Source organism: Nonomuraea longicatena (assembly GCF_039525605.1).
In the GTDB taxonomy this organism is placed as follows: Bacteria; Actinomycetota; Actinomycetes; order Streptosporangiales; family Streptosporangiaceae; genus Nonomuraea; species Nonomuraea longicatena.
The window spans coordinates 741,370-784,091 of record NZ_BAAAHQ010000001.1 but is presented as its reverse complement, the minus strand read 5'-3'; the positions used below and the strand labels follow the sequence as shown (position 1 = coordinate 784,091).

Below are 42,722 nucleotides of genomic sequence, written 5' to 3'. Positions count from 1 at the left end.
CACGACGCCGTTGATCAGGAGGGTTCGCATCCGATCACTGTAGTGTGACGCGATGCCGTGGAATCACAACATCGCCTTCCACCCGCTGATCCTGGAACAGGTGCCCCGCGACTGCGCCGACGCCCTCGACATCGGCTGCGGCGACGGGCTCCTGACCCGCAAGCTCGCCACGATGTCCGGCCGGGTCACCGGGCTCGATCTGTCGCCCGAGATGGTCACCCTCTCCCGGAAGCTCGCCCCCTCCCTGCGCTACGTCGAGGGCGACCTGTTGACCTGCGACCTGCCGGACAAGGGCTTCGACTTCGTGAGCACGGTCGCCGTCATCCACCACATGGACTTCACCGCCGCCCTCCGGCGCATGTCCGACCTGCTCAGGCCGGGCGGCCGGCTGGTCGTCGTCGGCGTCGCCGCCAACCGCACCCCGCTCGACTGGGTCTACGACGCCGCGAGTGTCGTGACCCACCAGGTCCTGTACCGCGTGCACGGCTACGACCAGTCGCCCGCGCCCGTCGCCGAGCCGTCCATGTCATGGTCGCAGGTGCGCCGTGAGGGCCTGAGGCTGCTTCCCGGCGCGCGCTACCGCAGGCACACGCTCTGGCGGTACTCCCTCGTCTGGACCAAGCCCTGACCAACAGCGGTCCGGGCGGCGGAGAATTGTCGGTGGGCGCGCCTACGATGAGCGACCTGACGGAAGGGTGCTGCTGATGCTCGACTCGCTCATCGTGCCGATGCTCGTCACGACCGACCTGCCGCCTGACACCGACCTGGCCGAGTTCGGCACACTGCTGACGGGCGCGGCCCGCGCGCTGCCCTACGACTGCTTCCTGGCGGGGGCGGTCTTCTGGCTCGACCGGCCGGCGCCGGTCCGGCAGCGCCCGGCGGCCGAACTGCGCTTCGCCGCCCTGCTCGGCCGCCTCGCCGTCGCCGGTCGGGGGCACACGGCACGGACGGTCGTCGCCGACGTACGGCACGCGGTCTCGGCCGCCGTCGCCTCCAGCTACGGCGGTGGCACGGCGACGCCCGCCGTCCTCGCCATCCGCGAGCGCGACATCCGCGAACGCACCCCCGAGACCGCCCTCCGGATCAGCACCCTCGACGCCGCCCCCAACCTGACGACGACCGCCCGCGCCCTCCTGTAGCCCCCCGGACGACAGCAACACCCCCTCAGCCCCCTACCCGGCCGTGCTCCCCGGCGTTGGAACGCTTGATTTCCGGATATCTCATGATGCCCAGGAAGATGATCACTACCTGCCGGACGACCAAGCAAGGAGAACCCCGAACATGCGCACCCTGGTCCGCGCGCTGATCCTCATCACCGCCCTCGGGGCGGCATCCTTACCCGCCCTGCCCGCGAGCGCCGCCCCGACGGTGACCGTCGACTCCCTCACTATCAGCAGCGCCTCCCCCACGGCGGGTCGGCCGATCACGGCCACCGCGAGCGTCCGCGCCTCGGGGCCGCTGCAGGCCGATGTGATCACCATCGCCGTCCGCGACGCCGCCGACCAGATCGTGGACTTCCCCGGCGCCAGGCCGGCCACCCTCGGCACCGGCGGGACGACGTTCACGTCCGACCCCCGCTCCTACCCCCCGGGCCGCTACACCTACTTCTTCGCCTACCTGTCCGGCGGCGTCTGGACGAATCTCACGCCGCGACAGTCGTTCACCGTCACCGCCGCCGACAACCCCGTCACCTTCTCCCAGGACTTCGACGGCCCCGCGGGCGCGGGCCCCAACCACGGCCTGAGCACGCCCGTCTGGTTCAACGACCCCTGCTGGCGGCAGGCGTGCACCGGCACGATCGCCGAGTACAAGATGGACCACGCCCGCCTCGACGGCCAGGGCCACCTGGTGCTGACCGCCGACGACCGGGTCACGCCCGGCGCCCTCTGCGGCACCCAGGAGTGCAAGTACGCGAGCGCCCGCCTGACCATGATCGAGTGGGCCACCGAGAGCCGGGTCGCCTGGTCGCAGACGGGCGGGCGGCTGGAGGTGCGGATGAAGGCGCCGCTGGGCAAGGGCCTGTGGCCGGCGTTCTGGACCGTCGGCCACAACAACCCGACCGTCCCGTGGCCGAGGAGCGGCGAGATCGACGTCGTGGAGATCAGGGGCGATCATCCGACGCTGGCCGAGCAGCACGCGCACGGCGGTGATCCGTACCTGCACTTCGGCGACAGTGCCACCATCCCGGGCGGGGGGCGGGTGGACGGGTTCCACACCTACGCGGTCGACTGGGACGCCGGGCCTGACGGCTACCTCAAGTGGTCGATCGACGGCGTCGTCACCCGTACGCTGACGGCCGCGCAGGCGGGAACGTCGTGGGAGCAGTCCTACCGGCACGCCCACACGCTGATCCTCAACCTGGCGGTCGGCGGCCCGGAGTGGGTGGGCCTGCCGGACGCGGGCACGAGGTTCCCGGCCGAACTGGTCGTCGACCACGTGCGCGCGTACCAGAAGCCGATGCTCTGACCCGAGGTCGGCGGCGGGCCGTCGGTGGCTCGAACTCCAGTGTGACGGGGCCGCCGGTTCGAGCCGGTCCAAGGTGTTCGCGGCGTCAACTTCCCGTACAGACCCTGGACGGTAGCGGTGCGACCACGCCCCCGCGGGGTATCGGATCCGCATGCTCTATGGCAAGGAACACGTCGAGACCTACCAGCGGACCGGTGGCGCAGAGGGCCACGACTGGAACGGCACCACCATCCTGCTGCTGACCACGCGCGGCCGCCGTTCCGGCCGCTCCTACACGACTCCGCTCATCTACCAGCCCCACGGCGACTCCTACGTGGTGGTCGCCTCGAAGGGCGGCGCGCCGGAGGACCCGGACTGGTACGCCAACCTGCTGGCCGACCCCGAGGTGGAGGTGCAGGTGAAGGCCGACCGCTTCCGGGCGCGGGCCCGTACCGCCACCGACGAGGAGAAACCCGAGCTGTGGGCGTTGATGACCGCCACGTGGCCCGACTACGACTCCTACCAGCTCAAGACCGACCGCCCGATCCCGGTGGTGGTGCTGGAGCGCGCCTGACCCTTCCTGGGGGCGCGGCGCGCCCCCAGGAACGACAGGTGGAAGATCGTTCGTTGTCCGGGTATGGCTGACATCCCGTACGACAGGAAAGAGCAGCTCAGGCAGATCGAGAGCGGCCTGATGCCGGGTGAGCGCATCATCGCCGTCTACGACGCGATCGGCACCGGCACCGGGTTTCTGGGGCTGACCGACCGCCGGGTGATCGTCCAGGACAAGTCGTTCGTCGGCAAACGCATCGCGATCACCAGCATCCCCTACGGCAAGATCTCCGCGGTGAGCGTGGTCAGCAACAAGTCGCTCGCCGGCGGGTTCTTCTCCTCAGGCGCCATCGCCGTCCACGTCGGCACCCACACCTACGAGGTCGACTTCCGGGGCAGCGAGAAGGCCCACCACGTGCACAACGTGATCCTCCACTACATCTCGGCCCGCTGAGCTCGGGTCGCCGGTGCGGCTCAGCCGGTGAGTTCGAGATACAACTCGTGGGTACGGCGGGCGACGTGTTCCCAGGAGAAGTGCTCGACGGCCCGCACCCGCCCGGCCACGCCCAGGTCTCGGGCGAGCGCCGGGTCGCCGAGGACGGCGTTGACGCGCGCGGCCAGGTCGGCGGCGAACCGGGCCGGGTCGCGGGGCTCGCCGTCCGGCCCGGCGTCGATCGGGACGAGCAGCCCGCTCTCCCCGTCGGCGACGACCTCGGGGATGCCGCCGGTGGCGGTGGCGACGACGGCGCTCTCGCAGGCCATCGCCTCCAGGTTGACGATGCCCATGGGCTCGTACACCGACGGGCACACGAACACCCGCGCGTGGGTGAGCAGTTGGACGACCTCGGGCTTGGGCAGCATCTCGGAGATCCACACGACGCCGTCGCGGGAGCGGGCCAGTTCTTCGACCAGGCCGCGCACCTCGGCGGCGATCTCGGGTGTGTCCGGCGCTCCGGCGCAGAGCACGAGCTGGGCGGCGGGGTCGAGGTCGCGGGCCGCGTGGAGGAGGTGGACCAGGCCCTTCTGCCGGGTGATGCGGCCGACGAAGACGACGTAGGGCCGGTCGGGGTCGACGCCGTGCTTGAGCAGCACGTCCACGCCGGGGTCCGGGCGGTACTCGGCGGTGTCGATGCCGTTGTGGACGACCCGCACCCGCTCGGCCGGGATCTCGGGGTAGGCGGTGAGCACGTCGCGCCGCATGCCCTCGGACACGGCGACGACCGCGTCGGCTCCGGCCAGCGCGGTGCGCTCGGCCCACGACGAGACGGCGTAGCCGCCGCCGAGCTGCTCGGCCTTCCAGGGGCGCAGCGGCTCCAGGCTGTGGGTGGTGACCACGTGGGGGACGCCGTACAGGAGCTTGGCCAGGTGTCCCGCGAGGTTGGCGTACCAGGTGTGGGAGTGGACGACGGAGGCGCCGTCGCAGGCGGCGGCCATCTCCAGGTCGACGCCGAGCACCTGGAGCGCGGCGTTGGCGCCCTCCAGGCCGCCGGGCACCCGGTAGGCGCTGACGCCGGGCTCCTCGCGGCGGGCGCCGAAGCAGCGCACGCGTACGTCGGCCAGGCGGCGTAGTTCGCGGGAGAGGTATTCGAGGTGCACACCGGCGCCGCCATAGACCTCCGGTGGGTACTCACGGCTCAGCAGATCGACGCGCACGGTCACCACCTTAGTGGGCCGCTGCCGCAGGTGGTCGATAGGACGCCCGATTACGGGTAGCTTCCTGTCCATGACGTCCCCCAGTGTTCTCGCGGTGGTGCTGGCCGGTGGAGAAGGCAAGCGCCTGTTGCCGCTGACGGCGGACCGGGCGAAACCGGCGGTGCCGTTCGGCGGGATGTACCGGCTGATCGATTTCGTGCTGTCCAACCTGGCCAACGGCGGCTATCTCAAGATCGTGGTGCTGACGCAGTACAAGAACCACAGCCTCGACCGGCACGTCTCGCAGACGTGGCGGCTGTCGGCGATGCTGGGCAACTACGTGACGCCGGTGCCCGCGCAGCAGCGTCTGGGCCCGCGCTGGTTCGCGGGGTCGGCGGACGCGCTCTTCCAGAACCTGAACCTGATCTACGACGAGATGCCCGAGCACGTGATCGTGTTCGGCGCCGACCACATCTACCGGATGGATCCGCGTCAGATGGTCGAGCAGCACGAGAGCTCGGGCGCCGACGTGACGGTGGCGGCGATCCGGCAGCCGCTGGCGCTGGCCGACCAGTTCGGGGTGATCGAGACCGATCCGGCCGGGCGGAAGATCGCGGCCTTCCGCGAGAAGCCCAAGGACGCGACGGGGCTGCCCGACTCCCCCGGCGAGGTGTACGCCTCGATGGGCAACTACGTGTTCAGGACGCAGGCCATGATCCAGGCGCTGCGGGAGGACGCGCTCGACCCGACGAGCAAGCACGATCTGGGCGGCGACATCATCCCGATGCTGGTGAAGTCGGGCGGGGCCGAGGTCTACGACTTCGCCGACAACGCGGTGCCGGGCTCGACCGAGCGCGACCGGGGTTACTGGCGCGACGTCGGGACCCTCGACGCCTACTACGAGGCGCACATGGACCTGATCTCGGCGCATCCGGTGTTCAACCTGTACAACGACCGGTGGCCGATCTTCGGCGGGCACCTGCCGCTGCCCCCGGCCAAGTTCGTGCACAACGACGGCGACCGGGTGGGCCGGGCGATCGACTCGCTGGTCTCACCCGGGGTGATCGTCTCGGGGGCGACGGCGACCCGGTCGATCCTGTCGCCGAGGGTGGTCCTCCACTCGCACGCGCTGGTGGAGGACTCGGTGATCATGGACAACGTGAAGGTGGGCAGGGGCGCCGTCGTCCGCAGGGCGATCGTCGACAAGAACGTCGTGATCCCCGACGGCGCCCGGATCGGCTTCGACCTCGACTACGACCGCACGCGCTTCGCGGTGACCAGGGACGGGATCGTGGTCATCGGGAAGAACGAGTTCGTGGACCGCTGACCCACAGCACCCGCCCGCCGTCCACCGGGACCGGCTTGTAGGCGGAGAAGACCCCGCTGTCCTGCAGCCCCTCGACGGCGGGCGAGCGCAGTACGGCGGTGCGCGGGTCGAGGCCGAGCGCGTCCCAGTCGAGGTCGAGCTTGGTGGCGGTGGGGCCGTCGTGCCAGCTCCCGAGCGCGACGAGGGTGCCTTCCTCTCCGACGTAGGCGGTGGCGCGCACGTCGTCGTCGAGGGCGCGCACGGGCGCCGACGGCGACCAGTAGCCGAGCATGCGGGCCTGCGGCACCCGGTAGGCGTCGAACAGCCGCCACATCGGCCGGGGGTCGCCCTCGCCCGCGTACACGCGGGCGGTCATGCCGTACACGAGGCCGCGCCAGGGGTGTCCGCCGCCTTCCAGCATGTCGCCCATGAGGCCAAAGGGGATGCCGCAGGTCTCGACCAGCCACTGGTCGGGGGCGGCGGCGTAGTCGAAGTACTCGCCGAACCAGAGCCGGTCCACGTACGGCAGCAGCTCCAGGTAGAGGTTGGCGCTGCTGGCGTAGCCGTCCTTCTCGTTGAACTGGTTGGCCGAGTGCAGGTCCACGAGCGGGTGGGGGCGCTGGTCGAGCACGCGCCGCACCCGTTTCATGACCTCGCGGTCGAAGCCGACGTCGTCGAGGTAGAGTCCGTCGATCCCGATCTCGCGTACCAGCCAGTCGAGGCCCTCGACGTAGTAGTTGTGCCAGCGCGAGTTCCCGTTGGTGATCAGTGAGGAGTCGTCGGTCGGGGTGGCGAACCAGGCGGGCAGCCGTCCGTCGCCGACGTGCTCGCGCGACCAGGCGGCGCCACCGCCGGGGCCCTCCGCGAGGACCTCGTCGCCGAGGCTGAGCAGCGCCCACAACTCGGGCGCGCGGGTGGTGAGCTCGCGCACCGTGTAGTAGATCTTGCTGCTCAGCCCGGCCGCGTGCAGGTCGGAGACGTACTCGCGGAGGCGGTCCGTGGCGAGGAACGGGTAGTTGATGTACGGGTTGACCGCGGTGGCGTGGTGGGTGTTGACGACGGTCGCGCCGGTGGCGGCGGCCTCCTCGGCCGACCGGTAGGCGTGCAGGTAGCGCTGCGTGAAGTGGGCGCCGGTGTCGATCGGCTTGAACGGCGTGAGCGTGAGACGCACGTCGAAGCGCAGCCGCTCGCCGGCCGCCATCCGGCGGGGCCCGCCGTGGCAGAGCAGTTCGTCGCGGGTGAGCCGGATGCCGCCGCGCCCCTCGTTGTGCCATGAGCGCGGCAGCACGAGCGGGCGCTGGTGGTAGAAGTTGGTGTTGAGCGGCCGCACGTAGTGCTCGTCGCTGAGCCTGACCTGCACGCCCGCGTTGACGTCGCCGATCCAGACGGCGTCCTGGTTGCGGCGGACGTCCCAGTGCCAGTCGAGGTCCGCACGGGCACCTCCGGCCCGCCCCAGCCCCATCTGGTACGGCAACGCCGCCAAAGGCACCCGCAGCCGGGTGTCGGCGAGTTCGACGGCCTTGGCCGCGCTCAGCTCCAGCCGGTAGGTCAGCGTGCCGTCGAACTCCAGGGTGCCGTCGAGGTCGAGGGTGAGTGCTCCGGCGCGCAGCCGGGAGGTCCAGGAGGCGGCGGCCGTGCCGTGCGCGGTGACGCGGACCCCGTCGCCGTGCCAGTCGTGGCCGGGCACCTCGAAGCGGACCGGCCCGCCGAGGATCTCGGTGGGCCGCTCGCCGACGGCGGTGGCCTCGGGGGTGAAGTACGAGGTCAGCGCGGCGGGCAGGCCGTCGGGGGCGAGGGTGACGGTACGGCCGAGGACGCCGAGCACGACGCCGTCGCAGGTGACGGGCGTGTAGGGGCGCACGACGGTGTCGTCGCGGCCCTTGCCGGAGTTCAGCCAGCGCAGCCGTGACAGGCGGGCGGGGTCGGAGTCGCCGGCGTCGGTGACGGGTTCGCCCGCGGTCTCGACGGTGAAGGCGACGGTGTGCGGGCGCTCGTCCTCCGCCGTCACGGTGACAGTGAAGTCTCTTTCGGAATTCGACGCTCCGCACCAGAGCGCTTGCACTGTGTGCTCGGGCACGTCGAGGCGGCGGGTGAAGTCGCGGCCGAGGTGATCGTTGCCGCCGAGGGTGAAGCAGGTGAAGCCCGGCAGGTCGGACTCGACGCGGACATCGCGCAGCGGCCTGGAGGCGTACACGCCGATCTGGAAGGCGAGGTACTCGCCGGGCGCGGCCCGCAGGCGGACGGGGCCGGGCTCGCGCTCCAGCCAGCGGGCGGGCAGCGCGCGCATGCGGACGGGGTGCTCGCGGCTCTCGCCGAAGACGAGCAGGCCCTCCTGGGGCGGGGCCGGGCGTTCCATGTCGGTGTAGCGGTCGTGTTCCGTACGGGCTTCCCAGGCCGCCACAAGGCAGCGGACGGGCTCCCCTTCCGGCAGGTCAGGGGTGGGGTCGAGGTAGTCGTGCTGCGGGTACTGTGGCTTGGCGACATCCCGGTAGGGCGTGTAGTAGAGCACGTACTCGCCGGGGCCGAGGACGGGTGCGAACACGTAGCCGCCTTCGGCGGCGTGCGCGCGGCCCACCTCCTCCCCACCGGCCGTCGTGACAACCCCGGAGCCCTTGTGGTGCTGGGGGGTCAGCCACGGCACCGGCACCCACGCCGGTCGCGCGCCGTCCTCGACGTGGACGCGGACGCGGTGGTTTCCGAGCTCGGCGGGAGCCCACGCGGAGGCGGTCTCATGGGGTTGTCGCATGGCGGACAGGCTAACGTGTGCACAACGGTGATTAAAGATGTCGCTTTCATAAATACTGCGAACACTATTGACCAGGGCACTCTGCATCTCCGACGATGTCGGATCAATCCCCCGTAAACCGGACGAAGGTGAGTCGTGACGACGGTCGAGTCGCCAGTACGCCCCCCGAAGGGGCGCCGCCGTGCCGAAGGTGAGGCGAACGGGAAGCGGGCCGGGCGCTGGAGACGGGACAGAACGCTGTTCTTCCTGGCCCTGCCGGGCGCGCTCTACTTCGTGCTGTTCTTCTACGTCCCGTTGCTCGGCAACGTCATCGCCTTCCAGGACTACTCGCCGTTCCTCGGCTTCAGCAGCCCGTTCGTCGGCCTTGAGAACTTCTCCGCCATGCTGTCCGACAGCACCTTCTGGCGGGCGGTCCTGCGGACCCTGGAGATCACCCTCCTGCAGCTCGTGCTCTACTTCCCGGCACCGCTGGCACTGGCGCTCCTGCTGCACAGCATGCTGGGCAACCGGCTCAAGCGCTTCGTGCAGACCATCGTGTACCTGCCGCACTTCATGTCCTGGGTCATCGTCGTCGCGATGTTCCAGCAGGTGTTCGGCGGCGCGGGCTCGCTCAACATGTTCCTGCGCCAGAACGACGTCGGCGTCCTGAACATCATGAACAACCCCGACATGTTCTCCCTCCTGGTCACCGCCGAGGTGATCTGGAAGGACACCGGCTGGGGCACGATCATGTTCCTGGCGGCGCTGGTGGCGGTCGACCAGAACCTCTACGAGGCCGCGGCCGTCGACGGCGGCGGCAAGTGGCGCAGGCTCTGGCACGTGACGCTGCCGGGTATCCGGCCGATCCTGATCATGCTGTTCATCCTGCGGCTCGGCGACATCCTGTCGGTCGGCTTCGAGCAGATCCTGCTCCAGCGAAAATTCGTCGGCGCGAACGCCTCAGAGGTGATCGACACCTACGTCTATTACAACGGCATCATCGACGGCAACTGGGGGGCCAGCACCGCCGCCGGCCTGATGAAGGGAATCGTCGGCGCCGCCTTGATGATCGCCGCCAACAAACTCGCGCACCGGCTCGGAGAGCAGGGGGTCTACCGCCGATGAGGAATCCGTTCGCACTGCCGGAACTCCCGCCGTGGATGGAACGGCCCACCGTCGCCGGCCGCCTGGTCAAGGGCCTGGCGCTGGTCATCATCTGCCTGCTCGTGCTCTACCCCTTCGTCCTCGCCGTCGGCACCAGCCTGGCCGGGGCCGACGAACTGCGTGAGTCCGGCGGCTGGGTGCTGTTCCCGTCCGAGCCCACCCTGGAGGCCTACCAGGTGCTGCTGTCGGGCGGCGTGGTCACCAAGGCCGCGCTCGTGACGGTCGGCGTCACCGGCATCGGCACCGCGCTCAGCATGCTCGCCACCATCATGCTCGCCTACGGCACCAGCCGCCCCGGCGGCCTCGGCAGCCGCTGGATCGTGATGATGATGCTGGGAACGTTCCTGTTCGCCCCCGGCATCATCCCGAGCTTCCTGCTGGTCAAGGAACTCGGGATGCTCAACACCTACGCGGCGCTGGTACTGCCGGTGCTGCTCAACGCCTTCAACGTGATCGTCGTGCGGCAGTTCTTCATGAACGTGCCGGACGAACTGCTCGACGCCGCCCGCATGGACGGCGCCGGAGACCTCACGATCCTGTGGCGGGTCGTCCTGCCGCTGTCGAAGGCGGTCCTCGCGGTCGTCGGCCTGTTCTACGCCGTGAGCTACTGGAACGCCTTCTTCAACGCGATGATCTACGTCGAGTCCGACAAGTACCCGCTCCAGATGATCCTGCGTTCGTACATCATCGACGCGGGCGAAATGAACGCCGGCGACCTCGGCATCGCCGCCCTGCCTCCGGGCCAGGCGATCAAGATGGCCGTCCTGGTCTGCGCAGTGCTCCCCATCGTCTGCGTCTACCCCTTCCTCCAGAAGTACTTCGTCAAGGGCGTCCTCACCGGCGCGATCAAGGGCTAAGGAGCCTGCACCATGAAACTCGACCGGCGTTCCTTCCTGGGCCTCGCGGGCCTCACCGCGGCGGGCGTCCTGACCGGCTGCGGCAGCTCCGACGGCGGCGGCAGCGGCGCCGCCGGCTCCAAGGCCGGCGCGGCGAGCGGCCCGCTCAAGATGCCCACGTACGTGCCCTTCGCGGGGCCGACGCCGGATCTGCCGGGCAACGCCCAGGGTCTGGACCCCGGCTATCTGAAGTTCCCCGCCAGCCCCGTCAAGACCGTCCCGAACGTGCCCGGCGACGGCAGCACCGTCACGGCCCTGACCTACTACGACGGCCCGGTCGTGCCGACGATGGACGGCAACTCCTTCTGGCAGGAGGTCAACAAGCGCCTCGGGGTGACCTTCCAGCTCGACACCGGCAACGATGAGGGCTATCCGACCAAGTTCAACACCATCGTCGCGGGCGGCGACATCAAGGACCTCATGTGGGTGGCCCCCAACCAGGGCCTCACCAAGGTCGCGCAGATGGCGGAGGCGCTGTTCGCCGACATCACCCCGTACGTGTCGGGCGACGCCGTCAAGGAGTTCCCGAACCTGGCCAACATGCCCGAGATGACGTGGCTGGCCTCGGTCATGAACGGCCGGATCTGGGGCGTCCCGGTCGCCTACAGCTACTTCGGACAGGTCTACCAGGGCAACAAGGAGCGCTGGGACAGCGTCGACGGCTTCACCGCCAAGAGCCCGGACGAGCTGCTGGAGAAGTTCAAGCAGCTCACCGACGCCAAGGGCGGCAAGTGGGCGCTGGAGCCCGCCTACGTCAACGCGGTGGCGCAGTTCAACCAGATCTTCCGGGGCGCCAACGTGTGGCGCCTTGAGGGCGGCAAGCTGACGCACATGTTCGAGACGCCCGAGTACGCCTCGGCGCTGGAGATGGCCACCAAGGCGTTCAAGGCCGGGGTCTTCTACCCCGACCCCAAGATCACCGACATCGCCTCCAAGGTCGCCGAGGGCACGGTCGCCGCGCAGGTCGTCTCGGGCGCGGGCTGGGTCGGCACGCCGAACAACCCCGGCTACGGCGACGTGTGGGAGCTGACCACCCTCATCCCCTTCGGCCACGACGGCGGCAAGGGCGTGCACCAGCTCGCCCGGGGCTCGGTCGGCTTCACCGGCATCAAGAAGGGCGAGGAGAAGCGCGTCAAGATGCTGCTCAAGGTGCTCGACTTCCTGGCGGCGCCGTTCGGCAGCGAGGAGTGGTTCTTCCTCAACTACGGCGTGGCCGGCACCCACCACAACATGGAGAAGGGCGCCCCGGTCAAGACGAAGGAAGGCGAGCCGCTGCTGGGCTTCGGCAACCAGCTGAAGTTCATGGCGCAGTCGCCGGAGTTCCTCTACTACCCGGGCAAGGACGAGACCACCAAGGCCATCCACACCGCCCAGCAGCAACTGCTGGAGATCTCCGTGCCGAGCCCCATCCTCGGCCACTACTCCGAGACGAACGTCGACAAGGGCCAGTCCCTGACCTCGAAGGTCTACGAGTTCGTCGAGGACGTCGTCGCGGGCCGCCGCTCGCAGACCGAGATGTCCGGCGTCGTCGGGGAGTGGAAGAGCAACGGCGGCGACAAGATCCGCCAGGAGTTCGAGGAGTCGATCGCCAAGGCGGGCTGAGACACCCGCGACCGACTCCCGGCAGCCGAGCGGCCCGGGGACCTTTCGAGGTCCCCGGGCCGTTCGCGTCGCGGTAGGGTCCCTGGGGGCCGTGTCGCCGTGTGGGTCACTGTGTATGTGTAGTCACTGTGTGGGTCGTAGTGCGGGTCACTGTGTGGAGGGAGCCTGGTGAGAGTGCGCGACGCCCGCGCCGTGGCGGCCCGGTGGGCGGCAGAGGCCGCGCACGAGGGGGCCTTCCTGAGCGGATCGCTCACCTGGCTGCCCGGCGACGCCGAGGTGCCCGCCGCATCCGACGTGGACGTGATGGTCGTGGCACCCGGCGCGCGGCCCAAGCTCGGCAAGTTCCGCCGCGAGGGGGCGCTGCTGGAGGTCACCTACCTGACCTGGGCGGATCTGCCGTCACCGGAGGCTGTGCTGGGCCACTACCATCTGGCGGGCGCGTTCAAGACCGACCACGTGCTGACCGACCCGAGCGGGCGGCTGCGGGCGCTGCAGGCCGCCGTGGGGCCGCGCTGGGCGCAGGCGGAATGGGTGCGGCGGCGATGCGAGCACGCCGAGCGGCGCGTCGTGGAGGCCCTGTCCGGTACGGCGACGGCGCGGACGTACCCCGCGCGGGTCATGGCCCTGCTGTTCGGCACGGGGATCACCACGCACGTGCTGCTCACGGCCGGGCTGCGCAACCCCACCGTGCGGCTGCGCTACCCGGCGGCCAGGCAGTTGCTCATGCAGAACGGCTTCTCCGCCTTCTACGAGGAGCTGCTCGACCTGCTCGGCTCCACCCGGCTGGGTCCGGGCCGGGTGGAGCGGCATCTGGCGGCGCTGACCTCGGTCTTCGACGAGGCCGCGCACGTCGAGGCGGCGCCGTACCCGTTCGCCTCCGACATCTCCCCGCAGGCCAGGCACATCGCGGTGCACGGCAGCCGGGAACTGATCGCGCGAGGACTGCACCGCGAGGCGATGTTCTGGATCGCGGTCACCTACGCGCGCTGCCTGCGGATCCTCGGCCGCGCGGAGTCCCCCGGTTTCCGGGAGATCCTCGCCGACCTCGGCGCGGACGACCCCGTCGCCCGCGCCGCCGACGTGACGGCCGTGCTGCCGCGCCTGCGGCAGGTGGCCGAGCGGATCATCGAGCGCCGAGGCGGTGCCTAGCCTCCTCCAGCAGGCGCATCACGGCGAGGCTGTCGTCCAGCGGCATGATCGCGCTTTCCGTCCTGCCTTCGCGCAGCGCGTCCCTGACCTCGCGCACCTCGCCCTGGTAGCCGCCGTCGGCCGAGCCGAGCAGGTGCTCCTCCGGCTCGTGGCCGGGCCGGGTGAGCACGATGCGGCTCGGCGCCCAGAAGGCGGCGTCGAGGTCGGCGCGCATCTCGGTGCCGACGATCACGGCGCTGTTGGCCATCGGGCTGACCAGGGAGGTGTCGAGCAGCGCGCGGGCACCGCCCCGGTAGGTGAGCAGCGCGCCCGCCTCGGCGTCCACGCCCGAGGGGCCGAGCGTGCCGGTCAGGTGCATCTCCTCGGGCTCGCCGAGCATGAGCTGGGCCAGCGCGAACGGGTAGACGCCCAGGTCGAGCAGCGCTCCCCCGCCGGTGGCGGGGTTCCACAGCCGGTCGGCCGGATCATAGGGGCGGTTGAAGCCGAAGCTAGCCTGCACCGAGCGGATCTCGCCGAAGCGCTCGTCGGCGACGATGCGCCGGATGAGCGGGTTGAAGCGCATCCACATGGCCTCCATGAGGAAGACACCGGCGTCGCGGGCCAGCGCGACCATGCGCTCGGCCTCGGCGAGCTTGGCCGTGAGCGGCTTCTCGCACAGCACGGCCTTGCCGGCGGCGATGGCGGCCTCGGCGACCTCCAGGTGCTGGGCGTGCGGGGTGGCGACGAAGACCGCGTCCACCTCGGGGGCCGCGCACAGTTCGGCGTAGGAGCCGTAGGCGCGCTCGGCGCCCAGGTCGGCGGCGAGCGCGGCGGCCCGGCCCAGCTCGCGCGAGCCCACGGCGGCCACGCGCATGCCGGGCTCGGCGGCGATCACCGCGCCGACGGTCCTGGCGATGCCTCCGGTGGCCGCGATGCCCCAGGCAAGTTCTTTCATGTGCGCTCCTGCATCCTGAAGTCGTATCCGCCGGGCAGCGGGTGTTCCCGCCTGGCCCGGTCACTGATCTCGGGGGTGATCTCGCCGTCGCCCGCCAGACGGCGCTCGTGGTAGGCGAACCAGACGGTGCCCAAGGACATCTCCCCTTCACGGAGATTGTGCACCTCGATCCGGCTCTCCAGGACGGTGCCCGCCCGGTCGAGGTCACCGGTCGCGAGGGCGGCGCTCGCCTCGATGAGCCGCAGGCGGCCGAGGACGCGCTGGTGGTCGGGCAGGCCGTCGAGGACGGCGAGCGCGTCGGCGGGCCGGTCCGCGTCGAGGAGCGCGCGCAGCGTCTCGATCGTGAGTTCCAGCAGGCCGGGAGCGAGCGTGTGGGCCTCCACAAGCAGGTCGGCGACTCCGGCCGTCTCGACGGCCGCCGCGCTCGCCGATTCCCGTACCGTGTCGGAGGCCGTTCCATCCGCCGTTTCAGGCACCGTTTCAGGCACCGTTTCAGGCACCGTCCCGGCGGTAGGCTCACCGGCGGGGCGGGCGCTGTCGGCCGGTCCGGCGTGTGACGCCAGGCGGGTGCTCTCGGCCAGGCAGCGCAGCGCCCACGGGGTGCGGCGCAGGGTCAGGGACTCCTCCCACGCCTCGCGGGCGCCCGCCAGATCTCCGTCGGCGTAACGGACCAGCCCCAGGTGGTAGCGGGCGTGCCAGTCGGCCGGGTGGGCCTCCAGCAGGGCCCGCCAGCGGGGCCCGGTGACAGGTGCGGCGGGCGGGTCGCAGACCGGCAGGCGGCCCGTGGCCAGCAGCTCCGACCAGGGGCGCTGCTCCTCACCCGGCTCGCCGAAGGGCAGGCCGGGCGTGTCGGCCAGCGCCCCGGCCGCGAGTTCGAGGGCGCCCCAGCCGGAGCCGTGGGCCAGCCGCTCCTCCACGACGGCCGTCACGCCGAGTGCCGCTTCGACGGTCTCGCGGGAGACCAGCCGGTCGACGGCCTCGGCGGCGGCGGCGCGGGCCTGCTCCCAGGTGCCGTGGACACGGGCCGGGTCGGCTTCTGCCAGGCCGTACGCCTCGGCCCACGTCCAGGTCGTACGGCCGGGCATCGGCAGGTGTTCGAGCTGGGTCCGGGCCAGTCCCGCCTGGATCTCCAGGTAGCGGGAGCCGGGCCCGCTGAGCCATTCCTGCCAGCGGCGCCCGCCCGCGCCGGTGCCCCAGTGGAAGAGTTTGCGGCCGCGCAGCAGGTCGGTCGAGGTCTGGGCGAGCCCGCGCCCCGAGCCGTCGAGGGCGGCGATCCAGCGGCGTTCCTGCCCGGGGATCTCGAAGAAGTAGTCGGCCGAGCGCGGCACCCGGTCGGTGTAGCTGCGGTCGACGCCGTCGAGTTCGGGGAAGTCCACGACACGCAGTTCGGCCGTGTAGTCGAAGTGGTAGGCGCGTTCGGCGGGCGCCACGACCCGCACGTCGGGCGCCTCGGGGACGGCGATGTTGGACCACCAGTACACGGGCACCTCTGCGGGCGCCGGGTTGTGGACGGCGATCCGGACGAGCAGCACCGGCGAGTCCTCGGGCAGCCAGGCGTCCACGCGCAGCACCAGCCGCCGCAGCCGCTCGAACTCGTACATGCGCAGCATCGGGGTGCCGTCCGGCAGTGCCGCCCGCACGGCGTGCACGGGCTCGCAGGTGAGCGGCCAGTGGCCGGTGGCGCCGAGGTTCCACTCGACGCCTCCGGCCAGCCACGCGTCGCGCAGCGCCAGGTTGGCGGGTTGCAGGATCGGGTTGCGGTGCAGCAGTTCCCGGCCGGACGGCAGGTGCTCAAGCGACCACAGCCGCCCGCCGTACCCCGGCAGGAAAGTGGCTTTGAGCTGGGAGTTCTCAAGGACCACCACCGGCAGTTCGCGCTCGTGGCGCGAGCGCGAGTAGCCGTCCTGCGTCGTGTACGGCAGCAGCGAGCCCGGCTGGCCGTAGCCGATCTGGGCCGACATCTCGGCGTCGGCGCCGGACAGGCCCGGCTGGACCCGGGTGCCGTGCAGGATCGGCAGCAGGCCGGAGGCGGGCGGTTCGGCGGCGGGCAGGCGGAGCACGTCGCTCCGGAGGATGCTGGTCATGTGGTGGTCCCCGAGGTGTGGGCGGGTCAGTCGCAGGGCGTGAGCTGGTGCATGCCGATGTCGGGCGTGCAGGTGACGGGGTTGCCGAAGTGGTCGCGCCCGCCGTTGTCGTCGATCTCCTTGCCCGCCTTCAGCGCGGCCGAGCCGGGGCTCAGTTTGTACTCGCCGGTCAGGAGCGGGTCACCGGTGACGGTTCCGGTCGCGCCCGGCGGCACGGGCACGTTGAACAGCAGGTTGTTCTCCAGCTTGTAGCCGCCGGAGCGCAGGTTGAAGTACGCCTTGCCGGTGCCCTGGGTCACGACCAGGTTATTGGTGAAGGAGACCTCGCGCCGGTTGGCGTTGTTCTCGTTGATGACGGTCTGGGTGACGCCGTCGCCGATGACGAAGGTGTTGTTGTACACGGCCGCGCTCTCGACGCCGCCGCTGCAGTTCTCGATGCCCCTGAAGTGGTCGTTCACGCTCAGGTTGTACCTGACGACGGCGTCCTTGATCTTGCCGCCGGCGTTGCAGAACAGCATGAAGCCGCCCTGGTTGTCGTGGCTGTGGTTGTACTGGAAGACGGTGCCGAAGCCGTTCTCGTCCACGTCGAAGCTCATGCCGTCGCGGGTGGTCTCGCCGCCGGAGACCTCGTTGAACTGGATGACCACGTCGTCGGAGTTGTGCGTCCACAGGCCCGCGCTGTAGCCCTTGGAACGGCGCTGGAAGCCGTGGACGCGGTTGCGCTCGGCGAGGGCGCCGGTGACGCTGCCGAGCACGATGCCGTCGCCGCCGACGTCGGTCACGGTGTTGCCGTTGACCTTCACGCCGGTCCAGGGGATGTGCCGCCTGCCCGGCTCGCGGCCCCAGCCGGAGTTGTTCCAGGTGGAGAACAGGAAGATGCCGGAGCGGTCGACGCTCGTGACGGTGTTGCCGATGATCCGTACGTCGTCGAAGAGGGTGGGCACGGTGTTGCCCTCGACCCACATGGTGATGCCGGCCGAGCCGTACTCGTCCTTGGAGTCGTCGCCGTTGACGTCGTGCACGTCGAGGCCGCGCAGCACGATGTGCCTGAGGGTGCCCGCGTCGCGGCCGCTGACGCGCACGCCCCTGCGCTTGCCGGGGGCTGCGCCGGTGTTGGCGATGTCGAGGTTGGCGATCTCCCAGTACTGCTGGTTGTGCAGCTTGACGGCGTCGTCGGCGCCGCCGCCCTGGATGCGGGGCTTGGCGCCCCTGCCGTAGGCGTCGATCGTGATGGGACGGTCCTCGGCGCCGGAGCCCTTCGGCGCGAGCGCGCCGGTGCAGGTGGAGCCGCGCTTGAACAGCACGCGGTCGCCGGGACCGAGGTCGAGGGCGTTGACCTGGTCGAGGGAGTTGAGGGGGTGGCCGACGCTGCCCTTGGGGGTCTTGGCCGAGCCGCAGTCCACGTGGACGGCATGGCCGTGACCGGCGCCGCTGACGGGGTCCGCGGCTGCGGGGCTCGCCGTCAGCGCGACGACGACCAGCCCGGCGAGAACGGATTTCACGGGGGGTTTTCTCCTTTGGGTGGCGATCACTTGCCGATCCCGACGGTCATCCCCTGGATGATGCGGGTGCCCATCCAGGCGAACAGGGCGACCATCGGGGCGAGGATGATGCTCATGCCGGCGAACATGGTTCCCCAGTCCAGGCCGTTGAACTGCTGCATCTTGACGAAGTTGACGAGCGCGACGGGCAGGGTGATCTTGTCGTCGCTCTGCATGAACGCGATGGCGAACAGCGTCTCGTTCCAGGCTCCGATGAACTGCAGCAGGAAGGCGGTGATGAGCCCGCCTCTGGCGACGGGCAGGATGACGCGGACGAACGAGCGCACCCCGGTCGCCCCGTCGATGGCGGCGGCCTCCTCCAGAGCCACGGGGACGCCGGCGAAGAAGCCGGTCAGCAGGAAGACGGTGAACGGCATGGCCAGCCCGACGTAGATGAGCGTCAGGCCGAGGTAGGTGTCGACGAGCCCGACCCCGGCCATGCCGACGAACAGCGGGATCAGCAGTACCTGGCCGGGCACGCCGAGGCCCATGGCGAAGGTCATGGTGATGGCGCTGGAGGTGCGGGTCCTGCGCCGGGCCAGCATGTACGCCGCGGGCGCCGCGAGCGCGACGGCCGCCAGCGAGGAGACGACGGCGATGAGCACGCTGCTGAGGGCGGCGGAGCCGAATCCGCCGTCGGTCCACGCGCCGGTGTAGTTCCCCAGCGCGAGCCCTTCGGGCAGGGCGAAGGGCTCGTCGAAGATGGCGCCGGTCTCGCGGACGGAGGTCAGGAAGATCCACGCCAGCAGCGCGATGTCCGCGGCGACGACCAGCCAGACGACGGCCACGCCGATCCGGCGGATCGGCGACTGCTTCACATTCACGGCGGGACCTCAGTACTGGATCGGGTCGCGCCGCATGATCCGGCGCAGGAGCAGGGTGAACAGGCCGACCATGGCGAGGCTGACGAGGGCCGCCGCCGAGGCCAGGCCCATCTTGGGCACGGAGCTGTTGGGGAAGGCCGAGGTGTAGACGTACATGGCCGTGGTCCAGGTCTGGGTGGGCGGGTTGCCGGAGTTGCCGCCGCCGAACAGCAGGATCAGCTCGAAGACCTTGACGGAGCTGACCGTCCAGAGCACCGCGCAGACGGTGATGACGTCCCACGACAGCGGGATCGTGATGTTGCGCAGCCGCTGCCAGGGGCTCGCGCCCTCCAGTTCGGCGGCCTCGTACAGGTAGGGCGGGATCTGGTCGACGGCGGCCATGATGATCGTGGTGTAGTAGCCGGTGGCCGTCCAGACCAGGGTGGCGACGATGAGCGGGAAGACGTTGTCGACGGCCAGCCACTTGGGCGGGGTCTCGACGCCGGCCCAGCCGAGCACGGTGTTGACGGGGCCGTCGGGGCTGAAGACGAATCCGGCGACGGCGCCGAACACCATCGCGTTGACGAGGTTGGGGAAGAACAGGACCGAGCGGGCGAACAGTTTGGCGCGCATCTCCCTGAGCACGAGGGTGAGCAGGAAGGAGATGAGGAAGGTGACGAGCCCGCCGATCACCAGGATCTTCAGGGTGTTGAGGGTCGAGGTGGCGAAGGTGGGGTCCTCAAGCAGCACGGCGTAGTTGCCGAGGCCGCGCCAGCGCATCTCGCCCATGCCGTCCCACTGGTACAGGCTGGTCCAGGCGGCGTACCCGATGGGGACGAGGAACAGCGCGCCGTAGCAGATCAGGGCGGGGAGCACGAACGGCCAGAACAGGCGGCGGCGCTGGCGTTCGAGCGGGCCGAGGCGCCGGGGGTCGGCGGCGGCCATCAGCCCGCGGTCTTCCAGTACTGGATGTGGGCCTGCTTGGCCTTGGCCACGAACTCCGCACTCGTGATCTTGCCGTGCCACAGTTCGAGGAAGGCGGGGTAGATGACCTTGTCGCCGTACTCGCCGGGGGCGCCGTCCATGATGGTGCGGGCCGGGTTGTCGACGAGGGTCTTCTGGACGCTCTCCAGCTCGGCGGGGGCGGGGATGTCGGCGCGCGGGGTGATGTTCTTGGCCTCGGTGGAGATCTTCTCCAGGTTCTCCTTCTTCATGAAGTAGGCGAGGAACCTCTTGGCGGGCTCGGGGTTCTTGGCCCGCTTGGGCACCGTGAAGCCGAACAGGATGGCGTCCGCCTCGGTGTTGCCGCCCTTGGTGGGGGGCACCGGGATGGAACCCATCTTCCAGTCGGAGGGGACGAGGGTGGCGACCTCGCTGGCCACCCAGCTGCCGTTCATGAGGAAGGCGGCCTCGCCCTTGGCCCACTTGGTCTGCTGCGTGGGGTACTTGCTGGCGTCGTAGCCCTTGATGAGGTAGCCGCCCTTGACGAGCTGCTCCATGCGCTTGGCGGATTCCAGGATGCCCGGGTTGTCCCATCCGGCGCCGGACTTGTCGGCGACGATCTTGCCCAGGGTGCCGGGTCCGTTGTCGCGGACGATCAGGTAGTCGAGGGTGAGGAAGTTCTCCCAGCTGAGATCTCCGTCGGAGGCGAGGCAGGCCCGGTCCTTGGCCTTGAGGGTGTCGCAGAGCTCGATGAACTCCTCCCAGGTCGCGGGCGGGTCGGCGAGGTCGGGGTCGGCGGCGTTGTAGAACAGCTGCGCGGAGATGAGCTCGTACGGCAGGATCCAGCGGTTCTTGCCCTCCGCGTCCTTCGGGAGCTGGTCGAGGTACTTGGCGTCGACGACGTCCGAGACCTTCTTGCCCTCGCCCGGCACCTCGGCGGCGTAGACGTCGGCGAGGTCTGCGGCCTGACCGGCGAGGGCGGTGGGCGAGATGACGTCGGCGCCCTGGTCCCACAGGTCGGGGGCCTTGTTGGCGGCGATGGCGGGGCCGATCTTCTGGCGGACGTCGCGGCCCTGCCATTCGACGGTGACCTTGGTGCCGGTCTCGGCCTGGAACTTGTCGATGGCCGCCTTGATCACCTTGGCCTGTGGCTCGTCGGCGCGCCACATCGACCAGTAGGTGAACTCCCCTCCCTTGCCGGAGGAGGCGGGCGACCCGGAGTCGCCGCCGCTGCCGCCGCAGGCGGTCAGCGCGAGGGCGGCCACGACTCCGGCCGCCAGGAAGCGGGCGCTCGCCTTGGGTGCGCGCATTTCGTTCACCTTTCCCGATGACTTCTGGCCGCACCCTAAGTCGGGGCGAACGCCGCAAACAAGGCAGTCCATGCAACGCTTTGATCTCAGCATGCACAAAGCGACGGTTTTTGCGCAGAAACCTGCACACTCCTGCAAGGAGTGCGGGAAAAGCTGCACTAGTACTGCGAAACGCTGAAGTCGTACCGGCACGGCAGCCGGTGCTCGGAGCGCGAGCGGGCCTGACCGTGGTAGTCCCACCAGAGCGCGTCGAGTGACTCCTCGCCTTCACGCAGGTCGTCCACGACGAGCCCGGTGTCGAGGACGCGCCCGGCCCGCGCGCGGTCGCCGTCGTCGAGCGCCGCCCGGCACTCCAGCATCCGGATCCGCCCGTGCCAGCGGTCGGCCGGGCTGAGCCGGTCCACCACCGCGAGCGCGTCGGCGGGCCGCCCGGCCGCGAGCAGCGATCCGAGGGTCTCGATCGTCAGGGGCCGCAGCCGGGGCGAGAGGGCGTGGGCCCGCAGGTACAGCTCGGCCCGCGCGCCGGGGTCGTCCTCCAGCACGGCCAGGCTGCGCAGCGCCCACGCGTTCGGCGCACAGGCCAGCGAGCCCTCCCACGCCTGCCGCGCACCCTCGTGATCGCCCTCGTGGTAGCGGTTGACGCCCAGGTGGAACAGGGTGAACCAGGTCGGCTCCGTCGCCTCCAGCAGGGCCCGCCACTCCGGGCCGACGCTGTAGGAGGAGGGCGGCAGCGCGGGCGCGGGCGTCGGGATCGCGCCCTTGCGCACCAGCGACAGCCACGACTGCTGGTCGCGGCCGATCGTCGCGTCGGCGAACGGTGTCGCGGGCAGGTTCAGGGCGCGGCTGCGCCGCTTGGACAGGGCCCGGCGTTCGAGGGCGCCCCAGCCGCTGCCGGCGTGCAGGCTCTCCTCCGGCGGGGCCTGGGCCAGCAGTACGGCCTGCTCGTGGTAGGCGCGGAGGCGCTCGCGCGGGATCAGCCGCTCGACGGCCGCCGTGCCCGTCTCCGTCGCCCGCTCCCAGCCGGTGTGCGCGTCCTCGACCTCGACCAGCCCGTACGCCTCGGTCCAGGAGAAGGCCGAGCGGGCGGGCAACCGTACGTGTTCGAGCTGGGTGCGCGCCAGCCCGGCCTGGATCTCCAGGTACGGCCGCCCCGGGCCGGACAGCCAGTCCTGCCAGTTGCGCCCGGCGGGCGTGGTCCCCCACCGGAAGTGCTTGCGCCCGCGCAGCAGCCCGGTGGAGACCTGGGCGAGGCCGGCGCCGGCGGCGTCCACGGCGGCGACCCAGCGGCGCTCGCCGTCGGGGATCTCGTAGAAGAAGTCGGCCGCCTGCTCGCCTCGGCCCGGGTAGGACTGGTCGACGCCCTGCCAGTCCGGGACCGGCACCCGGCGCAGCCTGCCGTCGTAGGAGAAGTGGTAGGCGCGGCTCGCGGGGGCGAGCACCCGGGTGTCCGGGGTCTGCGGCACGGCCGCGTTCGACCACCAGTAGACGGGGGCGTCCTGCCGGAAGGGGTTGAAGACGCGCACGTGCACCAGCAGCACCGGCGAGCCGGGCGGCAGGCAGGCGTCGAGCTGGTAGACCAGGCGCCTCATCCGCTCCCACTCGTACATACGCAACACCGGCACCCCGTCCGGCCGGGTGAGGCGGGCGGCGTGCATGGGCGCGCAGGCGAGCGCGGTGTGCCCGAAGGTGCCGAGGTTCCACTCGACGCCCCCGGCGAACCAGGCGTTGCGCAGGCCCAGGTTGGCCAGTTGCAGGTGGGGCGGCCGGTGCAGGAGTTCCCGCCCGGTGGCGTGGTGGACGAGCGAGCGCAGCCGCCCGCCGTACTCCAGCAGGAACTCCGCGCGCAGCACCCCGTTGTCGAGGACGGCGGTCTTGAGCCGCCGGTCGGCGCGCTCGCGGCCGTAGCCGTCCTGGAAGGTGTACGGCAGCAGCGACTCGGCGTGCCCGTAGGCGAGCTGGGCGGCCATCTCGGCGTCCGCCGCGGTCGTCTCAAGCCCGCCGCGCGGGTCGGGCAGCGTGTGCAGCGGCGGCAGCGGGTTCTCCGGTCCGAGCGGCGAGACCGGGAGGGTGACAGAGGAGATGGTCAGCATTTGCTGCATATCTTTGCATAAAGTGCGCAATAACTGCATGATTGCGGGGTGAACCGGTACGAACGCTGGAACGTGCTCCTGGAGATGGTCGCCGAGAGCGGTCAGCTCGACGTCGTCGAGACCGCCGAGCGGCTGAAGGTCTCCACCGCGACGATCAGGCGCGACTTCGACGAACTGGCCGCCCAGCAGCTCCTGACCAGGACCAGAGGCGGCGCCATCGCGCACAGCGTCTCCTACGACCTGCCGCTGCGCTACAAGGTGGCCCAGCACGCGCCGGAGAAGCTGCGCATCGGCGCCGCCGCCGCCGCGCTGGTGCCGGACGGCTCGACCGTCGGGCTCAACGGCGGCACCACGACCACCGAGGTGGCCCGCGCGCTGGCCGTGCGCGACCACGGCGACCAGCGCGGGCCCGCACTGACCGTCGTCACCAACGCCCTCAACATCGCCCACGAACTGGTCGTCCGGCCGTACCTGCACGTGGTCACGACCGGCGGCTCGGCGCGCTCGCAGTCGTACGAGCTGGTGGGACCGGTCGCGACCGGCATGCTGGAGCGCATCGCGCTCGACGTGGCGGTGCTCGGCGTGGACGCGCTGGACGTCGAGCACGGCGCCAGCGCGCACAACGAGGGCGAGGCCGCGATCAACCATCTCATGGCGGCCAAGGCGCGGCAGGTGGTGATCGTGGCCGACGGCTCCAAGCTCGGCCGCCGGGCCTTCGCCCGGATCTGCCCGCTGTCGCAGATCGACGTGCTCGTCACCGACTCCACCGCCCCGGACGACCTGCTCGCCCGGCTCGGCGAGTCCGGCGTGCGGGTCGTCCAGGTCTGATCGGGGCCGGGTGTGGCTCCGGGTGGGCTGGCGTGGGCCGCGCCCGGAGCGGAGGCGGCACGTGTCCAGCCGGGGGGCGCCATTCCCGCCGGTCAGACCGTGCCCGTGTCGACATGGACCACGGTAGCCGGGAGCGTCAGGACATCTCCACGTATTTACCCTGGAGGCCGCGACCGATCGTGGCGCGGCGCTGACGGCCCGATCGGCCCGTGCGGGTGGCTCGGCCTCCCGATGGCGGCTGCGCGCCGGATCGGGCTCAGGCGCCGGCGGCCTTCCAGGCGGTCGCCCGGGGGTCGTCCGGAGGCAGGTCCACCCGGAAGCGGGGCAGGGCCTCGGGGTAGTTCTTCCTGACGTACTCGACGAGGTGTTCACGCACGTCGCACTTGAGGTCCCAGGCCGAGGCCGAGTCCGCCGCGCTCATCAGCGCCCTGACCTCCACGAGACCGTTCGTCTGCACGTCGGTGACCTGCAGCGTCCAGTCCTTCTGGTCCCACAGCGGGTTGTCCTGGATGAAGCGGTGCAACTCCTCGCGGAGCTTTCCGACCGGCACCGACCAGTCCACCCGCAGGTGCACCGCCGCCACCACTCGGCTGCCGTGCTTCGTCCAGTTCTCGAACGGGTTCTTCGTGAAGTACGACACGGGCAGCACCAGCCGCCGCTCGTCCCACAGCCGCAGCACCACGTAGGTGAGCGTCAGCTCCTCGATCCGCCCCCACTCGTTGTTGACCACCACCACGTCGTCCAGGCGCAGCGCGTCGCTGAAGGCGAGTTGCAGCCCGGCCAGCATGTTGCCGATCGTGGACTGGGCGGCGATGCCGACGATGGCGCCGGCGATGCCCGCGGAGGCGAGCAGACCGGCGCCGAGCGCGCGCACCTGCGGGAACGAGAACAGCATCGCGCCCAGCGCGACCACGATGATGATCGCGGTGGCGACCCGGCGAACCAGCGCGATCTGCGTCATGATCCGCCGCGCCCGCCGGTTGGCGTCGCCCTCGATCAGCACCAGCCGGTCGAGGATGACGTCGGTGACCGCGTAGGCCACGCCGACGATGAGCCAGGTGACGCAGGCGATGGTGACGAGCCCCAGCACCCGCTCGACGCCCTCGCGGGCGGGCTGCCCCACCATGGCGGGGGCGAAGGCCAACTCGGTGGCGACGACCACCCCGACGGAGAAGGCCGCCCAGGTGCAGTGCTCGACCAGGTGCCGGGCGAAGCTCCAGCGTCTGCCCGCGCGCGACAGCAGCCGCCGGGCCACCTCGACCACGAGGATCGCACCGGCGATGGCGATCGCCAGAATCGGCCAGTTGGTCACGATCAAGCACCCCTCGTCGTGGACTACGCTCCTTCGCCCATTGTCACCCGGTTCTCCGTGTGCTCGTCAGAACGACTCGTCGAAGCTGACGTTGCCCTCGACCGCCACCTGGTACGCCGAGACCCGGCGTTCGAAGAAGTTGGCCAGCTCCTGGACGTCCTGCAGTTCCATGAAGGCGAACGGGTTGGCCGTACCGTAGCGCTTGGCCAGGCCCAACCGGGTCAGGCGCTGGTCGGCGACGTACTCCAGGTACTCACGCATGTGCTCGACGTTCATGCCGCCGATGCCGTCGCCGCACAGGTCGCGGGCGAAGGCCAGCTCGGACGCCACGGCCTCCTCGATCATCTGGGTGACCTGCGCGCCGAGCTTGTCGTCGAACAGATCGGGCTCCTCCGCCCGTACGGTGTCCACCACGCTGAAGGCGAACTCCATGTGCATGGACTCGTCGCGGAAGACCCAGTTGGTGCCGGTGGCCAGTCCGCCCAGCAGCCCGCGCGAGCGGAACCAGTACACGTACGCGAAGGCCCCGTAGAAGAACAACCCCTCGATGCAGGCGGCGAAGCAGATGAGGTTGAGCAGGAACGTCCGCCGGTCCTCCCGCGTCTCCAGCCGCTGCAGGGCCGACAGCGAGTCGATCCACCGGAAGCAGAACTCTGCCTTGTCGCGGATCGAGGGGATGTTGTCCACGGCCGCGAACGCCTTGACCCGCTCGTCCGGGTCCGGCAGGTAGGTATCGAGCAGCGTCAGGTAGAACTGCACGTGCACGGCTTCCTCGAACAGCTGCCGCGACAGGTACAACCGCGCCTCGGGGGCGTTGACGTGCTGGTAGAGGTTGAGCACCAGGTTGTTGGCGACGATCGAGTCGCCGGTGGCGAAGAAGGCCACCAGCCGGTTGATCAGGTGCCGCTCCTGCGCCGACATCCTGCTCAGGTCGGCGAGGTCGGAGTGCAGGTCGACCTCCTCCACCGTCCACGTGTTGCGGATGGCGGCCCGGTAGCGCTCGTAGAAGTCCGGGTAGCGCATCGGACGGAGGGTCAGGTCCATTCCGGGGTCGAGAAGCATCACTGGCAGGCCTCGCAGTACTCGGGGTTCTCCAGGGAGCAGGCGACGGCCTCCTGGACGGTGGGTGTGCTCTGGACGGTGGTCTGCGCGATCCGCGTCGCCGGGCGCGAGCGCAGGTAGTAGGTGGTCTTGATGCCCTGCTTCCACGCGTAGGCGTACATCGACGACAGCTTGCCGATCGTCGGCGTCGCCATGAACAGGTTCAGCGACTGCGACTGGTCGATGTACGGCGTGCGGGCCGCCGCGAGGTCGATGAGCGCCTTCTGCGGCAGCTCCCACGCCGTGCGGTAGAGGGTCTTCAGGTCGTCCGGAACCTGCGGCAGGTCCTGGACCGAGCCGTCGGCGCGCTTGATCGCGTCGCGGACCTCCTGGTTCCACAGCCCGCGCTCCTGCAGATCGCGCACGAGGTAGCGGTTGACCTGGAGGAACTCGCCCGACAGAGTCTCACGCTTGAACACGTTGGACACCTGCGGCTCGATGCACTCGTAGCAGCCGGCGATCGAGGCGATCGTGGCGGTCGGCGCGATGGCGATCATCAGCGAGTTGCGCAGCCCGGTCCTGTCGATCTTCTCGCGCAGCGCCGTCCACGCGGGCGAGGCGCCGAGCCCGAAGTGGTCGGGGTGCAGCACGCCCTGGGCCGCGCGGGTGTCGCCGTAGGACGGGTGGCGGCCCCGCTCGACGGCCAGGTCGGCGGAGGTGTCGTAGGCGGCCAGCGCGATCTCCTCGGCGATGCGCGTGGACAGCGCCAGCGCCTGCGGCGAGTCGAACGGCAGCCGCAGCGCGAAGAACACGTCGGCCAGGCCCATGACGCCGAGGCCCACCGGCCGCCAGCGCAGGTTGGCCGCCTCGGCCTCGGGCGTCGGGTAGAAGCCCAGGTCGATGGTCTTGTCCAGGAAGCGGATCGCGGTCCGCACGGTGGCCCGCAGCCGCGTCCAGTCCAGGCTGTCACCCGCGAGGTGGGCGGCCAGGTTGACCGAGCCGAGGTTGCACACCGCCGTCTCGCCGTCGCTGGTCACCTCCAGGATCTCGGTGCACAGGTTGGACAGGTGGATGACGTTCTCCGGCCTGGCCGTCTGGTTGGAGGTGCGGTTGGCGGCGTCCTTGAAGGTCATCCAGCCGTTGCCGGTCTGGGCGAGGGTGCGCATCATGCGGCCGTAGAGGGTGCGGGCCGGAATCCGGCGAACCTGGCGGCCGGCGGCCTCGTAGGCGCGGTAGGCGGTGGTGAACGCCTCGCCGTACAGGTCGGTGAGGTCGGGGACCTCCTTGGGGTCGAACAGCGACCACTCCTCGTCGGCCTCGACGCGGCGCATGAACTCGTCGGGCACCCAGTTGGCGAGGTTGAGGTTGTGGGTGCGGCGGGCCTCCTCGCCGGTGTTGTCGCGCAGTTCGAGGAACTCCTCGATGTCGGCGTGCCAGGTCTCCAGGTAGACGCAGGCGGCGCCCTTGCGCCTGCCGCCCTGGTTGACGGCGGCGACGCTGGCGTCGAGGGTGCGCAGCCACGGCACGATGCCGTTGGAATGGCCGTTGGTGCCCCGGATCAGCGAGCCGCGCGAGCGGACCCGGGTCCAGGCGATGCCGATGCCGCCGGCGTACTTGGACAGCCTGGCGACCTGGCCGTACCTGTCGTAGATGCCTTCGAGGTCGTCGCGCGGCGAGTCGAGCAGGAAGCACGACGACAGCTGCGGGCGGCGGGCGCCGGAGTTGAACAGGGTGGGCGAGGAGGGCAGGTAGGACAACGAGGACATGAGCGCGTACAGCTCGGCCGCCTCGGCGACCGAGGCCGACAGGCCGCAGGCGACGCGCAGCAGGAAGTGCTGGGGACGCTCCAGCACCTTGCGCGTGGTGGGGTGGCGCAGCAGATAGCGGTCGTAGACCGTGCGCATCCCGAAGTACTCGAAGCGCTCGTCGGCCTCCTCGTCGACGAGCGCGTCCAGTTCGGCGTCGTTCCTGGCGACGAAGGCGGCCAGGGTGTCCTGGATCAGTCCCGCCGCGTGCGTGGCCGCGATCGACTCGGAGAACGTACGGACCCCGTGCTCGGCGGCCTCGTCGGCGATCTCCTCGGCCAGCAGCCGGGCGGCGACCCGGGAGTTGGCCGGGTCGGCGATCACTCTGGCGGCGGCCTCCTCGATGGCCAGCCGACGATCGACCTGGGCGATCTGCGTCACGTGCAACACTCCTCGCGAGCTTCCCCGCTGAGGACACGAGAGCGCGGCGGCACACCGCGCGGGCGCCGCCAGACCCCCGGGCCCTCCCTCGAGGCCCTGGACAGTACGGTCACCGGCAGGTCTTCGGGCTCACGGGCGTCTCTCACGAGAGAGTCCTACTGACCGTCGCTTCCCAGATCGCGATCCAGTGCGTGTGACGGCGGTCGTTCCCGCTTACCGCTGCGGGGCAGCCCTGGATTCACACCAGGTTCCCTTTTGCTCCGCCCCCGAGGGGGCGAACCAGCGACAGTGCAGGATCCTACATCTAGTGGCGGCCGTCGCAACTACCCCCGGTATGTTGTGCCCGGTGTGTCGAGCAGGCCCAGATCTCTGAGCACTTTCCTGGTCCGTACGGACTCCGCCGCCAGCCAGGTGGCGAAGCCGTCGCCGGTCAGCGGGATCGAGTCCCAGCCACCGTCGCGGCAGGCCTCCTGCCAAGGGCCGGACCCGGCGACGCTCTCGCACAGGCTCACGGCGGCGGCGCGGCGCCCGGCGTCCATGCGGCCGGGGCCGACGACGGCGCACCAGTCGGCGAAGTCGATGCGCACCCCGCATTCGAGGAGGCTGGGGGCCTCCACCCCGGGCACGCGGTTCGCCGACGACACGGCCAGCACGCGCACCCTGCCCCGCTCCACGGGCCCCCGCCAGTCGGCGAGTCTGCCGGTGGCGGCGGCCGCGTGCCCGCCGAGCAGGGCTGTGGCCACCTCGTCCTGGCCGGGGTAGCCGGTGTAGTCGATGCGGCGGGCGTCGGCGCCGAGCCCTTGGGCGATGAGGCCGAACAGCAGGTGGTCGGGCTCGCCGACCGGGCCGCCCGCCAGGTAGGCGCGGTCGGGCTGGGACAGCAGGTCGGCGGCGAGGTCGTCGAAGTGCTTGAAGCGGGAGTTGGCCGGGACCATCACGGCCTCGACGTGGCCGGTCAGCCTGGCCAGCGGGGTGGTGGTCTCCTGGAGGGAGCCGTGGCCGCCGATCTCGGCGGCGGCCAGGCCGTACAGGCCGGTGACGGTGATCGTGGTCTGGCCGCCGGTACCCGCGGCGGGCACGCCGGTGCGGCGCATGGTGCGGTAGAGGGTGCGCGCCATGACCTCCCAGCGGGGGTCGCCGGGGACGACGGAGACTCGGCCGAGGGCGTCGCCCGTTGTGCCGCCGCCTGTTCCACCGCTGCGCGTGACGCCGCAGCCGGCCGCGCAGGCGGCCAGCCCGAGCCCCAGAGCGAACAACCGCCTACGCCGCATCCCCACCCCCGTCACCTGGGGTTATTTACAGATGGCGACGGGTTACACCTCAGCTCTCGTCGGCGGGCTCGTCGGCCGGGAGGGCGAAGAGCCGGATGTGGAGCGGGCGGGCGCCGGGGGGCGCGGTGTCCGCGTCGTGGCTGTATCTGAGCAGGAGCGCGATGTACTCCTCGTAGAAGGCGGCGAACTCCGTCTCGGTCATCCGGGCGAAGCCGCGCGACCCCTTGGCCCAGGCGGGGTCGCGCAGGTAGGCGGCGGGGAAGCGGTCGAGCAGGCGGCGGTCCTCCTCCAGGCCGACGCGGTGGAACTCCGCCAGCACCGCGCGGTCGGCGGGGTCGATCTCCTGGAAGGTGGGCGTGCGGATGTCGCGCGGGGTCTCGGCCTTGCGCCACCAGCGTTCGCGGCCGGTCGAGCGCTCCGGGATCTCCTCGATGAAGCCATATTTCTCCAGTTGGCGCAGGTGGTAGCTGGTGGTGCCGGTCTTGGCGCCGAGGAGTTCGCCCAGCGTGGTGGAGGTGGCGGGGCCGTGGGCGTTGAGGTGCGACAACATCCGGCGGCGCATCGGATGGGCCAGGGCCTTGAGGCGCTCGGGGTCGTCGAGGAGCAGGGGCTGCTCGCGCGCGTCCGTCATGGGCCGAGCCTAACGTTTTCTGCAGAGAAGTGTTTGCCGAGACTTCTCTGCAGAGTATTGTCTGCGATGTGAAGAAGTTGATCGCGGCGCTCGCCCTCGCCTGCGCCCTCCTCCCCGCCGCCCCTGCCGCCGCCTCCGACGGCCTCAACAGATCCGACGTCTCCTTCCGCGCCGACGACGGGAAGGAACTGCACGGCACGGTCCTGTCCCCCGAGGGCGCCGACCGCCCGCTGCCAGGCATGGTGCTCGTCCACGGCTCCGGCACCGGCGTCAAGCGGGCCAAGCTGATGACGGAGGCCGAGGCGTTCGCCAGGCAGGGCATGGCGGTGCTCGTCTACGACAAGCGCGCGGAGGGCTACTCGCTGACCACCCGCGACTACGGGCGACTGGCCGGGGACGCGCTCGGCGCGGTGGCCGCGCTGCGCGGGCGCGAAGGCGTCGACCGGCGCAAGGTCGGCCTCTGGGGGATCAGCGAGGGCGGCTGGGTGGCCCCCCTCGCCGCCTCCCGCTCCGACGACGTCGCCTTCGTCGTCATGGTCGGCGGCAACGCCATGCGGCCGCTGCGCCAGCAGACCTGGGCCGTGAGCGCCGGGCTGCGGAAGGCGGGGGTGCGTGGGCCCCTGCCCGGACGCTCCGTCCCCGCCTTCTACCGGCTGCTCGCGGGGGCGGGACTGTTCGCTGCGCCGTACCACGACGCGCAGGGCGTGCTCGCCGAGGTACGCCGGCCGGTGCTCGGCATCTGGGGCTCCGCCGACCTGCTCACCCCGCCGCAGGAGAACCCGCCCCTCCTCGCCGCGAGCCTCGGGCACCGCGCCTACACCCTGCGCTACCTGCCCGGCGCCGACCACGGCGCCCACGCGACCCCCGACGGCGGCGTGACCCGCGCACCCGAACTCGCCCCCGGGTACGCCGAGGCCGTCGGCGACTGGGTCGGGCGCGTCACCTCCGGCGACCTGCCCGAGGCCGAGACCGTGGGCGAACTCCCCCGCCAGGACTCGCCTTCGGTGCCCGTGCCGCCGCTCGCCTGGTGGGAGTCCGGCCCGGTGCAGGCGGGCGCGCTGCTGCTCTTCCTCGCCGCCTTCTGCGGCTACCCCGTGTGGGCGCCGGTCCGCCGGCTGCGCGGCCGCCGCGTCCGGGGCGGGCGGGCCGCGCGACTGCTCGCCGCCTCGGCGGCCGTCGCGGTCGCCGGGACGCTGACGTACCTGATGTACACGACCGTCACGGGCGCCAAGCTCGCCGCACCCGGCCCGCTCGTGGCCGGCCGGCCGCTCGTCTGGCTGGCGCTGCAGGCTCTCGCGGTGTCGGCGCTGGTCGCGGCCGCGTTCGTGGTGCGCGCCGCCCGCCGGGCGCGCGGCTCCGAGCGGGTACGGCTCGGCCTCCTGCTGACCGGTGCCGCCGCCCTCGTGCCATGGGGCCTCTACTGGGGCCTGCTGCTGCCGTGAGGCCCTTATCAGGACGGGAATCGCTGGTTAACGTCCGATCTATGGCCGATAACGAGCACTTCCCGTTCACCTGCGGTCCACGCGGAACACCGTCCGGCCGCTACGCCGCCCTGCGGGAGAACGAGCCGCTGGGCGAGGTCAGGGTCCCGAGCGGCGACACCGTCCGGATCGCCACCCGCTACGAGGACGTCTCCATGGTCCTCACCGACCCGAGGTTCAGCCGCGACCTCAACTACCCCGGCGCGCCCCGCATGTACCCCGGTTACACCCTCACCGAGTCGCCCGGCACCCTGATCGGCATGGACCCGCCCGAGCACACCAGGCTGCGCAGGCTGATGTCGGGCACCTTCACCCCCAGGCAGGTCAACGGCTGGCGGCCGAGGCTGCGCCGCCTCGCCGAGGACCTCGCCGACCGGCTGCCGGAGGAGTTCGACTTCGTCGCCGACTACGCCTTCCCGCTGCCGGTCCAGGTCATCTGCGAGGTCATGGGCGTGCCCGGCATCGACTTCGAGCGGGTCCGCCGCTGGTCGGAGACGCTGCTGTCGACCTCCTCGCTGAGCAAGGAGGAGAAGGCGGTCTCCGCCATGGAGTTCGGCGCCTACTGCGCCGAGGTGATCGCCGAGCACCGGGGCGCGCCCGGCGACGGCCTGCTCACCGCGATGATCGAGGCGAGGGACGGCACCGACCAGCTCACCGAGGTGGAACCGGTCCGCATGACGCTCAGCCTGTTCCTCGCCGGGCACGAGACGACCGGCTCCATCATGGGGCGCATCGCGGTGCGGCTGCTCGATCCGCGCGACCACTACGAACGGCTGGTCGCCGACCCCGGGCTGATCCCCCGTGCGACCGAGGAACTGTTCCGGGTGGAGGTGCCCGGCGACACCCTGACCATCCGGGTCGCCACCGAGGACGTGAACCTGCCCTCCGGCACCGTCAGGAGGGGCGAGGGCGTGATCGCCTCCTTCGTGGGCGCCAACTCCGACCCCGCCGTCTTCCCCTCCCCCGAGGTCATGGACATCGAGCGGACCTTCACGCAGTCGCACATGTCCCTCGGCCGGGGCCCGCACTACTGCCTGGGCGCCAACCTGGCCCGCGCGGAGGTGCAGGAGTTCATCGGCGCGATGGTACGGCGCATGCCCGGCCTGGCGCTCGCCGTACCGGCCGACACGATCGCGTGGACGTCCGGCATCTCCGTCAACCGGCCGCTGGCCGTACTGGTACGCAAGAGCGCTACTCCACGGTGACGCTCTTGGCGAGGTTGCGCGGCTTGTCCACGTCGCGCTCCAGCGCCACGGCCGCATGGTAGGCGAGCAGTTGCAGCGGGATCGTGAGCAGGATCGGGTCCAGTTCGATCTCGTTCCTGGGCACCACGATCACATCGTCGGCGAGCTTCGCCCCGGGCTCGCGGTGGCCGATCATCAGCACCCTGCCGCCGCGGGCCCGGATCTCGCCGAGCGTGGTGAGGTTCTTGTCGAGCAGTTCGTCGTCGGGCACGATGGCCACCGTCGGCAGCTCCGGGCCGATCAGCGCGAGCGGCCCGTGCTTGAGCTCGCTGGCCGGGTAGGCCTCCGCGTGGATGTAGGAGATCTCCTTGAGCTTCTGCGCGCCCTCGCGGGCGACCGGGTAACCGCGCACCCGGCCGACGAACATCATGCTCGGGTGGACGGCGTACTTCCGCGACAGCTCGGCGATGGCGGGGCCCTGCTCCAGGATCTCCTCGATCTGCGCGGGCAGTTTGGCCAGGCCGTCCACGATGCGGCGGCCCTCGGCGGGCGAGAGGTCGTGCACCCGGCCGAAGTGCAGCGCGAGCAGTGCGAACGCGATGGCGGTCGAGGTGAACGCCTTCGTGGAGGCGACCGAGACCTCGGGGCCGGCGTGCAGGTAGATGCCGCCGTCGACCTCACGGGCGATGGCGCTGCCGACCGCGTTGACGATGCCGATCACGCGGCCGCCCTTGCGCTTCAGCTCCTGGACGGCCGCCAGCGTGTCGTACGTCTCGCCGGACTGGCTGATCGCGACGTACAGCGTGTCGGGGTCCACGACGGGATTGCGGTAGCGGAACTCGCTGGCGGGCTCGGCGTCGGCGGGGATGCGGGCCAGCTCCTCGATGAGCTGGGCGCCGATCTGGCCCGAGTAGTACGCGGAGCCGCAGCCGATGATCTTCACCCGGCGGAAGGACCGGGTCTCGCGGGCGTCCATGTTGAGTCCGCCCAGGTGGGCGATGTGGAAGCGCTCGTCGAGACGGCCACTCAGGGTGCGGGCGACGGTCTCGGGCTGCTCGGAGATCTCCTTGAGCAGGTAGTGCTCGTAGCCGCCGGTGTCGTAGTGACCGGCCTCGACGTCGACGGTGAGCGGCTCCTTGGCGGTCTCCAGGCCGCCGCTGGCGAAGGTGTGGAAGCCGTCGGCGCGCAGCACGGCGAGTTCGCCGTCCTCCAGGTGCACGACCTGGCGGGTGTACCTGACGAGCGCGGCCACGTCGGAGGCGGCGAACATCTCCTTCTCGCCGATGCCGATGACGATGGGGCTGCCGTTGCGGGCCACGACGATCTCGCCGGGACGCTCGGCGTCGAGGACGGCTATGCCGTACGTGCCGACGACGCTCTTGAGCGCCTTCCTGACGGCCTCCTCCAGGCTGGCGGTGTCCTCGACCGTGCGGGCGACCAGGTGGGCGAGGACCTCGGTGTCGGTGTCGGAGGCGAAGACGACGCCGTCGGCCTCCAGCTTGGCGCGCAGTTCGGTGGCGTTCTCGACGATGCCGTTGTGGACGACGGCGACGCGCTGGTCGGCCGACAGGTGCGGGTGGGCGTTGACGTCGCTGGGAACGCCGTGGGTGGCCCAGCGGGTGTGGCCGATGCCGAGGCCGCCCTTGAACCGCGCCGGGACGGCCTTGGCCAGGTCGGCGACCCGGCCCTTGACCTTGCGGACCTTCAGGCCCCGGTTCGAGACGACCACGCCGGCCGAGTCGTAGCCGCGATACTCCAGCCGCGCCAGGCCCTCCAGCAGGATGGGTGCCGCGTCCTTCGGTCCCACATAAGCCACGATTCCGCACATGTTCAGCCGTCCTCTCCTACCCGTAGACGATCCTTCGCAGCTGGCGCAGCGACAGCTCGGGAGCTGCGACACGACGGCCGCTCAGTTCGGCGGCGACCCTGGGGAAGATCTCGGCGTTGGTGAGCCCGCGGGCCTTCAGTTCCCCGTGCCTGCGCCGGACGTAGGCGTCGGCCGGTTCGGAGAAGTAGGCCAGCACGTCGGCCACCACGCGGGCGGCCTCCCCCGGGCCCAGCGAGCTGGTGCGGGTGAGGTGCTCGACGAGGTCCTCGAAGGGTTGCACGCCGAGGACCGTACCCATGCTGGGGCATGTTCGCCAACATCCTGCCCGAAATCGGGCAGGAATTGACCACAAAGCATCCCTCTCATTGACCGAAGCGGACCAACCGGACCACATTCACATCACACGCCACGCATAACACAGCCCCCACCAAGGCATGATTACTCTATGTAGTCACTTTCTGCCTTTCCGTGGGAGTTGTCATGCCGCACTGGATCGCCCTCACCCTCGCCACCGGCCTGCTCACCTCACCCGCCCACGACTCCGACCGACAGTCCGACTTCGCCGAAGCGGCCCAGGAGTACGGGATCCCGCTCAGCGTCCTGCTCGGGGTCTCGTATCTGGAGTCGCGGTGGGACACCAACGCCGGGCGGCCGAGCGTCACCGGCGGGTACGGTCCCATGCACCTCGTCGACGCGGCCGCCCTGCCCGCCGGAGACCACCACCACGGCGACCCCCGCGGCGACGCCGCCCGCCCTCTCGCCCACACCCTGCCCAGGCCCGCCGTGCTCCCCGAGGACACGCTGCGCGCCGCCGCCCGGATCACCGGTCTCAGCTCCGCCCGGCTCAAGGGCGACCCCGCCGCCAACATCAGGGGCGGGGCCGCACTGCTCGCCTCCTACCAGGACGCGCCCGGCGGCTCGCCGTCCGACTGGTACGGGGCCGTCGCCCGCTACGCGGGCTCGCGCGGGTTCGCCGACGAGGTCTTCGCCACCCTGCGGGAGGGGGCCGCACGCCGTACGGACGACGGGCAGTTGGTACGGCTGGCCGCCCGCTCGGACGCACGCCCGCCGGAACACCTGACCGGGCGGCTGACCGGGCGGTCGGCCAGGCTGGCGGCGAGTCAGGCCGAGTGCCCGCAGACGCTGGCGTGCGAGTGGATGCCCGCGGCCTACCGGCGCTTCGACAAGCGGCGCGACTACGGCAACCACGACCGGCTCGACCGGGAGCGGCGCATCGACTACATCGTGATCCACGACATGGAGGGCTCCTACGCGGGCGTGCCGTCGATGGTGCGCAACCCCCGGTACGTGAGCTGGCACTACACGATCCGCTCCAGCGACGGACACGTCGCCCAGCACGTGAAATCTCGCGACATCGCATGGCATGCCGGGAACTGGGATATCAACTCCCGTTCCATCGGCATCGAGCACGAGGGCTACCTGGCGCGCGGCGGCGCCTGGTACACCGAGGCCATGTACCGGTCCTCGGCCCGGCTGGTGAAGTACCTGGCCGACCGGCACGGGCTGCCCGTCGACCGGGCGCACATCATCGGCCACGACAACATCCCCGGCACCACGCCCTCGACCGTCCCCGGCATGCACGAGGACCCGGGACCGTACTGGGACTGGGCCCGCTACCTCGAACTCATGGGCGCGCCCATCGAACCCGCCAGGAGCGGCGGCTCCGTGATCATCAACCCCGACTACGCCACCCACCGGCCCCGCATGACCGGCTGCTCGGGCAACCGCCCCGGGCGGGACTGCAAGCCGCACGGCGCCTCCACCGTCTGGCTGCACACCCGGCCGAGCGAGAACGCCCCCCTCGTCGACGACATCGGCAAGCGGGTCGGCCAACCGTCCACCTACAGCGTCTACGACCACAGCGCCCGCGCCTCCGCCGGCCAGCGCTACGCCGTCGCCGAAAGCCGGGACGAGTGGACCGCCATCTGGTACCTCGGCAGGAAGGCGTGGTTCCACAACCCGTCGTCCGCGCCGACCGCCGTCCCCGCCTCGGGCCCGCTGGTGACGCCGGTGAAGGACCGGGTCAGGGTGTACGGCCGCGCCTACCCCGAGCACGCCGCGTACGCCGGACGGGCGCGCTACCAGGCGCACGTGCCGCTGCAGTACGTGATCCGGCGTGGGCAGACGTACTCGCTCGGCTTCACCCTGAACGGCGGCTACCACGCGGCCGGGTCCTTCAACCCGGCCAGGCACGCCACGATCAAGGGCGCGCTGCGCTACCACCAGATCCAGCTCGGCCACCGGGTGATGTTCGTCCGAGCCGACGATGTTCGTGTCATCCGCTGAATTTTCCGGACCCGGGGGCGTCCGCTTGCGCGCGGACACTCCCGGGAAGCGATATGGTTTTCCCGTGACCGGCGCTCGGCGGCGGGATCATGCGGAAGTGGCTCAGTGGTAGAGCATCACCTTGCCAAGGTGAGGGTCGCGGGTTCAAATCCCGTCTTCCGCTCGGAGTGTGATCTTCTCAGCGGAGATCCCCTGGTGGAGTGGCCGAGAGGCGAGGCAGCGGCCTGCAAAGCCGTCCACACGGGTTCAAATCCCGTCTCCACCTCGGTGCGGCGGACCCTTCGGGATCCGCTACAGTAGGTCAGGCGCCATGCGGAAGTGGCTCAGTGGTAGAGCATCACCTTGCCAAGGTGAGGGTCGCGGGTTCAAATCCCGTCTTCCGCTCGGAACGACCTCTCTTCGGAGAGGCCGCACGGACGATTAGCTCAGCGGGAGAGCGCTTCCCTGACACGGAAGAGGTCACTGGTTCAATCCCAGTATCGTCCACCAGTTTTCGCAGGTCAGAAGGGCTTCGGACAAGATCCGGAGTCCTTCTTCCGTATGTGGGGCCGGGCTCGGCGTGCACGCGCCGGGCGCCTTTCGCCGGGGCGGGCGCCCCCGGTCGCCGGGCCGAGCCGGTCTGCGCTTGAGTTCGCCGGCCCGCGTCGCGCTCGTCCCGTCAGGGACGGGACACGTCTCGGGTGTTTCGCAGCGTGTTCCGGCCGCTGTGTTGACAGTGCCGACGACCAGTGGAGATCGTTTCCGGAACGGCACGGCCTTGACGGGCGGGCGGGGAGGGATTCGATGAAGGTGATCGGTGGCGCGCTGCTCGCGGGAGCGCTGGCGGCGGTCGTGGGAGCGGTGCTGGTCCGCCGGCGTTATGTGGTCATCACCGTCGAGGGGTCGAGCATGGTGCCGACGCTGCGCGACGGTGACCGCGTCCTCGTACGGCGGCGCCGGATCGACGAGTTGTCCCGAGGCGACGTCGTGGTGCTCGAACCGCCCCACGATCCGACCGGGCGGTACCTCAGCGCGCCGACCGGCCCGGACGGTCACCTCTGGAACATCAAACGCGCGGTCGCACTGCCCGGCGATCCGGTGCCGCCGGAGGTGGGCGAAGCCGCGGACCGGGTGCCGGACGGGGCGCTCGTGGTCTTCGGCGACAACTCCAGCAGTATCGACTCCCGTCAGCGCGGCTTCTACTCCGGTGACAGGTTGCTCGGCGTGGCGTTGCGCCGGTTGGGCGGCACCACTTTGTAGAAACCGCGCCCTCTGGGGAGACAGGGCGGCGCTCCGTATGTCACCCTGCGCGCCGATGGGAGCGTTCCAGTAACTCCACCATGACCGAAACTCTTCATGGAATCACTGGTCAGTCGGCGACTGTAGCTCTGCTGTACGTCGTGCTGTATCGCCCTCATTTAGCGTTCCGACCCGACCGCATCCCTGGACGGAAGGAGCATCACCATGGTCGGCATCGTCGGCAGGCTGAGTGACCGCATTCTCGACAAACTGGCCCCCAAGGCGACTGCGAAGGCGGATGACACCTGGTGGGCCCACTGCTACTGCTACGAGCGCTCCGGGTTCGGCAGGTACTGCCAGGAGAAAACGGCAAGGTCACCTGCTCCACTTGCCGGGCCTACAAGGTCTGCGGCTGATCTGAGAGCGCGGGTCCGGCGGCTGTCCCCGCCGCCGGACCCGAACCCGCGCGATGCAGCCTTCACTGTCTGAAACGAGGTTGTCCGATGCCCTTCCTGGTCGCCGCAGTCGTGTTCGTCGGCCTGCTCTGCCTGTTCAACCTGGTCCTCATGCTGGGGATGCTGCGCAGGCTCCGCGAGCTTGCGAGCTCCGGCGGAGGCGGCCACCCGACGCTGCTGCCGTACGATCCGAACGTCCTGATCGGCCGGGGCCTTCCCGAGGACCTGATCGGGGCGGGCTTCGTGGGGTTCTTCGACGTCGGCTGCGACTCGTGTCATGAGAAGGCGCCGAGGTTCGCCGCCGAGGCGCGGGGCCAGGTCGCCCTGGAGGTCGTCACGGGTGACGTCGGCAAGGCCGAAGCTCTGGCCGAGCAGCTGTCCGGCGTGGCGCAGGTCCTCACCGGCGCGGCGGCCGACAGGGTCGTGAACGGCGTCGGCGTACAGGCCTTCCCCATGTTCCTCAGGACGGACGCGGGCGGCCGGGTCGTCGCGGCGGACACGGATCTGGACGATCTGGCTGCGGCGCCACAGGCGGTGTGACGGAGTCCGTGGACAAGATCCGGCTTCGGTACCTCGCCGGCCTGCTCCTGCTCTGCTGGCGCGCCGGGCCGGCGCTCACCGCGGGTCAGCTCGTCACCACCGTCGTCGGCGGGCTGCTGCCCATGGGCACCGTGTGGGCCACGAAGCTGCTCATCGACGCGCTCACCGCCGGACGCACGGAGCACGTGCTCGGCCCGGCGACGGCGCTGGTGGGCCTGGGGGTGGCCGTCGGGGCGCTGCCGCACCTGGTGTCCTATCTGCGGAGCGAGTGCGACCGCCGCCTGGACCTGATGTTGCAGGATCGCCTGTACACGCAGGTGAACAGGTTCCAGGGGCTGTCGCGGTTCGAGAACCCGGTGTTCCTCGACGAGTTGCGCATGGCCGCGCAGGCCACCGGCGGTTCGATGGGGCCGGTGACCTCGGGCCTGTTCGACCTCGGCCGCAACGTCATCACCGTGATCGGGTTGCTGTCGGCGCTGGCCGCGCTGAGCCTGCCGCTGGCGGCGCTGGTCGCGGTCGCGGCCGTTCCGGTCCTGCTGGCCCGGTTGTCGCTGGAGAAGCGGCGGATCGAGATGATCACCCGGCAGTCGACCACCGCCCGGCGGGAGATCTTCTACGCGTCGCTGATCACCGATGTGGACGCGGCCAAGGAGGTCCGGCTGTTCGGGCTCGGTGACTTCCTCAAGGGCAGGGTGCTCGGCGAGTTGCGCACCCAGCAGTCGGGTGAGCGGCGCCTGGACCGGAGGGAGGCGCTGGTCCAGGCGGCTCTGGCGGCCCTGTCGGCGGGCGTGGGCGGAGCCGGGCTGCTCTGGGCGGCGTACTCGGCCCTGTCGGGGTCGCTGACCGTCGGCGACGTCACCGCGATGGTCGCCGCCGTGGCGGGCACCCAGGCCGCGTTGATCGCGACCGTGGAGTACGCCGCGTACGCCGGACACGCGCTGATGCTGTTCGCGCACCACGAGCGGGTGATGGCGCTCACCGACGACCTGTCGCCGCCCAAGGAGGGCGCGGCGCTGCCCGCGCTGCGGCGCGGCATCGAGTTGCGGGACGTGTGGTTCCGGTACGACGACGGCCACCCCTGGATGCTGCGCGGCGTCGATCTGACGATCCCCCACGGCACCTCGCTGGCCCTGGTCGGGCTCAACGGCGCCGGGAAGAGCACCCTGATCAAACTGCTGTGCCGCTTCTACGACCCGTCGCGGGGCGCGATCCTGTGGGACGGCGTCGACATCCGCGACGTGCCGCCGGCCGAACTGCGCGCCCGGATGGGCGTGCTCTTCCAGGACTTCATGAACTCGACCTGACCGCCGCGGAGAACATCGGGATCGGCGACCTCGCGGCGCTGCCGGATCGCGCCCGCATCGAGGCGGCCGCCGAGCTGGCGGGTGCGCATCCGGTCGTCGAGGCGCTGCCACGCGGGTACGACACCATGCTGAGCCGGTTGTTCTTCGGGCCCGAGGACGAGGACCCGCAGGCCGGCGTGACGCTCTCCGGTGGGCAGTGGCAGCGGCTGGCGCTGGCGAGGGCGCTCGTCCGCAGGCATCGCGACCTGCTGATCCTCGACGAGCCCAGCTCCGGGCTGGACGCGCTGGCGGAGTACGAGGTGCACCGGCGGCTGCGCGAGCACCGGGCCGGGCGGACGAGCCTGCTGGTCTCGCACCGGCTCGGCGCCGTCCGCGAGGCGGATCTGATCGTGGTGCTGAGTGAGGGGCGGATCGTGGAGCAGGGCGGGCACGACGAGCTCGTCGCCATGGGCGGAAGATACGCCGAGTTGTTCGAGACGCAGGCCAGCGGCTACCGCGACGAGGCGGAACAGGGCGGCGTGACGGTCTGAAGGTGGGGCGGCGGGTGGCGCTCGGAGAGGCCCGCTGCCTGCGGGGGCGGGCGGCGGTGGGGCGGCCGAGCCGTAACGGAGATCATTCGTCGGGTGGGGCGTCTCCCCTGCGGCGGGCCACCGCCTCCCAGTCGACGCCCTCCCACGGGTCGTAGTCGACTTCCAGTTCCTCCTGCCGGGGGCGCTGCGCCTCGGGTACGTGCTGCAGGTTGATCCGGATCCTGTACCACACGCTGCTGCGCCCCCGCATGCCGTCGACCAGCACGTCGGCGGGCTCCAGCAGGGCGGCGGCCTCGGGGTGGCGGGACTTCCAGTGGTCGAGCGCGGTCAGCGCCTCCTCCTTGTGGCGCGCTCTGGCGACCTCGATGAGCGGCATCGTCTGCTGCCGGTGCCCGTGGCCCTTCGGCGGTTTGGGGGCGGGGCCGAGCGACTCCGACAGCTCCAGCAGGGAGTCGAGACCGCCGGGCGACAGCTCCATGTCCTCCCAGGGGTCGCCGATCTCGGCGTAGCGCTTGGGGACGGTGTCGACGGTGAACGCCTCGGGGCGGCACTTCGGCACCTCGGCCCAGGTCAGCGGGGTGGACACCCGGGCGTCCGCGACGGCGCGCACCGAGTAGGCGGAGGCGACGGTGCGGTCGTAGGCGTTCTGGTTGAAGTCGACGAAGACGCCGTGCCGCTCCTCCTTCCACCATCGGGCGGTGGCGAGGTCGGGCGCGCGCCGCTCGACCTCGCGCGCCACCGCCTCGGCGGCCTTGCGGACCTGCGCGAACGGCCACTGCGGCCGGATGGCGGCGTAGACGTGGAAGCCGCGCGACCCGGACGTCTTGGGCCAGGCGGCCAGCCCGTGCTCCTCCAGGACCGCGCGGGCGACCTGCGCGGTGGCGAGCACGTCGGTCCACGGGACGCCGGGCAGCGGGTCGAGGTCGATGCGCAGTTCGTCGGGATGCGCGAGGTCGCCCGCGCGTACGGGATGGGGGTTGAGGTCGACGCACCCGAGATTGACCACCCAGACCAGTTGGGCTAGGTCGTTGACCACGACCTCGGCCGCGCTCAGGCCCGAGCGGTAGCGGAGTTCGGCCACCTCGATCCAGTCGGGCCGCTTGGCGGGGGCGCGCTTCTGGAAGAACGCCTCCTCCTGGATGCCGCGCACGAACCGTTTGAGGATCATCGGCCGCCCGGCGACGCCGCGCAGCGCGCCGCCCGCGACCGCCTGGTAGTAGCGGATCAGGTCGAGCTTGGTGTGCCCGGTCTCCGGGAAGACGACCTTGTCCGGGTTGGAGATGCGGACCTGCCGCCCTGCCACGTCCATGAGGTCAACATACGGGGTGCCTCCGACAAGTCCGCCGAGCGACGCACTCGGCTCAGATTCCGTCTCCGCCCGAGAACATCCGCTCGGAGAGGTTCTCCTGGGCCACACGCCGCAGTACGGCG

The 42,722-nt window shown here is 70.8% G+C and carries 36 protein-coding genes, 4 tRNA genes and 1 riboswitch (1 of these 41 running past the window's edge); of the genes, 22 read left to right on the top strand and 18 right to left on the bottom strand.

The window, feature by feature from the left end; translation table 11 throughout:
* Positions 1-52: 52 nt before the first annotated feature.
* The 5 genes from ABD120_RS03470 to ABD120_RS03450 all read left to right on the top strand — a co-directional run bounded on the left by ABD120_RS03470 (position 53) and on the right by ABD120_RS03450 (position 3,451).
* Complete coding sequence (locus ABD120_RS03470; protein WP_343948180.1) at positions 53-628, top strand: class I SAM-dependent methyltransferase; 576 nt, start codon at positions 53-55, stop codon at positions 626-628.
* A 76-nt stretch (positions 629-704) separates the two neighbouring features.
* On the top strand, positions 705-1,139 hold the full coding sequence (locus ABD120_RS03465; protein WP_343948179.1) for a hypothetical protein: 435 nt from the start codon (positions 705-707) through the stop codon (positions 1,137-1,139).
* A 142-nt stretch (positions 1,140-1,281) separates the two neighbouring features.
* Positions 1,282-2,466: a glycoside hydrolase family 16 protein gene (locus ABD120_RS03460; protein ID WP_343948178.1), complete on the top strand. Its 1,185-nt coding sequence runs from the start codon at positions 1,282-1,284 to the stop codon at positions 2,464-2,466.
* Between the two features lie 151 nt (positions 2,467-2,617).
* Complete coding sequence (locus ABD120_RS03455; RefSeq protein WP_343948177.1) at positions 2,618-3,019, top strand: nitroreductase family deazaflavin-dependent oxidoreductase; 402 nt, start codon at positions 2,618-2,620, stop codon at positions 3,017-3,019.
* A 63-nt stretch (positions 3,020-3,082) separates the two neighbouring features.
* Entirely contained in the window at positions 3,083-3,451 is a 369-nt protein-coding gene (locus ABD120_RS03450) for a PH domain-containing protein (RefSeq protein WP_343948176.1), read from the top strand.
* Positions 3,452-3,471: 20 nt separating this feature from the next.
* On the opposite strand, the gene glgA is transcribed toward ABD120_RS03450, so the two are convergent.
* Positions 3,472-4,650, bottom strand: coding sequence for a glycogen synthase (gene glgA, locus ABD120_RS03445; protein ID WP_343948175.1), 1,179 nt, complete (start codon positions 4,648-4,650; stop codon positions 3,472-3,474).
* 70 nt (positions 4,651-4,720) lie between these two features.
* On the opposite strand from glgA, the gene glgC reads away from it, so the two are divergent.
* A complete protein-coding gene (gene glgC, locus ABD120_RS03440) occupies positions 4,721-5,956 on the top strand; it encodes a glucose-1-phosphate adenylyltransferase (RefSeq protein WP_343948174.1) in 1,236 nt (411 codons plus the stop codon).
* Here glgC and ABD120_RS03435 read toward each other — a convergent pair.
* Positions 5,925-8,681 carry a glycoside hydrolase domain-containing protein gene (locus ABD120_RS03435; RefSeq protein ID WP_343948173.1) on the bottom strand — a complete coding sequence of 919 codons (2,757 nt, stop codon included), beginning with the start codon at positions 8,679-8,681 and terminating at the stop codon, positions 5,925-5,927. The two genes, glgC and ABD120_RS03435, sit on opposite strands and share 32 nt — an antisense overlap.
* Positions 8,682-8,816: 135 nt before the next feature.
* On the opposite strand from ABD120_RS03435, the gene ABD120_RS03430 reads away from it, so the two are divergent.
* From ABD120_RS03430 to ABD120_RS03415, 4 genes are all read left to right on the top strand, one after another.
* Positions 8,817-9,785, top strand: coding sequence for an ABC transporter permease (locus ABD120_RS03430; protein ID WP_343948172.1), 969 nt, complete (start codon positions 8,817-8,819; stop codon positions 9,783-9,785).
* Complete coding sequence (locus ABD120_RS03425) at positions 9,782-10,681, top strand: carbohydrate ABC transporter permease (RefSeq protein WP_343948171.1); 900 nt, start codon at positions 9,782-9,784, stop codon at positions 10,679-10,681. Before ABD120_RS03430 ends, ABD120_RS03425 begins: the two co-directional genes overlap by 4 nt.
* A gap of 12 nt (positions 10,682-10,693) precedes the next feature.
* On the top strand, positions 10,694-12,322 hold the full coding sequence (locus ABD120_RS03420) for a type 2 periplasmic-binding domain-containing protein (RefSeq protein ID WP_343948170.1): 1,629 nt from the start codon (positions 10,694-10,696) through the stop codon (positions 12,320-12,322).
* Positions 12,323-12,490: 168 nt separating this feature from the next.
* Positions 12,491-13,471 carry a hypothetical protein gene (locus ABD120_RS03415; RefSeq protein WP_343948169.1) on the top strand — a complete coding sequence of 327 codons (981 nt, stop codon included), beginning with the start codon at positions 12,491-12,493 and terminating at the stop codon, positions 13,469-13,471.
* On the opposite strand, the gene ABD120_RS03410 is transcribed toward ABD120_RS03415, so the two are convergent.
* The 7 genes from ABD120_RS03410 to ABD120_RS03380 all read right to left on the bottom strand — a co-directional run bounded on the left by ABD120_RS03410 (position 13,446) and on the right by ABD120_RS03380 (position 23,175).
* Positions 13,446-14,405 carry a Gfo/Idh/MocA family protein gene (locus tag ABD120_RS03410; protein WP_343948168.1) on the bottom strand — a complete coding sequence of 320 codons (960 nt, stop codon included), beginning with the start codon at positions 14,403-14,405 and terminating at the stop codon, positions 13,446-13,448. The two genes, ABD120_RS03415 and ABD120_RS03410, sit on opposite strands and share 26 nt — an antisense overlap.
* Complete coding sequence (locus ABD120_RS03405) at positions 14,402-16,489, bottom strand: DUF5107 domain-containing protein (protein WP_343948167.1); 2,088 nt, start codon at positions 16,487-16,489, stop codon at positions 14,402-14,404. The genes ABD120_RS03410 and ABD120_RS03405 overlap by 4 nt, the downstream gene beginning before the upstream one ends.
* Positions 16,490-16,515: 26 nt before the next feature.
* Positions 16,516-17,991: a right-handed parallel beta-helix repeat-containing protein gene (locus ABD120_RS03400; RefSeq protein ID WP_343948166.1), complete on the bottom strand. Its 1,476-nt coding sequence runs from the start codon at positions 17,989-17,991 to the stop codon at positions 16,516-16,518.
* A gap of 26 nt (positions 17,992-18,017) precedes the next feature.
* Complete coding sequence (locus tag ABD120_RS03395) at positions 18,018-18,854, bottom strand: carbohydrate ABC transporter permease (RefSeq protein ID WP_343948165.1); 837 nt, start codon at positions 18,852-18,854, stop codon at positions 18,018-18,020.
* Between the two features lie 9 nt (positions 18,855-18,863).
* Positions 18,864-19,778, bottom strand: coding sequence for a carbohydrate ABC transporter permease (locus tag ABD120_RS03390; protein WP_343948164.1), 915 nt, complete (start codon positions 19,776-19,778; stop codon positions 18,864-18,866).
* Positions 19,778-21,085 (bottom strand): ABC transporter substrate-binding protein, encoded by a 1,308-nt coding sequence (locus ABD120_RS03385; protein WP_343948163.1) that lies wholly within the window; start codon positions 21,083-21,085, stop codon positions 19,778-19,780. Before ABD120_RS03385 ends, ABD120_RS03390 begins: the two co-directional genes overlap by 1 nt.
* Before the next feature lie 158 nt (positions 21,086-21,243).
* On the bottom strand, positions 21,244-23,175 hold the full coding sequence (locus ABD120_RS03380) for a DUF5107 domain-containing protein (protein WP_343948162.1): 1,932 nt from the start codon (positions 23,173-23,175) through the stop codon (positions 21,244-21,246).
* A gap of 48 nt (positions 23,176-23,223) precedes the next feature.
* Here ABD120_RS03380 and ABD120_RS03375 point away from each other — a divergent pair, with 48 nt between their 5' ends.
* Positions 23,224-24,003, top strand: coding sequence for a DeoR/GlpR family DNA-binding transcription regulator (locus ABD120_RS03375; protein WP_343948161.1), 780 nt, complete (start codon positions 23,224-23,226; stop codon positions 24,001-24,003).
* A gap of 256 nt (positions 24,004-24,259) precedes the next feature.
* Here ABD120_RS03375 and ABD120_RS03370 read toward each other — a convergent pair whose 3' ends face one another.
* The 5 genes from ABD120_RS03370 to ABD120_RS03350 all read right to left on the bottom strand — a co-directional run bounded on the left by ABD120_RS03370 (position 24,260) and on the right by ABD120_RS03350 (position 30,444).
* A complete protein-coding gene (locus tag ABD120_RS03370) occupies positions 24,260-25,315 on the bottom strand; it encodes a mechanosensitive ion channel family protein (protein WP_343948160.1) in 1,056 nt (351 codons plus the stop codon).
* Between the two features lie 66 nt (positions 25,316-25,381).
* Complete coding sequence (locus ABD120_RS03365; RefSeq protein ID WP_343948159.1) at positions 25,382-26,359, bottom strand: ribonucleotide-diphosphate reductase subunit beta; 978 nt, start codon at positions 26,357-26,359, stop codon at positions 25,382-25,384.
* 17 nt (positions 26,360-26,376) lie between these two features.
* Positions 26,377-28,542, bottom strand: coding sequence for a ribonucleoside-diphosphate reductase subunit alpha (locus ABD120_RS03360; protein WP_343948158.1), 2,166 nt, complete (start codon positions 28,540-28,542; stop codon positions 26,377-26,379).
* 97 nt (positions 28,543-28,639) lie between these two features.
* Positions 28,640-28,841: riboswitch (cobalamin riboswitch) on the bottom strand.
* Between the two features lie 24 nt (positions 28,842-28,865).
* On the bottom strand, positions 28,866-29,813 hold the full coding sequence (locus ABD120_RS03355; RefSeq protein ID WP_343948157.1) for a tripartite tricarboxylate transporter substrate-binding protein: 948 nt from the start codon (positions 29,811-29,813) through the stop codon (positions 28,866-28,868).
* A gap of 49 nt (positions 29,814-29,862) precedes the next feature.
* Complete coding sequence (locus ABD120_RS03350; protein WP_343948156.1) at positions 29,863-30,444, bottom strand: helix-turn-helix domain-containing protein; 582 nt, start codon at positions 30,442-30,444, stop codon at positions 29,863-29,865.
* Positions 30,445-30,512: 68 nt separating this feature from the next.
* Between ABD120_RS03350 and ABD120_RS03345 the strand changes: the two genes are divergently transcribed.
* Both ABD120_RS03345 and ABD120_RS03340 read left to right on the top strand, forming a co-directional pair.
* Positions 30,513-31,886, top strand: coding sequence for a hypothetical protein (locus ABD120_RS03345; protein WP_343948155.1), 1,374 nt, complete (start codon positions 30,513-30,515; stop codon positions 31,884-31,886).
* Positions 31,887-31,927: 41 nt separating this feature from the next.
* Positions 31,928-33,130, top strand: coding sequence for a cytochrome P450 (locus ABD120_RS03340; protein ID WP_343948154.1), 1,203 nt, complete (start codon positions 31,928-31,930; stop codon positions 33,128-33,130).
* Here ABD120_RS03340 and glmS read toward each other — a convergent pair.
* Complete coding sequence (gene glmS, locus ABD120_RS03335) at positions 33,117-34,916, bottom strand: glutamine--fructose-6-phosphate transaminase (isomerizing) (protein ID WP_343948153.1); 1,800 nt, start codon at positions 34,914-34,916, stop codon at positions 33,117-33,119. The genes ABD120_RS03340 and glmS overlap by 14 nt on opposite strands.
* Before the next feature lie 37 nt (positions 34,917-34,953).
* On the bottom strand, positions 34,954-35,217 hold the full coding sequence (locus ABD120_RS03330) for a hypothetical protein (protein ID WP_343948152.1): 264 nt from the start codon (positions 35,215-35,217) through the stop codon (positions 34,954-34,956).
* A gap of 200 nt (positions 35,218-35,417) precedes the next feature.
* Between ABD120_RS03330 and ABD120_RS03325 the strand changes: the two genes are divergently transcribed.
* The 9 genes from ABD120_RS03325 to ABD120_RS03285 all read left to right on the top strand — a co-directional run bounded on the left by ABD120_RS03325 (position 35,418) and on the right by ABD120_RS03285 (position 41,291).
* Positions 35,418-37,244: an N-acetylmuramoyl-L-alanine amidase gene (locus tag ABD120_RS03325; protein ID WP_343948151.1), complete on the top strand. Its 1,827-nt coding sequence runs from the start codon at positions 35,418-35,420 to the stop codon at positions 37,242-37,244.
* Between the two features lie 91 nt (positions 37,245-37,335).
* Positions 37,336-37,407, top strand: a tRNA-Gly gene (locus ABD120_RS03320).
* Positions 37,408-37,438: 31 nt separating this feature from the next.
* Positions 37,439-37,509: transfer RNA gene (locus tag ABD120_RS03315), tRNA-Cys, on the top strand.
* 47 nt (positions 37,510-37,556) lie between these two features.
* Positions 37,557-37,628, top strand: a tRNA-Gly gene (locus ABD120_RS03310).
* Positions 37,629-37,658: 30 nt separating this feature from the next.
* Positions 37,659-37,733: transfer RNA gene (locus ABD120_RS03305), tRNA-Val, on the top strand.
* Positions 37,734-38,027: 294 nt separating this feature from the next.
* Positions 38,028-38,483, top strand: coding sequence for a signal peptidase I (gene lepB / locus ABD120_RS03300; RefSeq protein WP_343948150.1), 456 nt, complete (start codon positions 38,028-38,030; stop codon positions 38,481-38,483).
* A gap of 482 nt (positions 38,484-38,965) precedes the next feature.
* A complete protein-coding gene (locus tag ABD120_RS03295; protein WP_343948149.1) occupies positions 38,966-39,457 on the top strand; it encodes a hypothetical protein in 492 nt (163 codons plus the stop codon).
* Between the two features lie 8 nt (positions 39,458-39,465).
* Positions 39,466-40,761, top strand: a complete 1,296-nt coding sequence (locus ABD120_RS03290; protein WP_343948148.1) for an ATP-binding cassette domain-containing protein — start codon at positions 39,466-39,468, stop codon at positions 40,759-40,761.
* Entirely contained in the window at positions 40,671-41,291 is a 621-nt protein-coding gene (locus ABD120_RS03285) for an ATP-binding cassette domain-containing protein (RefSeq protein WP_343948147.1), read from the top strand. Before ABD120_RS03290 ends, ABD120_RS03285 begins: the two co-directional genes overlap by 91 nt.
* 82 nt (positions 41,292-41,373) lie before the next feature.
* On the opposite strand, the gene ligD is transcribed toward ABD120_RS03285, so the two are convergent.
* Entirely contained in the window at positions 41,374-42,600 is a 1,227-nt protein-coding gene (ligD, locus tag ABD120_RS03280; RefSeq protein WP_343948146.1) for a non-homologous end-joining DNA ligase, read from the bottom strand.
* A 52-nt stretch (positions 42,601-42,652) separates the two neighbouring features.
* Positions 42,653-42,722, bottom strand: partial view of a MerR family transcriptional regulator gene (locus ABD120_RS03275; RefSeq protein WP_343948145.1) — the 3' end only. Its footprint extends 569 nt past the window's final position; only the last 70 of its 639 coding nucleotides appear in the window; the start codon falls outside the window, past its right edge — the gene reads right to left on this strand; the stop codon is at positions 42,653-42,655.

Excerpts from the sequence above, each read along its gene's own strand:
- ABD120_RS03385 (WP_343948163.1), bottom strand. The coding sequence starts at position 21,085 with ATGCGCGCACCCAAGGCGAGCGCCCGCTTCCTGGCGGCCGGAGTCGTG.
- ABD120_RS03380 (WP_343948162.1), bottom strand. The coding sequence starts at position 23,175 with ATGCTGACCATCTCCTCTGTCACCCTCCCGGTCTCGCCGCTCGGACCG.
- ABD120_RS03420 (WP_343948170.1), top strand. The coding sequence starts at position 10,694 with ATGAAACTCGACCGGCGTTCCTTCCTGGGCCTCGCGGGCCTCACCGCG.
- ABD120_RS03405 (WP_343948167.1), bottom strand. The coding sequence starts at position 16,489 with ATGACCAGCATCCTCCGGAGCGACGTGCTCCGCCTGCCCGCCGCCGAA.
- ABD120_RS03340 (WP_343948154.1), top strand. The coding sequence starts at position 31,928 with ATGGCCGATAACGAGCACTTCCCGTTCACCTGCGGTCCACGCGGAACA.
- lepB (WP_343948150.1), top strand. The coding sequence starts at position 38,028 with ATGAAGGTGATCGGTGGCGCGCTGCTCGCGGGAGCGCTGGCGGCGGTC.
- ABD120_RS03455 (WP_343948177.1), top strand. The coding sequence starts at position 2,618 with ATGCTCTATGGCAAGGAACACGTCGAGACCTACCAGCGGACCGGTGGC.
- ABD120_RS03355 (WP_343948157.1), bottom strand. The coding sequence starts at position 29,813 with ATGCGGCGTAGGCGGTTGTTCGCTCTGGGGCTCGGGCTGGCCGCCTGC.
- ABD120_RS03470 (WP_343948180.1), top strand. The coding sequence starts at position 53 with ATGCCGTGGAATCACAACATCGCCTTCCACCCGCTGATCCTGGAACAG.
- ligD (WP_343948146.1), bottom strand. The coding sequence starts at position 42,600 with ATGGACGTGGCAGGGCGGCAGGTCCGCATCTCCAACCCGGACAAGGTC.
- ABD120_RS03465 (WP_343948179.1), top strand. The coding sequence starts at position 705 with ATGCTCGACTCGCTCATCGTGCCGATGCTCGTCACGACCGACCTGCCG.
- ABD120_RS03350 (WP_343948156.1), bottom strand. The coding sequence starts at position 30,444 with ATGACGGACGCGCGCGAGCAGCCCCTGCTCCTCGACGACCCCGAGCGC.
- ABD120_RS03450 (WP_343948176.1), top strand. The coding sequence starts at position 3,083 with ATGGCTGACATCCCGTACGACAGGAAAGAGCAGCTCAGGCAGATCGAG.
- ABD120_RS03460 (WP_343948178.1), top strand. The coding sequence starts at position 1,282 with ATGCGCACCCTGGTCCGCGCGCTGATCCTCATCACCGCCCTCGGGGCG.
- ABD120_RS03325 (WP_343948151.1), top strand. The coding sequence starts at position 35,418 with ATGCCGCACTGGATCGCCCTCACCCTCGCCACCGGCCTGCTCACCTCA.
- ABD120_RS03410 (WP_343948168.1), bottom strand. The coding sequence starts at position 14,405 with ATGAAAGAACTTGCCTGGGGCATCGCGGCCACCGGAGGCATCGCCAGG.
- glgC (WP_343948174.1), top strand. The coding sequence starts at position 4,721 with ATGACGTCCCCCAGTGTTCTCGCGGTGGTGCTGGCCGGTGGAGAAGGC.
- ABD120_RS03435 (WP_343948173.1), bottom strand. The coding sequence starts at position 8,681 with ATGCGACAACCCCATGAGACCGCCTCCGCGTGGGCTCCCGCCGAGCTC.
- ABD120_RS03390 (WP_343948164.1), bottom strand. The coding sequence starts at position 19,778 with ATGGCCGCCGCCGACCCCCGGCGCCTCGGCCCGCTCGAACGCCAGCGC.
- ABD120_RS03425 (WP_343948171.1), top strand. The coding sequence starts at position 9,782 with ATGAGGAATCCGTTCGCACTGCCGGAACTCCCGCCGTGGATGGAACGG.
- ABD120_RS03295 (WP_343948149.1), top strand. The coding sequence starts at position 38,966 with ATGCCCTTCCTGGTCGCCGCAGTCGTGTTCGTCGGCCTGCTCTGCCTG.
- ABD120_RS03365 (WP_343948159.1), bottom strand. The coding sequence starts at position 26,359 with ATGGACCTGACCCTCCGTCCGATGCGCTACCCGGACTTCTACGAGCGC.